The organism is Paenibacillus sp. MAH-35 (assembly GCF_058135425.1).
In genome coordinates, this window is the sequence record NZ_JBYUPU010000020.1 from 1 (window position 1) to 52,189 (window position 52,189).

General features: G+C 57.9%; 35 protein-coding genes and 1 riboswitch. Of the genes, 30 read left to right on the forward strand and 5 right to left on the reverse strand.

Annotated elements, in window-relative coordinates; genetic code table 11:
* The first annotated feature begins 245 nt into the window (after nt 1-245).
* The 3 genes from AC3Y2E_RS20300 to AC3Y2E_RS20310 all read left to right on the forward strand — a co-directional run bounded on the left by AC3Y2E_RS20300 (nt 246) and on the right by AC3Y2E_RS20310 (nt 3,541).
* A complete protein-coding gene (locus AC3Y2E_RS20300) occupies nt 246-1,592 on the forward strand; it encodes an ABC transporter substrate-binding protein (RefSeq protein ID WP_379213546.1) in 1,347 nt (448 codons plus the stop codon).
* A gap of 101 nt (nt 1,593-1,693) precedes the next feature.
* Complete coding sequence (locus AC3Y2E_RS20305) at nt 1,694-2,746, forward strand: alpha/beta hydrolase family protein (protein WP_379213548.1); 1,053 nt, start codon at nt 1,694-1,696, stop codon at nt 2,744-2,746.
* A gap of 195 nt (nt 2,747-2,941) precedes the next feature.
* On the forward strand, nt 2,942-3,541 hold the full coding sequence (locus AC3Y2E_RS20310; protein ID WP_190927606.1) for a DUF2087 domain-containing protein: 600 nt from the start codon (nt 2,942-2,944) through the stop codon (nt 3,539-3,541).
* A 104-nt stretch (nt 3,542-3,645) separates the two neighbouring features.
* Here the strand turns inward: AC3Y2E_RS20310 and AC3Y2E_RS20315 are convergent, their stop codons facing one another.
* On the reverse strand, nt 3,646-3,915 hold the full coding sequence (locus AC3Y2E_RS20315; protein ID WP_332073351.1) for a YciI family protein: 270 nt from the start codon (nt 3,913-3,915) through the stop codon (nt 3,646-3,648).
* A gap of 237 nt (nt 3,916-4,152) precedes the next feature.
* On the opposite strand from AC3Y2E_RS20315, the gene AC3Y2E_RS20320 reads away from it, so the two are divergent.
* The 23 genes from AC3Y2E_RS20320 (at nt 4,153) to AC3Y2E_RS20430 (ending at nt 35,903) form a co-directional block, all read left to right on the forward strand.
* Nucleotides 4,153-4,659 (forward strand): hypothetical protein, encoded by a 507-nt coding sequence (locus AC3Y2E_RS20320; protein WP_379213551.1) that lies wholly within the window; start codon nt 4,153-4,155, stop codon nt 4,657-4,659.
* A gap of 220 nt (nt 4,660-4,879) precedes the next feature.
* A complete protein-coding gene (locus AC3Y2E_RS20325) occupies nt 4,880-6,025 on the forward strand; it encodes a winged helix DNA-binding domain-containing protein (RefSeq protein ID WP_379213553.1) in 1,146 nt (381 codons plus the stop codon).
* A 7-nt stretch (nt 6,026-6,032) separates the two neighbouring features.
* Nucleotides 6,033-6,353, forward strand: a complete 321-nt coding sequence (locus AC3Y2E_RS20330) for a thioredoxin family protein (protein WP_332073348.1) — start codon at nt 6,033-6,035, stop codon at nt 6,351-6,353.
* A 336-nt stretch (nt 6,354-6,689) separates the two neighbouring features.
* Nucleotides 6,690-7,715: an NADH:flavin oxidoreductase/NADH oxidase gene (locus tag AC3Y2E_RS20335; RefSeq protein ID WP_379213555.1), complete on the forward strand. Its 1,026-nt coding sequence runs from the start codon at nt 6,690-6,692 to the stop codon at nt 7,713-7,715.
* Nucleotides 7,716-7,799: 84 nt separating this feature from the next.
* Complete coding sequence (locus tag AC3Y2E_RS20340; RefSeq protein ID WP_379213557.1) at nt 7,800-8,057, forward strand: hypothetical protein; 258 nt, start codon at nt 7,800-7,802, stop codon at nt 8,055-8,057.
* A gap of 265 nt (nt 8,058-8,322) precedes the next feature.
* Nucleotides 8,323-9,384, forward strand: a complete 1,062-nt coding sequence (locus AC3Y2E_RS20345; RefSeq protein WP_379213560.1) for a phosphotransferase enzyme family protein — start codon at nt 8,323-8,325, stop codon at nt 9,382-9,384.
* Nucleotides 9,385-9,618: 234 nt separating this feature from the next.
* A riboswitch (cyclic di-AMP (ydaO/yuaA leader) is annotated at nt 9,619-9,751 on the forward strand.
* Between the two features lie 2 nt (nt 9,752-9,753).
* On the forward strand, nt 9,754-10,227 hold the full coding sequence (locus tag AC3Y2E_RS20350) for a C40 family peptidase (protein WP_190927592.1): 474 nt from the start codon (nt 9,754-9,756) through the stop codon (nt 10,225-10,227).
* Nucleotides 10,228-10,429: 202 nt separating this feature from the next.
* On the forward strand, nt 10,430-11,890 hold the full coding sequence (locus AC3Y2E_RS20355) for a circularly permuted type 2 ATP-grasp protein (protein WP_379213687.1): 1,461 nt from the start codon (nt 10,430-10,432) through the stop codon (nt 11,888-11,890).
* Nucleotides 11,884-13,011 carry an alpha-E domain-containing protein gene (locus AC3Y2E_RS20360; protein WP_379213563.1) on the forward strand — a complete coding sequence of 376 codons (1,128 nt, stop codon included), beginning with the start codon at nt 11,884-11,886 and terminating at the stop codon, nt 13,009-13,011. The genes AC3Y2E_RS20355 and AC3Y2E_RS20360 overlap by 7 nt, the downstream gene beginning before the upstream one ends.
* Before the next feature lie 9 nt (nt 13,012-13,020).
* Complete coding sequence (locus AC3Y2E_RS20365; protein WP_190927586.1) at nt 13,021-13,875, forward strand: transglutaminase family protein; 855 nt, start codon at nt 13,021-13,023, stop codon at nt 13,873-13,875.
* A 188-nt stretch (nt 13,876-14,063) separates the two neighbouring features.
* Nucleotides 14,064-15,065 carry an LLM class flavin-dependent oxidoreductase gene (locus AC3Y2E_RS20370; protein ID WP_379213566.1) on the forward strand — a complete coding sequence of 334 codons (1,002 nt, stop codon included), beginning with the start codon at nt 14,064-14,066 and terminating at the stop codon, nt 15,063-15,065.
* Nucleotides 15,066-16,218: 1,153 nt separating this feature from the next.
* Nucleotides 16,219-17,658: an RtcB family protein gene (locus AC3Y2E_RS20375; protein ID WP_379213568.1), complete on the forward strand. Its 1,440-nt coding sequence runs from the start codon at nt 16,219-16,221 to the stop codon at nt 17,656-17,658.
* A gap of 18 nt (nt 17,659-17,676) precedes the next feature.
* Nucleotides 17,677-18,987: an AAA family ATPase gene (locus AC3Y2E_RS20380; RefSeq protein ID WP_379213570.1), complete on the forward strand. Its 1,311-nt coding sequence runs from the start codon at nt 17,677-17,679 to the stop codon at nt 18,985-18,987.
* Between the two features lie 115 nt (nt 18,988-19,102).
* Complete coding sequence (locus AC3Y2E_RS20385) at nt 19,103-19,672, forward strand: RNA 2'-phosphotransferase (protein ID WP_379213689.1); 570 nt, start codon at nt 19,103-19,105, stop codon at nt 19,670-19,672.
* A complete protein-coding gene (locus AC3Y2E_RS20390) occupies nt 19,672-20,469 on the forward strand; it encodes a TatD family hydrolase (protein ID WP_379213572.1) in 798 nt (265 codons plus the stop codon). Before AC3Y2E_RS20385 ends, AC3Y2E_RS20390 begins: the two co-directional genes overlap by 1 nt.
* Nucleotides 20,470-21,420: 951 nt before the next feature.
* The gene (locus tag AC3Y2E_RS20395; protein WP_379213574.1) at nt 21,421-24,744 is read left to right on the forward strand and encodes an S-layer homology domain-containing protein; all 3,324 of its coding nucleotides are present in this window, start codon (nt 21,421-21,423) and stop codon (nt 24,742-24,744) included.
* Between the two features lie 736 nt (nt 24,745-25,480).
* A complete protein-coding gene (pnuC, locus tag AC3Y2E_RS20400; RefSeq protein ID WP_379213576.1) occupies nt 25,481-26,167 on the forward strand; it encodes a nicotinamide riboside transporter PnuC in 687 nt (228 codons plus the stop codon).
* Nucleotides 26,160-27,191, forward strand: a complete 1,032-nt coding sequence (locus tag AC3Y2E_RS20405) for an AAA family ATPase (RefSeq protein ID WP_379213578.1) — start codon at nt 26,160-26,162, stop codon at nt 27,189-27,191. The genes pnuC and AC3Y2E_RS20405 overlap by 8 nt, the downstream gene beginning before the upstream one ends.
* A gap of 254 nt (nt 27,192-27,445) precedes the next feature.
* Nucleotides 27,446-28,897, forward strand: a complete 1,452-nt coding sequence (locus tag AC3Y2E_RS20410; RefSeq protein ID WP_379213580.1) for an SWIM zinc finger family protein — start codon at nt 27,446-27,448, stop codon at nt 28,895-28,897.
* A gap of 142 nt (nt 28,898-29,039) precedes the next feature.
* A complete protein-coding gene (locus tag AC3Y2E_RS20415; protein ID WP_379213582.1) occupies nt 29,040-30,911 on the forward strand; it encodes a HEAT repeat domain-containing protein in 1,872 nt (623 codons plus the stop codon).
* On the forward strand, nt 30,887-31,978 hold the full coding sequence (locus AC3Y2E_RS20420) for an ATP-binding protein (protein WP_332073332.1): 1,092 nt from the start codon (nt 30,887-30,889) through the stop codon (nt 31,976-31,978). Before AC3Y2E_RS20415 ends, AC3Y2E_RS20420 begins: the two co-directional genes overlap by 25 nt.
* Nucleotides 31,975-34,617, forward strand: a complete 2,643-nt coding sequence (locus AC3Y2E_RS20425; RefSeq protein WP_379213585.1) for a DUF5682 family protein — start codon at nt 31,975-31,977, stop codon at nt 34,615-34,617. The genes AC3Y2E_RS20420 and AC3Y2E_RS20425 overlap by 4 nt, the downstream gene beginning before the upstream one ends.
* Before the next feature lie 98 nt (nt 34,618-34,715).
* The gene (locus tag AC3Y2E_RS20430) at nt 34,716-35,903 is read left to right on the forward strand and encodes a VWA domain-containing protein (protein WP_379213692.1); all 1,188 of its coding nucleotides are present in this window, start codon (nt 34,716-34,718) and stop codon (nt 35,901-35,903) included.
* 630 nt (nt 35,904-36,533) lie between these two features.
* On the opposite strand, the gene AC3Y2E_RS20435 is transcribed toward AC3Y2E_RS20430, so the two are convergent.
* On the reverse strand, nt 36,534-38,939 hold the full coding sequence (locus AC3Y2E_RS20435) for a helix-turn-helix domain-containing protein (protein WP_379213587.1): 2,406 nt from the start codon (nt 38,937-38,939) through the stop codon (nt 36,534-36,536).
* 377 nt (nt 38,940-39,316) lie between these two features.
* Between AC3Y2E_RS20435 and AC3Y2E_RS20440 the strand changes: the two genes are divergently transcribed.
* The 4 genes from AC3Y2E_RS20440 to AC3Y2E_RS20455 all read left to right on the forward strand — a co-directional run bounded on the left by AC3Y2E_RS20440 (nt 39,317) and on the right by AC3Y2E_RS20455 (nt 46,704).
* Nucleotides 39,317-41,311, forward strand: coding sequence for an extracellular solute-binding protein (locus AC3Y2E_RS20440; protein ID WP_379213589.1), 1,995 nt, complete (start codon nt 39,317-39,319; stop codon nt 41,309-41,311).
* Between the two features lie 19 nt (nt 41,312-41,330).
* Nucleotides 41,331-42,674 carry an ABC transporter substrate-binding protein gene (locus tag AC3Y2E_RS20445; protein WP_379213591.1) on the forward strand — a complete coding sequence of 448 codons (1,344 nt, stop codon included), beginning with the start codon at nt 41,331-41,333 and terminating at the stop codon, nt 42,672-42,674.
* Nucleotides 42,675-42,838: 164 nt separating this feature from the next.
* Complete coding sequence (locus tag AC3Y2E_RS20450) at nt 42,839-44,905, forward strand: beta-galactosidase trimerization domain-containing protein (RefSeq protein WP_379213593.1); 2,067 nt, start codon at nt 42,839-42,841, stop codon at nt 44,903-44,905.
* Between the two features lie 68 nt (nt 44,906-44,973).
* The gene (locus AC3Y2E_RS20455) at nt 44,974-46,704 is read left to right on the forward strand and encodes a putative phage tail protein (RefSeq protein ID WP_379213595.1); all 1,731 of its coding nucleotides are present in this window, start codon (nt 44,974-44,976) and stop codon (nt 46,702-46,704) included.
* A 693-nt stretch (nt 46,705-47,397) separates the two neighbouring features.
* Here AC3Y2E_RS20455 and AC3Y2E_RS20460 read toward each other — a convergent pair.
* The 3 genes from AC3Y2E_RS20460 to AC3Y2E_RS20470 form a co-directional block, all read right to left on the reverse strand.
* On the reverse strand, nt 47,398-49,533 hold the full coding sequence (locus AC3Y2E_RS20460) for a beta-galactosidase trimerization domain-containing protein (protein WP_379213597.1): 2,136 nt from the start codon (nt 49,531-49,533) through the stop codon (nt 47,398-47,400).
* 665 nt (nt 49,534-50,198) lie between these two features.
* Nucleotides 50,199-51,518 carry an ABC transporter substrate-binding protein gene (locus AC3Y2E_RS20465; protein WP_379213600.1) on the reverse strand — a complete coding sequence of 440 codons (1,320 nt, stop codon included), beginning with the start codon at nt 51,516-51,518 and terminating at the stop codon, nt 50,199-50,201.
* 332 nt (nt 51,519-51,850) lie between these two features.
* On the reverse strand, nt 51,851-52,189 hold a 339-nt coding region (locus AC3Y2E_RS20470; RefSeq protein WP_379213602.1), incomplete at its 5' end, for a hypothetical protein.

Consider the following 52,189-nt stretch of genomic DNA (forward strand, 5'->3'; position numbering starts at 1 on the left):
GTATATTGACATTATCTAACTTCTAAAATATAGTTTTTGTTGTAAGTTAAATATCAGTTGCGTATTAGAAAAGAGGTTTGTTTTATCCTCCTAAGCTCAGTCAGTCAGAAGGAGTTTCCGATCCATAAACGGAAAGGAGTGTTGTAAGCGGTTCACATTAGACCGATTCGCATATCGCCTTCAAGGTAAAGGTGCTTGAGTTGCAGGCTGCCTATTCAAACAAGAGAAAAGGAAGGTCGATCCTATTGGTTACTAACACAAGGCTGCTGGCCGGCATGGCCGGTTTGCTGCTTATTGGAACGTTGGCCGCTTGCAGCGGGGGTGAGACGGCTCCGAAGGTTGCCGATCCCGGCGTGAAGGAAGCCCCTAAGCAGGCGGAGAAGCCGCCTGAGCCGATCGAACTGAAAATACACGCTCTCGGCGTATCCGAGCAAGAGTTCAACACCCGCTTCAAGGACGTGCTGCAGAAAAAATTCCCCCATATCCGGGTAGTCTGGCTGCCGACGGCCGGAGCGGCCAACACGATTCAGGAGTATGTCGCCCGCGGCGAAATTCCCGATATCATCCGCAATATCTCCAGCACGGTGCACACCAACTATTTGAACATGGGGCTCGGCTACGACCTGCGCGAGCTGGTAACGAAGTACAAGTACGATCTGAACCGGTTTAATCCGATTTTTATTAACGGCTTTAAAGATTTGACGTCGCAAAACGGAGAACTATACGGCCTTCCGGTGTCGCCGTTTTTCTCAAGGGTGCTCTACTACAATAAAGACCTGTTCGACAAATTCGGTCAGCCTTACTTGAAGGACGGCATGACTTGGGATGAGGTATACGAAGTCGCCCGCAAAATGACCCGGGTCGAGGATGGAGTCACTTACCGCGGCTTTTCTGCCTTTGTCGCTACGTTTATGACCTACAACGAATACTCGCTTTCCACGCTCGATCCGGCCAAAGACCAGTTATCCAGCTTCGACACGTGGAAAAAGATTTTTGACAACTACACGCGGTTTTACCAAATTCCGAACAATCCGATCGCTCCGACGCTGACGGAAGAGCAGAATGCGTTCCAGAAAGGGACGGTCGCGATCCATGCCGATATTTACTCGCCGTACCTGGATCTGAGCATGATCAAAAACTGGGATATGGTTTCCATTCCGGTTATCGAGGGGGCGCCCAAAAAAATCGGCATCTTCCCGCCGGGGTATCTGCTCATCACGAAGCAGAGCAAGTACAAGGACGAAGCGTTCCAGGTCATCATGGAGATGCTGAGCGACGAGGTGCAGATGAAGGATGCGCGGAACGGCTTTTTGCCGACGGTCGCAAGCAAGGACATGATGAATGCGCTCGGCCAGGACAGCGCCGTGCATAAGAGCAAAAATATGAAGGCCGTCGGGTATTATGAATTCGCCCCGCTTCGCCCGGCGCGCGCCAAAGGGATGACGCTGATCGATACGAACATCGCGGACACGCATTTGCGCAGCGCGTTCGTGGAAGCCGCTCAGGGCAAGTCTGATGTGAATACGGTGCTCCGTAAGACCGACGAGCTGCTCAAGCAGGAAGTGGAGAAGGAGAAAAGCAAGACGAAGTAGCGGCACGAAGCGAATGACCGCAGCCGGCTCCGCCGAGGTCGCCGGTATAACCTCGGCAGAGCACGGCAGCGGCAAATCATACCCAAACAGGAGAGACACCGATGGCTTACAACTTATACGAATTGAATCGGGGAGGCGTCCCGAAGCTGCTGGACGGATTGGAGGAGACGCAAGACTGGGAGCGCAAGCGGAGCGGAATTCGGCAGCAGTGGCTGGACTTCATCGGCGGCGTCCCGGACCGCGTCCCGGTTTCCTGCAAGACGCTTGGCGAAACGAAGGAGAGCAGCCATACGAGGATTCATCTCCTGTACGATACGGCTCTGGGCGATACGGTTACCGCCTACCTGCTGATCCCGGACGATTCCGTGGGCGGAGCGGGCTCGGACGGACGGCGTCCCGCCGTCCTGGCGCTTCATCCGACGCATGAGAGCGGGAAGGCGAACGTTGCTACGGTTGACGGCCGGGAGAACAGGCGATACGGGCTGGAGCTCGTCTCCCGGGGCTACATCGTGCTCGCCCCCGATGCTTTGACGGCCGGGGAGCGGATCTACGAAGGACTGTCCTCCTTTCACAGCAAACCGTTTTATGAGCGGTACCCGGAATGGTCCACCGTCGGCAAAAATGTGCTTGACCATATGCAGGGTGTCGACCTGCTATGTTCGCTAAGCGGTGTGGATGCGGACCGGATCGGAGTGATCGGGCATTCGTTCGGCGGCTACAACGCGTATTTCCTCGCCGGATTGGACGAACGGGTCCATGCGGTCGTCAGCAGTTGCGGCTTCAGCCCCTTCTACGGCGACCATCGTCCGACGCATTGGGGCGTCCGCGACTGGTATACGCATCTGCCGAAAGTAACCGAGGCGCTGAGCCGGTTCGAGGTGCCTTTCGAATTTCACGAGATTGCGGCTCTCGCAGCTCCGGTGCCTTCGTTTCATTACTTCGGCCAAAGCGACCGGATATTCCCGCACTGGAAGGCGATCGGCGAATGTATGGAGGACCTTTACAAGCTGTATCAGTTTCTCGGGGCGGACGACCGGTTTCAGGCCGTTATGACTGTGAAAGACCATGATTTTCCGCCGGACATCCGCCGTATGGCGTACGCCTTTCTGGACCGCTGGCTGATGGGGGCCGGGAACGGGCAAGGGGCGAACTGAAAGTAAGCTGCGCTGCCTTGCGCTTCGCGTGTATAGGATAGACTGTACCTCTCTTTAGAGGGCGGTCTTTTTTTTTGTTAGCGCCAGAAGAGCGAAAGAGCTTGAAAATGCAAAGTGATTAGATTAATATACAATTAGATATATAGCGAATTAGATTTATGTCGAATTGTTTCTGATGGAGGGCGGAGGGGTCCCGTGCAATTAGAGAAAATCGTCAATTACCATAAAGCGTTGGCCGATCCGACGCGTATCCGGCTGCTTGTCCTGCTGGCGGATGGCGAGCGGAACGGTCAGGAGCTTGCCATGAAGCTGTGCATTTCGCCGGCGACCGTCACGCATCATGCGGCGAAGCTGCGCGAGGTTGGCTTGATCAACGAACGGCGGGACAAAAATACGATTTTTTTCTCGCTGAACCGGTATTTTATACAAGCGCACAGTACGGCCGTCCTCGAACTGATCGATAAGTCCGCGGGAGAGGAGGAGAATGCAGTGGATGAGGCTCAGATGCGTCTGCAGCAGTCGGTGCTGAAAAACTTTTTTACGGCCGACGGCAGACTGAAACATATTCCCGCCCAATTGAAGAAAAAGCTGATCGTGCTCGAGCATCTCGTATCCGGGCTGGAGCCGGGGAACACCTACACGGAGAAAGAAATCAACGAGTACATCGGCCGGTTCCACGAAGATTATGCGACGATTCGCCGGGAGTTCATCATGCACCAATACATGTTCCGGGATAACCAGATCTATGAACGCAACCCGAAGGAACTGTGGGCCAGATGGGAAACGTTGTCGTAACGGAGGGTGCGGAGGATGTCCCGGCTATTCCGGGTATCTACTAAAAAAAACGCCTGAGACAGGAAATTCTCCTTCTCGGGCGTTTTCTATAAGGAGGTTCCGTCTTAGGAGAGCGGGAACGAAAGCGCATTCCATTCGCGCAGCTCCAGCGTACGGGCGCCTTCCGCTACGACCGGATCGGCCTCGGCCAGAGCCCGCGCTTCTTCAGGGGAATCGGCGCGGTAGATGACCATGCCGCCTTTTTTATCCGTGAACGGACCGGCCATCACTACTTTGTTTTCCTTGTATAGTCTGTCGAGGTAGTCAAGATGGGCGGGACGGACTTTAGCGTTTAATTCTTGATCGATAATCGTCAGCAGAGCGACGTAGTGCATAACGGATCGGACTCCTTTCGAAATGGGCCGGGCAGGTCGTCCCGGTCTAAGCTTCTCTTGCATTGTACCTTTTCAGTCGTCCGGTGAAAAGGGATGCGGCGCATATTTTCGCGGACAGGCCGTAAGGGCGCTGCAACTGATGCAGGGCGTCCGCTTGCGGTTGTGCATCGGGGAATCGGACGTTACTATTAGAGTATAGAAGGACGAAGCGAAGAATCGCACGGGAGGTGACCCGTAATGACGAACAGACATAATGTCGAGAAACGAATGCTGGAGCGGGCTGCCGTCCGGGAATTTATCCGCCTGTACAACGGGCGCCACCACGTCAAGCTGCGGCTGCTGTACCAGCACGACCGGCCGGACGCGATTCTGCAGGATTCCCGCGGAACGAAGATCGGTCTGGAGATTACGCACCTGTTCTACGACGCCGCCGAAGCGAAGGCGCTGCTGGGCCGCCCGGACAACGGCGCTAGCGGACCGGCCAGTCCGCTGTCGCTCGCTCATCTGATCGCGCAGCTCAACGCGCTCATCAAGCGGAAGGAGTCGAAGAAGCAGTCGTACGATCCGTCCTATCCGATCTCGCTGCTGATCCGCAACGCCTCGCCGACTTTCCGGCTGAGCGAGATTTGGGCGGCGCGTGAGCATATTCGCAAACCGAACGATCAGTTTATGGACACGTGGTTTTTGACGCGTGACGGCACGCCGGACTGGAAACTGATCAATTTGGACGATTTGAGCCACTGAGCAGACGGAACGGACGATACGAAACGACGCATCCGGAGCCGCCGAGCGTCTTGTCCGCTTCCCATACGGCGGCCGTGATGGCCCCGGCATCCGTACGGGCGGAGGCCCAGTTTGTCGAGCTGCGGATAAGCGTGGTATACTTGCACCGAAAGTGAAATGAAGCCTCCGGCGTATGGCTTGACGCAAGCCGGCAGGTACACGGAAAGATGGGGTAATCGATATGTCCGCAAAAGGATTGACTGGGGAGCAAGTCGCCGCGTGGCGGTTCGAACGGCAGGGGCTTCTTCGCCGGAAAGGCAAGGAAGACTGGCTGGACGCGGTCCGCAAAATCGGCGGTGTGCACGCCCAGGTCATGTCGGCGGCGGAGCTTGCGATAGGGGCGCGTGCCGACGACATACAACCCGAGCATATACAGCGCGCTTTATGGGAAGAGAAAACGCTCGCGAAAACATGGGCGATGCGGGGAACACTTCATCTGCTGCCGTCTGACGCCATGCCGGGAACGTTGAGCGGATTACGGGAAAGCATGTCCGCATTTTACCGCAGACCGTCCTGGCTGGCGCACCATGGGGTGACACAGGAGCAGATGGATGCGATAAGCGACGGTCTGCGCAGCCGGCTGGGAAGCGAGCCGCTAACGCGGGAACAGCTCGCGGAGGAAATTGTCGCGCATACCGGTCATGAGTCGCTCCGGGAGCTGCTGCTATCGGGCTGGGGAGCGCTGCTCAAGCCTGCGGCGCACGAAGGGCTGCTCTGCTTCGGGCCTAGCCAAGGGCAAAATGTGACGTTCGTGCGTCCGGAGAGCTGGCTGCCGAAGTGGCGAGAGCCTGCCGAGTCCACGGAGGCGCTGCTGCGCGAGGCCGGACGGCACTATTTGTCTGTATTCGGCCCTGCCCTATACGAAGATTTCGGCCGCTGGTGGGGAATCGACCCTTCCAAAGCGAAAAAAGTGTTCCGCAGCCTGGAGGGCGATATCGTCTCCGTTCCGGTCGACGGCCGGGAAGCATGGGCGCTTCGCTCAACCGTGGAGGATATCCGGGCCGCTTCGATTCCGGACAATACCGTGCGGCTGCTGCCGCATTTCGACCCGTATACCGTTTCCTTGTCGCACCGGTCGGACTACGTGCTGGCGGAGCAGCACAAGCCGCTCGTCTATCGCAATCAGGGCTGGATCTATCCGGTTGTGCTCGTGAACGGACGGATGGCCGGCAACTGGGAGCTGGAGAAAAACCGGAACCAGATCGAGCTGAAGGTGGAATGGTTCGATTCGTCTTCGAAGATGAAACCTGCTATCCGGGCGGGGCTGGAGGACGAAGCGGCGAGACTGGCCGCATTTTACGATACCGATATTATTATGAGGGGTTGAGTCTGAGATGGATAACATTCAAAGCGTCGAGCAGTTTCGGGAGCTGACGGGCCGGGACGAGCTGACTGTAGTGAAATATTATACGACCTGGTGTCCGGATTGCAAAAATTTGGACCGTTTTCTGGATGACATCATCGCCGAGCATTCGGATAAAACGTGGGTCAGCATGGATGCCGAGAAGTTTCAGCCGATCGCCGAGGAGAACGAGGTTCGCGGCATACCGAGCCTGCTCGTCTACCGCGGCGGCCAGAAGATCGCCCACCTGCACAGCAAATTCGCCAAAACTCCGGATCAGGTGCGGGAATATTTGAACTCGCTGCCGGAGTAAATGCAAGATACGGCCCGCTTCATTCCTCCGAGGAATGAGGAACGGGCCGTTTTTTGTAGCGGATGCCTGTTAGTAGTAAAATAAAGGGATTGGTTCCGGTGAGATAACGCGCACCGGCTAATACGATTAAAGTGCGAGTTCAAAAAGTCCGGTTTTCAGCACCGAGAAGATGGGATGAAGCTAGTAAATGAGGAGCGGAGCGGAGTGGGACCTACGTGAGCACCGAAAGTTCCGGCTGAATTCCATATTCGATGTCGAGCAGGCTTCCAGATCGGCTTCGTGATCAAAAGTGGACTTTTTGAACAACCTCTTAAAAGATGTTTTGGAGGGATCTCTATGAACCGTTTGCATACCCCGTTTACGTATAAAGGCTTGAAGCTCCGCAACCGCATCGTGATGCCTCCGATGTGCCAATATTCGGTTGATACGAAGGACGGGAAGCCGGGAGATTGGCATTACGTCCATTATGCGTCGAGGGCGGTCGGCGGCGCCGGACTGGTTATCGTGGAGATGACGGACGTTGAGCCGGACGGCCGGATTACTGATTATGATCTCGGTTTATGGTCGGACGACCACATCGCTCCTTTCGCCCGCATCGTGTCAGCGGTTCAGGCGCATGGAGCGAAGATCGGCATCCAGGTCGCCCACGCCGGCCGCAAAGCCGAGGACGCCGAGGTGCCGGTCGCTCCGTCCGCGATCCCGGTGGCGCCGGGCTCCAAAACCCCGCGTCCGCTAACGACGGAGGAGACGAGAGCGATGGCCCACAAGTTCCGCGATGCGGCGCGCAGAGCGGTGACGGCGGGCGTGGATACGATCGAACTGCACGGCGCTCACGGGTATTTGATCCATCAGTTCCACTCGCCGGCGCTTAACCGCAGAGAGGACGAATACGGGCAAGATTTGTCGCTGTTCGGCGTCCAGGTTATCCGAGCCGTCAAAGAAGTGATGCCTCCGGATATGCCGCTGCTGCTCCGTATCTCGGCTGTCGAATATATCGACGGCGGATACGATCTTGAGCATTCGCTCGCGATCGCGCGCAAGTACAAGGAGGCGGGAGTCGACATCTTCCATGTGTCGAGCGGAGGCGAAGGTCCGGCAGGCAAGCGCAAGCCCGGCAACTATCCTGGTTACCAGGTTCCGTTCGCCCGGGCCTACAAGGAGGCGCTGGACGTGCCCGTCATCGCGGTCGGCATGCTCGATCAGCCGGCGCTGGCCGATTCGGTTGTCGCCAGCGGCGATGCCGATCTGGTCGGGGTGGGGCGCGGGATGTTGTCCGATCCGTACTGGGCTGTTCACGCGATCCGCGCTGCGGCTGGCAAGGAAGCGGCACCGGTGCCGAAAGCTTACGTGCGTGGGTTTTAAAGCGGGCTTACGGAGCACGGCGGCCGGATCGGATGCGGTGGTTGTATGGAAAAGCGACATGTTTTTAGGTTGGAGGATCATACGATGAAACAAGATAACGTAGCGGAAACGGATTACGAGGCGATACGCGAGGCTTTGCGCCGGTTGCTTCAGGAGGCGGGCCGCGAAGGCAGCGAGCTGCTGCAATTCGTGGATGAGGCGGAGCGGCGGGAGGCGGTGGACCGGGAACGAACGGCGCAGCTGATCGCCGAGAACGAACGGCTGAAGCAGGAGGTTCGCAAGCTCCGGGTAGCGCAGGCCGGCACGATGTCCAGCAGGTTGCGGGACGCTTTGCGGGAGTAGGGGCGGGGTAAGGACGGCGGGGCCGCCTTACAGAATCGTTATAACGAAACGTTCCATGGAACAAGGCCGATCGATCGGTTATGATAAAGCTAACCTTCAGAAAGGAGTGATGCAAATTGACTACAAAGGTGATTTCGGCTTAGCCGAAACAGACGGGCCACGGCGGCGACGCCGTGGCCGCTGATATTTTTGAGGGCTGCGAGCGCACTCCGCCGGAAGCGGGCATAGCCGGCTGCGGCGGTTCAGTTCATAGATCGGGAGGCATATGGTGACGACGACAAATTATAGATTGTACGAGAATCTTTTTCTGCATGAAGCCGCGAAACGTTACGGGTTCGACACGGACCGCATCCGGCACGTCGGTGGGTTTGAAAACCTGGTATACGAGACGGAGAGGGACGGCCGCGAGCTTATTATACGGATTACGCCAAGCACGAAGCGGACGCCGGACTACGTGGCGGCCGAACTGGACTGGATGCTCCGGCTGGCCGACTACGGCGTTCAGGTGGCGAGGCCGGTCGAATCGCTGAACGGACGTTTGATGGAGGCGGCCGAGACGGAAGCCGAGCCGCTGCTGATGGGCGTATTCGAGAAAGCTCCGGGCGGGCATGTCGGAGCGGATCACCCGTTGTGGGGGCCGCGGCTGTTCGAACAGTGGGGACAGCTGACCGGGCGGATGCACCGGCACAGCGAAACCTATGCCCCTCCGGAAGGCATCCCCCGCCGGCTGGGATCGGCGCTCGATGAAGTGTATCCGGAGCCTTCCGATGAGGAGGCGCCGTCTGCGGACCGGGACCGGGAAGGAAGCGATGAGGCAGGGCCGGAAGCCGTCAAGCAGGCGCTGGCGCGTGTATATACCCGGATCGTCGCAGACGTCGAACGGCTGCCGAAGGACGGGGGCCGGTACGGAATGTGCCATCGCGATTTGCATCATGGCAACTTTTTCGCGGACGAAGCGGGCCGGATGACCGCCTTTGATTTTGACGACTGCGGGGACGATTATTATTTGCAGGATATCGCCATGCCGGTATATTATGCGTCGGTGTTTGCGAGCTGGGAGAAGCCCGAGACCGATCCGGGCCGGGTATCGGACTTTGCGGGCCGGTTTCTGGACGATTTCCTCCGGGGTTATGAACGGGAGCGGCGTATCGGGTCCGGCTGGCTGAAGCAGCTGCCGATGTTCGTCGAGAAGCGGCGCCTCGACCTGTGCCTCATTTTGTTCGACATATGGGGATCGGAGAAGGCGACAGCGGGACAGCGCGAATGGATCTCGGCCAATTCGAAGGCGATCTTGCGGGATATTCCTTGTATGTCGCTTCACCTATAATTCGGGTATGGCCTAGTATGGACAAGCAGACAAGCCGTTTCGGGAAACCGGAGCGGCTTTTTCTGTTGCAGTTGCCGCTAACCCGTATCGATCCATACCGCCACGCCACCGGTTGAACCTGTGCATGCAGCCGGAATGGAGCGTTGAAGAGTTTGCAGGTTTGTCATTTTTTCGTACGCGAAATTAGCAGGATTTGGTCGAATGGAGTCGAATGTAAGCAAAGCGCCACGTTTTAAACAATAATTGCCGAATTCCTTTACGGGAAGCGGGGGAACCATACCGGGTGAATTGGTCTCGCTTCAAAGTGACCATAGGGAACCTTCAACCGAACCCTGAGCTAACCTCGCAGGCACTGGAAGGAGCAGGGTTTTGAAGAAGATTGGTTCTGTTATGCTGCTCAGCTCCATGCTGTTCGTAGCGGCGGCGGGTACGGCTTATGCCGAAGATACGCAGCTGGATCGAGCGGTGGAGGAAGTCGTAGGGACCCCTTACAAATGGGGCGGCACTACGATTAAAGGGTTCGATTGTTCGGGATTCATGCAGTACATCTTCGACGAGTACGGCATCGAGCTGTCGCGTACTTCGAGGGACCAGGCCAAAATGGGAGTGGAAGTCGCCAAGGCAGACCTCCGGATCGGCGACCTGGTGTTCTTCAATACGGACGGCAAAGGAATCTCTCATGCCGGCATTTATTTGGGGGACGGCGAATTCGCCCATTCGGCCAGCAAGGTTGGCGTCAGCATCAGCAAGCTGAGCGACAGCTACTACAAGAATCGTTATGTCACGGCGCGCAGAGTCGTGGACGAGGACACGTTCCTGAAGATGAGCGATGTGAAGCAGTGAATCCGTAAGCGCAGGAAAATCGAACCGGCCCGAGCGTTCTCGCCTGAGAACCTCGGGCTTTTTCTATGCTCACCCCTTTGCCCGATCCGATTCGGAAAGGGGGGGGCGGCTTCATGCGGCGGGAGGGCCGCTTTGTTTGAACGCCGGCGGAAACGGTTAATGGAAGGGTGTAACCGATCTGATTTCGAGAGGAGCCGAGATGATGTTCATGCCTTATGAAACCGGAACCTATTATGATGAAATGCTCGAACCCGGCGGTACTCCGAAAATTCATTACGAAGCGGTATACCGGGCGCTGCACCGGCTGTCGGCAGACGAGCTGCGCCGGAAGCATGAGACGGCCCAACTTCGTTTTTTACGTCAAGGCGTGACGTTTACCGTATATAGCGACAACTCCGGAACGGAGCGTACGATGCCATTCGACCCGATCCCGATCATTGTGCCGGCCAGTCCGTGGAGCCGGATCGAGCGGGGGATGATTCAGCGCGTAACTGCGTTGAATCTGTTTTTGGATGACGTGTACGGCGATCAGCACATCGTGCGCGACGGAATCGTCCCGTCCCGGCTCGTGACCGGCAATCCTTCGTATTACTCCGGTCCGGCCGTGTCTGCGGGGTCGCCGAAGGGCAGCCGGATCTTTCTGGCTGGCATCGATCTGATCCGCGACGAGCGCGGCGAATACCGCGTACTGGAAGATAATTTGCGCAATCCGTCCGGGATTTCGTACGTGTACCAGAACCGCTCTGTGATGAGGCAGGCGTTCCCGGAGCTGTTCCGCCGGCAGAGCGTGCTGTCGCTGGACCGCCAGCTCGGCATCCTGCATGAAACGATGTTAAGCCATGCCCCGCTCCGCCATTACGGCGCGAGCGGTCCGAGAGCGGTGCTGCTGACGCCCGGGCCTTACAACTCGGCCTACTACGACCATGTGTTTCTGGCTCAGCAGATGGGGATCGAGCTGGTGGAAGGCCGCGATCTCGTCGTCCTGGACCATGTCGTCTACGAGAAGACGATCCGCGGCTTGCAGCGGGTCGATATCGTCTACAGGCGAATCGACGACGACTTCCTGGACCCGCTGGCGTTCCGGCCGGATTCGATGCTGGGCGTTCCGGGCTTGCTGGAGGCGTTCCGCCGCGGGAATGTGGCGATTCTGAACGGGATCGGCAACGGGGTGGCGGATCATAAAGGCGTCTACGCCTACGTTCCGGATATGATCCGGTATTACTTGAACGAGGAACCGCTTATCCCGAACGTTCCGACTTATCTGCTGGACGATCCCGAGCAGCGGGATTACGTATTCCGGCATATCGACCGGCTGGTCGTGAAAACCGTGGGCGCTTCCGGAGGCTACGATATGCTGATTGGCCCGCATGCGTCGGAGGAGGAAATCGAACGGTTCCGCATCAAAATCAGGGCAAACCCCGGACAGTACATCGCCCAGCCGACCGTGAAGCTGTCGAGGGCGCCGTCGTACCATAACGACAGGGTGTACCCGTGCCATATCGATCTTCGCGTCTTCGTGATGCATGGCGAGAGCGCGCATGTGCTGCCCGGAGGGTTGTCCCGGGTCGCGCTCAAGGAAGGCTCGCTTGTCGTCAACTCGTCGCAGGGCGGCGGCGGCAAAGACACCTGGGTGCTCAGCGAAAGGGGAAATCGCGTATGCTGAGCCGGGTGGCTGAGACGTTGTATTGGATGGCGCGCAATATCGAGCGGGCGGAGAACAATGCGCGGATTATAGCCGCGAGGCTGAGCCGGATGCCCGAATCTTGGGAAGAAGGGGAGGGGACGGCTGGAGCGGCTTCTACCGGAGCGGATCGAGCGGACGGAACGGAGAGCGGCGCAAGATGGGCTCCGTTCCGTTCGTTTTCGGGAGCGGGAGCGGATGGACTTGCTCAGGACGTCCCGCAGGAGGCGGAGCTGAATCTGGCCGGAGATTGGGAGGAGCTGCTGGAAATCAACGCCTCGTTCGCCGACTATCTGGACAACCATTCAGAGCTCGTACCGGGTGAGATTTTGCACTATTTGACGTTTTCGGAGAGCAATCCGAACTCGATCGCAAGTTGCATCTCCTATGCGCGCAACAATGCCCGGTCGGCGAGGGATGCGATCCCGCATGAGCTGTGGGAGACGCTGAACGACATGTACTGGAATGTCCGCAGGTCGTCGGAGGAGGGCGGGGAGCTGCGCGACTATTACCCGTTTTTGCAGGCGGTTAAGGTAGGATCGTTCACGACGCAAGGCGTCATCGAGTCGTTAATGCCGCGCGGTGCGCCTTATCTGTTCGTGCAAACCGGCAAATGGCTGGAACGCGCCGAGAAGACGGCCCGCATCCTGAATGTCGTCTGCGCCAAGGCGATGAAGCCAGAGGAGCAGCTTCCTGCGCGTCAATATGTGTACTGGCTGACGGCTCTGGAGCTGGTGGGCGGCAGCGACGCCTTTTTGCGGCAATATCCTCCGTATATGCATCCGAAGGATGTGCTGGCGTTTCTGATGGCCGAGCGGGCTTATCCGCGCTCCATCCGGTATTGCGTCGATCATTTTGTGCAGGCGATGTACCGGCTGGAGGACGAAGGCGTGACCTTGTATACCGGTCCCCTTGTCGCCGCAGTCGAGCAATTGTCCGAGCAGTTCGGCGAAAGCCGCATTCATGAATGGCCGCTGCACGATTTGGAGCGTTATCTGGACCGGTTCCAGAACCTGTGCAACGAGATTGGGGCGCTGGTTACGGGGACGCTGCGTCCGGACGACGGTTTCCGTTATGAAGTTATGATGTGTGTACAGGAGTGAGACGTTCCGATGATTTACCAGATTGAGCATACGAATACGTTTACTTACGAGAGCCTGGTCGACCAAAGTCTGAATCACGTCCGCCTGAAACCGAGAACCGATGTGTGCCAGAAGCTGCTGTCGTACCGGACCGAGATCAGCCCGATGTCGATGTCCAAGGAATATACTGATTTGTGGGGCAACCATGTCGAGACGTTTTTTATACCCGAGCAGCACCAGACGTTATCGGTGTCGACGACGTCGAAAGTGAGCGTACAGCGAAGCCCGTTTATTCGCAAGGTGGAGCATTCCCCGGAGATGCGGGATATTTTCCGCTCGGCTTTGTTTCGTCAGCATTATTTGGCGTTTCTGAACGAAACGGCGTATACGTATATGGAACAGGGGCAAGTGGACGCGATTATGGCCGAGGTGGGGGAGACGGACAACCCGGTCCGGCTGGCGCTGACGCTGATGGACTACATTCACACAACGTTTGCCTACGAGAAGGAAGCGACCAATGTTCATACGAAGGCAAATGAGGCGTTCGGTCTAAAGCGCGGGGTGTGTCAGGATTTCGCCCACGTGATGATCGGGGTGCTGCGCTCTCAAGGGGTGCCGGCGCGGTATGTCAGCGGGTATTTGTACATAGGCGAAGATTCGGGCTTTGTCGGCGATGCCGCCACGCATGCGTGGGTCGAGGTGATGATTCCCGGAATCGGCTGGGTCGGACTCGACCCGACGAACAAGGTCGAGGCGCTCAGCTCGCATATCCGGGTCGGAACCGGACGCGATTACGCCGACGTTAGTCCGCTTCAGGGCGTATACCGGGGTGGACGTCACAAGCTTGACGTAAGGGTGGCTGTGAAAGTGCTGGAGAAGCTGTAGGATCGTGGCGGCTGAAGCAGGAAACGGAAAAGCCGGGACTGCGTGCGGAAAGTTACCGGCTTGTTTCTTTGCGGGGGACCGTTTGCCGCGTGCAGGAGCAGCCCAAAGGGCCGTATACGGAGGGGAGACAAATGTGTTAAACTGTACATATTAAACATACAATAAGATAGGCGGAAGGAGATTAAGCGATGCTTCGATTGGGAGTGCTGGACCAAACGCCTGTCCTGACGGGCTCTAGTGCGGTGGAAGCGATGAAGCAGACGGTGGAGCTGGCGCGGATTACCGAGAAGCTCGGTTATTCGAGGTATTGGGTATCCGAGCATCACGATACGATTTCGCTCGCGGGGTCATCGCCGGAAGTGCTGCTGGCGGCGATCGGCGCCCATACGTCACGCATCCGTATCGGCTCCGGCGGAGTGATGCTTCCGCATTACAGCCCGTATAAAGTGGCGGAAAATTTCCGCGTACTCGAAGCGCTGTATCCGGGACGGGTCGATCTCGGCATCGGACGGGCGCCGGGAGGAATGCCCGCTGCGACTAGAGCGCTCCGGTACGGGCGTCCTCCGGAAATCGCCGAGGCGTTTCCGGCTGCGCTCGAGGAGCTCGGCGGTTATTTGCGTCCGGTCCGCGGGACGGCGGAGGTTCGTCCGGGCTCCGGCTTGCAGGCGACGCCGCTCGTGGAGACGAGTCCGGAAATATGGCTGCTCGGTTCGAGCGATTACAGCGCGCGCCGCGCATCCGAGCTGGGAGCTTCCTTTTCATTCGCTCATTTTATTAACGGAGAGGGCGGGCAGAGCGCGGTTCAGCATTATTACGAGACGTTCCGTCCGGGACCGCTCGGCGCCGAACCGCGGGCTAACGCCTGTGTCATGGTCTTATGCGCGGATACGGATGAAGAGGCGGACCGCCTCGCGGCGCCGCTCGATCTGAAGCTGCTGCTGCTGGAGCAGGGCCGATTCGGGATCGACATTACACTGGAGCAGGCGCTGGCTTACCCTTACACGGAGTTTGAGCGAATCCGGATTCGTCATAACCGCAAAAGGATGCTCGTCGGCGGACCGGAGAAAATCAAAACGCAGCTCCTCGAATTCAGCCGCTCTTACGGCGTGGAGGAGGTCATCGTCAACTCGATCACCCCTGACTTTGCTTCGCGCGTCCGTTCCTACGAGCTGGTAGCGGGTTTGTTTTGAGAGCTGCGGCGGCCGGCAGGAATGAGCGGCTTTCCCGAGCGAGGCGGTTCGGCCCCCCGGCTGGTTCACGAGCTTAAGAGCGATCTGGAGCTCTTATTTCGAGGGAAATTGCAGGTTTTCGGCATATAAAAGCGGTTTGCACTTCTTATTTTTGTTCATGTACAGGGGATAGAGGCTGTACGGCAGAAATAAGGGCTGCAAACCGCTTTTATTTTAGCGTATGTGCTTGTTTTCATCGAAATAAAGGGTGCAAATCGCTCTTAACTTTACGCTCCCTGTTAAGGGGCGGAAAGCTTTGTGCGCCGAACGATGCTGATTGACCGATCCCCGTCACGCAGCGTAGCTCCGGATGCTGGATTCCGGGGGCGGATGTTGGAGGCAGATGTAGGATGCTGGGTGCCATGACGGATGACGGATGACGGGGGTGGTGAGCCGTTCGCGATACGATAAAAACGACCCGGCGTTGGCTTAGGGAAGGGCCGGTGTCTGCTCTAGGGGGGCTTCACGGGGCGTCCATTCGGTGTCGGGGGAAAGTGGTTAATCGTATAGTATGATAATCATTTTCTATCGGAGTGATTGATTTTATTTATTTTTTCCCGCCGAATCTATTGACACTTTAGGGGCATCCCCGTTATGATGAAAACTATATTTTGGAAGGAGGTCGAAGACAATGATCCGCGATATTCGTTCGAATCAACAGACACGCTTCATTTCCGATTCCACAATCGCATATATCCGCTCATTCTTCATCGGCCTCTCCGGGTGCAGTACCGGATAACGGTCGCCGCTTGTTCGTGCATATTTATTTGTGCGTATGTCGGCCGTTTCCTTTGCTTGATCCGCTATGGACGTTTGGAGTCCATAGCTTTTTTGCGTTTCCGGCGATCGGGTCCGGGCGCCGCGGGCGATGCGGAACATCCAGAAGTGTCGCAGGTGAGCGAACCGGATGGGCGGCTACAGGGATTAATTCCAGCTTGAGGACGAGGGACCGAGCCCAAGTACGGGAATTTGGCTCAACAGAATAGCAGAATAGCGAACCAGCGAAACCGCAAACCGCAAAACAACAGAACAACAGAACAGCAAAATAGCAAAATGCTAAATAACGATCGTTCGTTACCTACACTCCATCCATTTTGAAGGGACTAATCCATATATGTTTACACTAACCGCACATGAAAATAAACCCTATTACCGGCAAGTGGAGCTCCCCGCAGGACCGCTGCACGTATACGCCGGAGACTCGCTGTACAGCGCCATGGAATACAAAGTATTCGAGATGGCGAACAACAATTTGCAAATTCCGAACCGGGTGTACATGAGCTATACGCCGGACGTCCATGTAGGGGTAGGCACGTGCATCGGCACGACGGCCGTCTGGAAGTCGCGGGACGGGTATGTGTCCCCGTCGATCGTCGGCAGCGATATCGGCTGCGGGATGCGCGTCCATCTGACGAACCTGCACGCCGAGGAACTGCGCGAGGTCAAGCTTCGCCGCAAGCTGGTGAAGGCGATCGAAGCGAATCTGCCGGTGGAGGAGCACGCCAGAGGGTACTTCTCGGACATCCGGCTCGAGCATGTCGTGAAGAAAGGACTGCACGGCCTGCCGAAAAAGTACATTCCGGACGGTTACACGCCGCGCAAGTCGACCTCGCTTACCCATGTGGAATGCGCCAAGTTCGGTTTCGACGAAGCGTATCTGGACCGGTTCCCGGAAACGGTCTGGCATCGCTCGCACCGGCAGCTCGGAACGCTGGGCAGCGGCAATCATTTTGCCGAAATTCAGGAGATCCGGATCGACGAGAGCAACCGGGCGATCGCGGAAGCATGGGGACTGTTCGACGGTCAGATCGTCGTTATGATTCATTCCGGCTCCCGTTCCTGGGGCGGTGCGGTCAATCAGCACTGCGGGACGGAGATCGCCAAGACGATGCGCGCTCTCGGACTCGGAACGGCCGACCCGAAGCTCGTGTTCGCACCGCTCGACTCGCCTGCCGCCCAGTCGTACGTGCATCTGATGTACTCGGCGCTTAACTACGCGGTCGTCAACCGCCATCTGATCGCTTACGGCATCCGCGAAGCGCTCCGTGACGTGATGGGCACGAAGGTAGAGCTGTCGACTTTGTACGACCTGATGCACAACTATGCATGGGAGGAAGAGCATGACGGCGAAGCGCACTTCATCCACCGCAAAGGCGCTACCCGGGCGCTTCCGGCGGAACATCCCGACAATCCGGCGCCTTACCTTGCTACCGGCCACCCCGCATTGATCCCGGGATCGAAGGGCACGTCGTCCTACATCATGGTCGGCGCAGCCGGAGGGAAAGCCAACTATTACTCGATCTGCCACGGAGCGGGGCGCATTCGTTCGCGCAGCGCGACCAAAAGACTCGTCTCCGTAGAAGAGTTTAAAGCATCGCTCGGGGTAGGCACCGAATCGGAAATCGTAGTCAACCAGCGGACGCTGGAGTCGATCGTCGACGAATCGCCGCAAGCTTATAAAGATGTGGATCAAATCATCGAAAGCGTCGCAGGAGCCGGACTTGCCGGCGTAGTGGCCAAATGCAGGCCTCTCGCGACCGTAAAAGGAGTATAAATGACGATACCAACTATCATGAATCAACGAGCGGGGCTGTCTCATGAGACGGCAAGCACGGTCATCTCGTACCAGGAAGGAAACGCAGCGGCTTTGCCGGAATATGCGGATTATGCCCGGGTCGTACACCGGATTCGGGAAGTGTTAAAAACGAAATACGGAGCCGACTTCCACCTCTATGTGAGCGAGGACAACGGCCGGGAAGACTTCTGGGAGCTGCTTGAGGAGGATGTGCAGGACGGCTGCCCGGAAGTGGAATATGTGGCGCGTATCTTCGATCTGATCGAGTCGCGTGCGTTCTCTTACAAAGCCGAGCCGGAAGCGGCCGGCTACCGGGTGTACCCGTCGCAGCGCAATAACGTGTTTGCTTACCCGCAGCTGGGCGTGGCGCTTGCTCACATTCCGGTGTTCCGCGACCACGGCATTTTCTGCGATCAGGTTCTGTTTGCCGAGAACGACGTTGCCTTGCACCGGTTCCTGGCCCATATGCAGCGCAGACGCCAAGACCGGGACAGCAGCCGGGTGACCGTGTTCAGCGATACGCGGCACGGCATCGACCAGTCCCAGGAGCCGATAACCCGTCAGGTGGATCGCGACGAAGTGATTATGGACGAATCGCTCAAAACGGACATTTTCCGCTCGATAGACGAGTTTTTCGCAGAGGACCGGGGGTTTTTCCGCGAGTTCGACATCCCCTACAAGCGGGGCATCCTGCTCTACGGCAAGCCGGGCAACGGCAAAACGACGCTGGTCAAAGCGATCGCCGGAAGCGTGCGAGCGCCTGCCGCTTATTGGCAAATTACGGAGCATACGAGCAGCGACTCGGTGCAGGAAGTGTTCGAATCGGCAGTCAAGATGGCGCCGATGGTGCTGATCATTGAGGACATCGATTCGATGCCCGAGCATGTGCGCTCCTTTTTCCTGAACACGCTGGACGGAGCGACTTCCAAGGAAGGCATCTTCCTGATCGGCACGACGAATTATCCGGAGAAAATCGATCCGGCGCTTATGAACCGGGCCGGGCGGTTCGACCGGGCGTATGAGATTGCGCTTCCGGATACGGCGGCGAGGGCAAGGTATTTGAAGCAGCGCGGGCTGGCGCGTCTGATCGGTGACGAAGCTTTGCCGGAGGCGGCCAGGCTGACCGAATCGTTCTCGCTCGCCCAGTTGAACGAGCTGTACGTATCGGCGGCGCTGCAATGGCACTACGAGCGGGAGGTCCGTCTTGAGGCTCTCGTGCGAAGCATGCGGGCGGATCTGAACAAAGGCCGAACCGGAGGCTGGATGAAGGAACCGGCGGACGGCAAAGTGGGCTTTATCCCTGCATAAAAGGTGGCTGGCGGGACCGCTGCCGGATTGCAACTGGCAGTGCCGTGCCTTACCGGCCTTACAATAGAAGTGTATAAATACTCGGATACGTTAGGATTGGAAAGGATTGTACGTGATGGTAAGCAAAGACTACGAGACAAGTTTAAGCAAAAGGATGACCAAAATACTCCGGCACGACCCGGCTTCTTATGGCCTTACATTGGACCCGCACGACGGTTCGGTACCGGTGGAGGAGCTGCTTCATGCGCTGCGAAGGCTGAAGGGCTGGCAGGCGGTGACGATGGAAAATTTGCAACAGGTCGTCGCCCATTCGGATAAACAGCGGTTTGAGATTACAGGCGATCGCATCCGCGCCAGGTACGGCCACAGCATCGAACGGGTTACGTATGAAGCGGGAGATCCCCCGGCCGTGCTGTATCACGGGACGGGAAGCGGTACGACCGCAGTCATCCTGAAGGACGGGATTCGCCCGATGGGTAGACAGTACGTCCATTTGTCGGAAGGGCTGCAATTCGCTTCGCTCGCGGGCAAACGCAAAGGACAGCTCGCCATCGTCGCCGTCGATACGGCGAAAGCGGTGCGTGAGGGCGTCATCTTTTATTTCGCCGGCAATGAAGTGTGGCTCGCGGACTACGTCCCGGCGGGCTGCTGCAGCATCTATAAACCGGAAGCGAGGAGAAGGTAATGACGGTTCCACTTGTAGATATCGGTGTTAACCTGATGCACCGATCGTTTCATACCGACAGGGAGGAAGCGGTGCGCCGCGCGGCTGAAGCCGGAGTTACCCGGATGATCATTACCGGAACGAGCGTGCGAAGCAGCGAGGAGGCGGCTGCTTATGCGGGAGGACAGCCGACAGGAACATTGTATTCGACTGCCGGCGTTCATCCGCACGACGCGAAGATGTGCAATCCCGGCACGATCAGCCGGCTTCGGCGACTGGCGGCTCAGCCTCAAGTGGTTGCGATCGGCGAATGCGGTCTCGACTACAACCGGGATTTCTCGCCGCGCGACGTGCAGCGCACCTGGTTCGACGCACAGGTGAAGCTGGCGTGCGAGCTGCGGCTGCCGCTGTTTCTACATGAGAGGGAAGCGTTTAGCGACTTTGTGCAGATTTTGCAAAGCTACGGGAAGGAGCTGCCGCCTTCCGTCGTCCACTGCTTCACCGGAACGGGAGCCGAGCTTGACGCCTATGTCAACATGGGGCTGTACATCGGCGTAACCGGCTGGATCTGCGACGAGCGGCGCGGCCGGCATCTGCGGGAGCTGGTCAGGCGGATCCCCGCCGACCGCCTGCTCGTCGAGACGGACGCGCCGTTCCTTACGCCGCGCGACTTGCGCCCGAAGCCTGCTGGCTCCCGCAACGAGCCGCTGTACCTTCCGCATATCGTGAGGACGATAGCGGAGTGCACGGGGCGACCGTTCGAGGAGATCGCGGCGCAAACGACGCAAAATGCGGTACGGTTATTCGGGCTGGCTTGACGCTGAGGCGAGCTTGCCTGTCGTATGGAAGGAATAGGCGAACCCATCGGCGGTTGCAAAAAAGGAAAGCGGCGCGATTCCTTTCAATATCCCATTTTGGAAGACGAATATAGGGAAATGCGCCCAAATCATGGATGCCCCCGGGGGGCTAACTCCTAGGTTGACCATACCCTCACCGAACGGCTTCGATCAGAGGCCGTTCTTTTTAATAAATATGACTGTTTAAGCTCTCCCCCGTGGCAAAGAGGAGAAGGGACAGCTCCCTTGTCGACCTTAGCAAGGGTCGCAAGTCGTTCATCGCTGGTGGATGGGCGTTTGGAGCTTATGCCGGGTGCAAACCGCCTTTATTCGCTTCGGTTTTTCGAAAAGGCCGAAAATAAAGGGTGCCAAGAGGCTGTCGATTCATTGTGGACAACCAAGTGGAAAGGGAAAAGATTACCTTCTGGCGAGTTTTGTCTGGAATCCCCTACCTTACAATCCTTATTCAATCAAGGGATTCCGGACAACCTGTCTGAGCAGAAGAAGGTAACTTTTCACTTGGAACGGCCTTTCTAACACCTCTACACAATGAATCGACAGCCTCGCCAAGACTCTTAATTTGTGCTGGAGCCGATGCGCGTTTCGACCCAGCGAAGCCGGAACGCGTTCTGCCCGCAAGAAAGAGAGGGACGGCCTCATCTGGAGCCGAGCGGGTACCCCAACACCTGATCAACGAGCGGCAGGAGCCAAGATCCTATTCCCGCCCACACAAACGTGTAGGTTTGCACGTCAAAGGACCGTCGGGGTCATTTCTCCGGCGGCTTTTTCTCATATGCATATCGTGACTTTAGTCGTGGTTTCTTCAATAAAGAGGAGTTGAAATCTGCATAAACATGTTCCACGATTCGACAAAATCCGTTAAGATGGATGTAGCTCCTGCTTCATACTCTCAGTCATTAGGAAGGTGAACCTATGATCGGTTCCGCAATGAAGAGAAAGATAAGCGTCTTTATGATTATGGCGCTGTTTGCAACGATGCTGTGGTCTCCAAATTCATGGGCCATAAGTACGATCCCTAACGGAAACGGGGTGAACCAAAGCGCCAGAGTGGAGCCGAATCCGCTCGGGGAAAATGTAACAGCAAAGGTGTACGGCGACGAATTGCCCATACTTTTTAACGCTTACGGCGGCGCTTTCGACGGCCAGTATATTTGGTTCGGGGACATGGGGTTGACGGGGAAAATCGTTCGGTTCGATCCCGTCACAGCGACTTCGGCCACTTACGATCTGCCTAGCGGCATAACGAGCGGATTTTTCGGAACCGTATTTGACGGCCAAAACATCTGGTTCATTCCCAATACGGGCGGCAAGCTGGTTAAGGTAGACAAAGATACCGGTACCGCTACGGGATATGATGGATGGCCGGCCGAAGTATCTTCGGGCTCAAGGCATTTTACGGGTGGCGCTTTTGACGGGCAATATTTGTGGCTTGCTCCCGGCGGTAACGGCTCTAACATAGTGGTACGGGTAAAGGTCTCCGACGGCACCATGACGGGCTACCCCTTGCCAGTCGGCGTTGCCGGTTCATTTTTCGGAGCCGTCTACGACGAACAAAACGTCTGGCTGATTCCTAACGGCGGCAACGCGCTAGTCAAGATCAATCCTGCCAACGGTACGATGACCACGCATAGCAACTGGCCTGCGGGTTTTACAACAACAGGCTCTTTCTCCGGAGGAATCTTTGACGGTGAATACATATGGCTGATTCCCGCTGGTGCTGACCGCATCATCCGATTGGACCCCGCTACGAATACCATGACGGGTTATAATAATTGGCCTGACGGATTTAATAAAGCTCAGAACATTTACTTTAGCGGAGCATTCGACGGGCAGAACATCTGGTTCACGCCTTTCATCGGCGGACAAATGCTGAAGCTCGACAAAGCTACAGGAGAAATGAAAAGCTATGATATTTCAGGCTGCTCCAATCCAAGCTTTTTAGGCACGGTGTTTGACGGTCAACAGTTATGGCTCACTTCTCTTTCAGCATTATCAGCGACATTAACCCGGGTGTCCACTGCAGGGCCAGGCTCCGATACCGGCGCTCCGGTTGTCGCCAACGGAACTTTGACCCCGTCTTCGTTGACGTTCAGCAGTGCCGGCTTGTCCTGGGCGAAGGCGACGGATGACATTACTCCGGATTGTAAGCTCGAGTATCTGGTGTACCGCTCGGACAGCCCGAATATCAGCACAGTGAGCGATATGGAGACGAACGGTACCGCGGAGGGGGCTTTCGCAGCCGATATCGCGACCAAGACCGTTACGGGGCTTACTCCGGGATCGACCTATTACTTGAACGTGATGGTCAAGGATCAGAGCGGCAACAAAACTGCTTATACGATGGTTCCGGTGACGCTGCCGGCCCCGACGGTTACTTTGAGCTATAACGGGAACGGTCATACGGGAGGGACCGCACCGGTAGACGGATCGGCCTATACCAACGGACAATCGGCTTCCGTAGCCGGCAATACAGGGAATCTGGTCAAGGAAGGTTCCGTATTCCGGGGCTGGAATACGTTAGCCGACGGCAGCGGAACCGATTATGCTCCGGGTTCGGCCCTGACGATGGGCCTAGCCAACGTGACGCTGTACGCCAAGTGGGAGCTGCTTAGCAGCGAAGCACGTCTTAGCTCGCTGGCGCTCTCGGGAGTGACGCTGTCTCCCGCATTCCACTCCGACACGGCCGCTTACAGCGCAACTGTAGGGTATGATACTCGAAGCACAACCGTGACGGCAACCGTCTACAACCAGCAGGACCCCGCTTCGTTGGAATTGAATGACGGAATCGCGCTGGCCAGCGGACAAGCAAGCAATCCCGTCAGTCTCGCGGTAGGCAAAAACACGGTTACCGTGAAGGTGACGGCAGAGGACGGACAAACCCAGCTTACTTATACGGTGGAAATCACTAGAGAAGAAGAAAGTGTCTCTTCCCCGGAAACGGGATCGGGGCCGGGACCGGTCGTTTCTGTGCCTCCGAAGGAGGACGGCTTCCGGGTGATCATCAACGGACAGCCTCAGGAGCAGATTGCGACCGCCGTTAAGGAAAGCGCGAACGGGCAGTCGAAGCTCGTCGTGACGGTGGATGTGGACAAGCTGACCGCGCAGCTGGCCAAGGAAGGCGATAAGCCTACGATAATCATTCCCGTTAGCTCCGGCGAGGATAAAGTATCTGCGGTGTTGTCCGGAGCAGCGGTGCAAGCGATGGAGAACAAGCAGGCGGTTCTGGATATTCAGACGCCTCTGGGCAGCTACACGCTTCCTGCAGCCGAGGTCTTTATCGGCCGGTTGTCCGAGCAGTTCGGCAGCCAGGTACAGCTGGCGGATATGGAGGTTCGGGTCGAGATCGGGAAGAGCGGCGAGGCCGCGGCGGCGCTTATGAGTGAGGCGGCTTCGAAAGGCGGTTACGTCTTGAGCGCTCCCCCTGTCGATTTCACAGTCAGCGTCAGCTACAAAGGGACGACTTTGACGATCGAGAAGTTCAGCACCTACGTGAAGCGGGAAATCGCCCTTCCGGAAGGGGCGGACGCGAGCAAGGTGACGACGGCTCTGGTGCTCCGTGCCGATGGCACGACCCACCATGTGCCAACGTTCGTGACTTCCCGTGAGGGCAGGTCATACGCAATAATCAACAGTTTGACCAATAGTACGTATTCCTTGGTGTGGAGTCCGAAAACGTTCGGCGATATGGAAGGCCATTGGGCGAAAGTGGCTGTTCACGATATGGCTTCCAGATTCGTAGTGAACGGGAAATCCGCTACGGACTTTGCGCCGGATGCAGCCATTACCCGCGCCGAATTTGCCGCGATCGTGGTCCGGGCTCTCGGATTGCCGGATACGGGCGAAACGGCGGGATTCCAAGATGTGTCCGACAAGGACTGGTACGCCGGCTCCGCAGCGAAGGCGAAGGAGTACGGGCTGATCGACGGTTATGAGGACGGCACCTTCCGTCCGGACCGGTCGATCACACGTCAAGAAGCGATCGTGATTCTGTCTCGGGCGATGAAGCTGGCCGGGCTGGAGACAAGCGTCTCTGCCGGTCAAGCGGATGCGGCGCTTGCCGCTTTTGCAGATCGTCAGGAGCTGGCGGATTGGGCGAAAGAAGCTGCCGCGGCGATGGTTCGGGGAGGCATGGTTGCCGGGAACGGGACCGGCTTGACCCCGTCGGCCGACATCACGCGCGCCGAGACGACTACGATGGTGCAGCGTGTTCTGAAGGCTGCGAAATTGATCGATTAAGCTAGGCAGGGGCTGCCCCAAAGGGCATCGGCGGGCCAGTCCCATAGGATGTGCGAGGACGCTTCCAATAACCACTGGATAGGTGGGGATGGAGGCGTCTTTTGTTTTGATTGCCAAAGTGTTGTGGCGGGGGGAAGAGGTTGAAAGCAAATAATAACAGGTCCTTGCACGGACTCGTTAGTTCGAATTGTTTTTTAGAAGAGCAGGGAGTTGCAGTGGCGCGCAGTCGGTCGGCTAACGGACATGGGAGCAGCTTAGAGCGACAAATGGGGGGAGTCGATTAGCTAACGGACAGGAGAGCAGCTTACGTGGCATTAGACGCCGAAAATAGAGGGTAATCGGCTCCTAAGCGTCTGTGGTGTCCGTTATGGAGCGAAATGGAGCTAAATTGGTGTCTAAGCAGCTGTGGTGTCCGTTAGAGGGGGCTGACACGTGCATGTGTATGTGTACGCATGAGCATGTATGCGTGTACGCTCTTCCGTTTCGCTTTATTGCGAAGCAGCGAGTTGAAACGGCACACGCGTCCATTAGAGGGCTGTTGCACGTGACTCGCCCGTTAGAGGGGCTGTGCATGTACCTACTCCAAGAATGGTCCGCAATTCCCGGACGGTTTCTTGCGATCCGGAAAGCGCAGCGGCATCTCCTCCCAATGTCCCATTGACAGCCGGAAATTAATATGTCATTATGAAAATATCAAAACGACAATATTAGTTTCAAGCCGGAAGGAGTTCTCATTATGAGCAAAACTATGAACAACGTATTGCAGGCAGTCGGACTCGTCATCGGCATGGCACTCATCGGTTACACGTCTTCGACGGTTTTGGAGGCGGCCGCTTCGATTACGGGGCTGCTCAGCGTCTGGCTGACCGCGCGGGCGAATATATGGGCTTGGCCGGCAGGCCTGGCGAGCGTCGCCTGCTTTTTCTACATCTTCATGGATGTAAAGCTGTATGCGGATATGGCACTGCAAGTATTCTTCTTCGTTCTTAGCATCTACGGCTGGGTTGTGTGGCTGAGCGGCAGGGGGAACGCCAAAGTACGGCCGACGACCCGGATTACAGGCCGCCTTGCGATTGTGCTGGTCGTATTTCTGATCGCAGCTACCGCGGGCTGGGGCTATGCGCTGGACGGGTACACGGATGCGGCCGTTCCGTATCTGGACGCTTTCATCGCCGTGCTGAGCCTGATCGCCCAGTATTTGCTGTCGAGGAAAGTGCTGGAGAGCTGGTACGGCTGGATCGCCGTCGATGTGCTGTCTATCGGGATGTACGCCTACAAAGGGCTGGACGCGGTCGCCATCCTGTACGTCATTTTCCTGGGGATCGCGATCTACGGACTGGTAGGCTGGAGAAAAGAGTACAGAGCCTTATATGGCAAAACGCAAACCCCAACACAAGGACAAGGAGGCGGAATCCGTGTCTGAAACGATAGGACTAACGCTTGGCAAATTCGCTCCGTTTCATAAAGGGCACCAGCTGCTCGTGGAGACGGCGTTGCACGAAACAGACCGGGTCATCGTCGTGATCTACGATTGTCCGGAGACGACTCCGGTCCCGCTCACGGTCCGCGCCCGCTGGATTCGCACGTTATATCCGTCTGTAGAGGTGATCGAAGCGTGGGACGGCCCGGCCGAAACCGGTTATACGCCGGACATTATGCGGAAGCAGGAGCGTTACATTCTGGAATTGCTGGGGGAGCGCAAGGTGACGCATTTTTATTCCAGCGAAAAGTACGGGGAGCATATGAGCGAAGCGCTCGGCGCGGTGAACCGGCAGGTGGACCCGGACCGGGGGCGGTGTCCGGTATCCGGTACGGCGGTTCGGGCGGCGCCATATGAACATCGGCACCTGGTCGATCCGCTCGTGTACCGCGATCTGGTCGCAAAGGCGGTGTTCGTAGGCGCCCCATCCACCGGCAAAACGACGACGGCTCAGGCGATGGCCGCCCGGAAAAACACGGTCTGGATGCCCGAATACGGCCGGGAATACTGGGAGAAACATCAGGTCGAACGGCGTCTTACTCCGGAGCAGCTCGTCGAGATTGCCGAAGGGCATCTGGAACGGGAGGATGCGGCGTTAACCGAAGCCCGCGACTATTTGTTTGTCGATACGAACGCGATCACCTCGTATATGTTCGCGCTGGACTATCACGGCTTCGCGCTGCCGCGGCTGAAGGAACTTGCCGAACGTGCGGTGTCCCGGTACGATCTCGTGTTTGTATGCGGGGACGATATCCCGTACGACGATACGCCCGACCGGTCCGGCGACGTCCACCGGCATACGTTTCAGAAAAAAATTGTCGCGGATCTGCTGGAGCGGAACATCCCGTTCATCCCGCTGCAGGGAACGGTGGAGCAGCGGTTGGATCGGGTGGATTTGGTGCTGAGCTGGTATGTGAAATACAGGAGCTTGGGCGAACTGGTATTGGTCCAGGATCACCCCCTCTAAAGCGGAAAGCGGTGCCGCACATGCAGCCAGGCGAACGCCGGGCTAGTCCCGGAGTGTGCCTATTCCCCGGATGGTGTGCGGATTGTAACGGAACTGCAGGCGATAACGTACAAGTAAGGGCGGATGAAAAAATGAGCCGCAAGTCTCATTTTCGCTGCCAGACGTCCGACTGGCCCTGTTTCAAACAGGAAAATCCGATCCGGTTGTGGAAACATTTAGTCAGATCCCGATAAAAGATGCAGCGAGGTACAAGTGTGATAGAGATAACCGAAGCTTATATCGATTCGATGGCTCCCAATGCAGGGGCGATCAAAAACGGCCGCGATCTGGTGAAGAAAAACAGCTTTCCGAAGCTGTGCCGTTCGGAGGACGGGACGCTGCTGTTCGGAGAGTGCAAAGGAAGCGGCAAAGATCCGTACCGGTGCTCGGCCGACTTCGTAAAGCCGGAAAGTCCGGTGTTCCGGTGCAGCTGTCCGAGCCGGCAATTTCCGTGCAAGCATAATCTCGGGCTGCTTTACGCATATGCGGGAGGCAAACCTTTCACCGTAGAGGACGTTCCCGAGGATGTAGCGGATAAGCGGTGCAAGATCGAGCAGCGCGAGGAGAAAAAGAAGGAAGTAGCCGAATCCGCGGCGGCGGGGGGCGAGACGGGAACCGCCAAGCGCAAGACAAACAAGTCCGCACTCGTCAAAAAGATGGCCGCCCAGCTGGAAGGGATCGAACTGCTCGACAAGCTGGTCCGGCAAATGGTCCAATCCGGCTTCGCCTCCTTGGATGCGAAAACGATGAAGATGCTGGACGATCAGGCGAAGCAGCTCGGCAACTACTACGTGCCGGGACTGCAGAGCGCTTTCCGCGAGCTGCTGCTCGTACTGGAAAGCGGGGACGACCAGGAGCGGATGTATACGGAAGCGATGGACAAGCTGACGCTGCTCCATATGCTGGTCCAGAAAAGCAGGGACTATATCGAAGGCAAACGGCAAAATCCGGAAGGCCCGATGGACACCGTCTCGCCGGTCGAGGAGTCGATCGGTCATGCGTGGCAGGCGGCGGAGCTGAAGGAATACGGGCTCGTCCGTTCGGATGTCGAGCTGCTGCAGCTGGCGTTTCGTTCTTATGGAAACGAGGCGCGGGGCGAATACGTGGACGAGGGCTGGTGGATCCGGCTGGACACGGGCGAGCTGCACACCGTCCGGACGTACCGGCCGTATCGCGCGGCCAAGTATATGAAGGAAGAGGACTCGTGCTTTTCCGTCGTTAAGGCGAAGGAATTGTTCGTAAACCCCGGACAGTGGACGCCCAGAGCCCGCTGGGAAGAGATGACGATGCGGGACACGACGCCGGAAGACCGTGCCGCCGTTATTTCACATGGCAAACGATTATTCGCGGAAACGATTAAGGCGGTTAAAAACGAGCTGAAAAATCCGCTGTCCGACAAACGTCCGGTCGTGCTGCTGTCCTATGCCAAGCTGGGTGTGGCCGGCGGGCGGTACGTGCTGGAGGACGAGGCCGGCAAAAGGCTGACGCTCGGAGACATCCGCTCCCTGTCCCATCCCGGCATGCAACTGCTGCCGCTGCTCGGGGAGCACATATGCCGCGATCAGGCAATGCTCGTTATGTTCGAGCAGGATTTGCTGGACGGCAGCCTGATCGCCCAGCCGCTCTGCCTTGTCACCGGGACGGAGACGGTGCGGTTCATTTACTGATCCGAAAGCTTCAGGTTCGTGATAGCGGGCCCCTGTTAAAACGGACTGTGAGGCTGCGGATTCGGAAAAGCTGCCTTTTACGCGGGGCATTCGACGTGGAGAGGGCTGCGATTAGACAGTTTGAAGAAAGGAGCACGGACCGTTGAGCATTCAAGTATTAACCGATTTGCACCGGGAAGTGCGCCGGTTGTTCATAGCGGGGAGCGGCCTGGCGGCGGGGGATTTGCGACTGGCCAAGCTGGTGCCGCAGCTCCGGCATCTGTCCGGCACCGCTCCGGTGCTCGGGAAGGTGGCCGACGCCGTCTCGCAGCTGTGCGAGGCTGACCGGGAGCGGGCGCCGGGCAAGCTGCTGGAGCTCGGCGCGCTGCTGCACGCGATCCTGTATACGCAAGGCGATGCCGATACGAAGGGCGAGTACCGGGAGTTTGAGCCTTACGAACCGCTTGGCGGCGATGCGGGGAGCGGGGCGTTCGCTTTGGCGACGCCGGCAACGTTCCGCCAGTTGAAGCCGCTGATCGACGCGCTGACCGAGCGCGGCTCGGGGCGGCTGGAGGTGATCCGGCAGGCGTGCGAAGCCGGGCTGTTTGCAGATATGCGGACACATGTGCCGGCGGTGATCGCCTTGGAGGACCCTTCGTCCGAGATTGCCGAATTCGTCGCGGCCCATGTCATTCCGGCGATCGGGACGCCGGCGCTGCCGATCTTGGATAACCGGCTTGAACTGGAGGGAGGCAGGGGCGACGCCCGCAAGCTGCAATTGATTCACCGGCTGACTAACGCCGGAGCGGAAGAGCTTGTCGTGCGGGCTGCAAGCGAGGGCTCCCAGGAAGTCCGGATCGCGGCGATCGAGCTGCTCGCCGATTACCCCGGCCAGGAAGCGTACCTATTGGAGCAGTCCCGGGATAAGAAAAAAGAGGTTCGCCGTGCCGCTCTGCACGCCTTGGCCGGTCTGGGAACCGGAAATGCGGCAGCCCGGCTGCTGGAGGCGCTTCGAAGCAAAGATCAGGATATCGCCGTCGAACCGGTCCGCCTGTGCGGCAATGAACGGTTAACGGCAGAGGTGATCGGGTATGCCGCAGTGCTTACCGATCAGCTCCGTTCGGAAGGGCAAGCGGATGCTTCCGCGGACAAAGCGGCGAAAGAAAAAGCCGCCGCCGCTGCGGCGGAGAAGCTTCACTACGCGCTGCAGGCGCTCGACGGGAAACGGGAGCCTGCGGTCGCCGCCTTTCTGATGAATCTGGTGCCGGACACGACGCTGCCCGCGAAGGAAGCGGCGAATCTCCGCGAGCAGGCGGCCGGGCTGCTGCTCGATATGGAGACGTCCGGGACGGACTTGTTCTTGCACGATTTGCGCGACCGGCGCGATCTGCGGTTGCTGTCGTACAGTTTCCGCGCCGCTATGCGCGCCCTGACGGCTGCCGAATGGTACGACGCGTACGAGCCGTTCGTACGCAACCGGAAGCAGGCCGAGGCGAAGGAATTGCTTGAGGTGATGCGGAATGCCGCTTTGCGCTTCGACATCATGGAGGACCACGACGAGGAGCGGGAACGGTCCCCGAAGGAGTGGGACGGCCGCTGGATATACCGGTTCATTGAGCTGGACGAGACGGAGCTGGTATGCCGTCTGGTGCAAGGGCCGGACGACAAAGTCGAGGCTTACTTGTCCGGTAAATTTGCAGCCGAACCGAAGCTGATTAAGCACGGGACGGTGCACATTTTGCTGGCCTTATTCAAACTGGGGCATGCGGAAGCGGCCGAGCTCACGATGAAGGCGTTCGAGGCGATGACCTCGAGACAGCTGTATTACCTCGACCGGGAAAAAGCTGCGCTGCTCCTGCAGCTGCCGCGTGAATATGCGGACAGACTGCGAATTTATGCCGAAGGACTCGCCTATGAAGGCGTTAAAAATGAAATGCTTGAAATCGCCGAGCTGATCGGAGCCAAACCGGAACAACCGGAACAAACCACTAAAGGAGCGGGATGGATCGAATGGATCAAACGCAAAATGTACTAAGATTGCCGGCTGAGAAACTGTACGAGTCGGAGCTGCAGGCGCTGAAAGCGATGGACCGGGATGCGAAGCCGGCGGGATGGCAGCTGTCGCCCAAGGCGGTGCTGACGTTCCTGACGGGCGGCGAAGTCGGAGGCGTCCAGATTACGCCGAAATATATCGGCAACCGCAGACTCGTCGAGATCGCGATCGCTACGCTGCTGACCGACCGGGCGCTTATGCTGATCGGCGAGCCGGGGACGGCGAAGTCGTGGCTGTCCGAGAATTTGACCGCCGCCATTCACGGCGATTCGTCCAAAGTGATTCAAGGAACGGCGGGGACGAGCGAGGAGCATGTCCGCTATTCGTGGAACTATGCGATGCTGCTGGCGAACGGACCGTCCGATCAGGCTTTGCTCAAAAGCCCGATCTATCGTGCGATGGAAACTGGCGGTATCGCCCGGTTTGAAGAAATATCGCGCTGCGCTTCGGAGGTACAGGATGCGCTGATCTCGATTTTGTCCGAGAAAACGATCGCCATACCGGAGCTGGCCCGCGAGGTGTCGGCGGCGCGCGGCTTCTCGATCATCGCTACGGCCAACACGCGGGATCGCGGCGTGAATGAGATGTCGGCGGCGCTGAAGCGCCGGTTCAACATCCTGGTTCTTCCGGCGCCGAACGAGCTGGAGACGGAAGTGGACATCGTCCGCAAGCGGGTGAGGGAGATCGCCGCGAGCTACGAGCTGAAATCGGCGCCGCCGGAAGAGGAGGCGATCCGCAAAATCGTCACCGTATTCCGCGAGCTGCGCGTCGGCATGACGCTCGACGGCAAGGAAAAAGTGAAGCCGCCGAGCGGCGTCATTTCGACAGCTGAAGCGATCTCGCTCTTGACGAACAGCATGGCGCTGGCGGCCAGCTTCGGCGGCGGGTCTATTGCCGACGAGGATCTGGCGGCGGGCCTGCAGGGCGCGATCGTGAAGGACGAGGAGAAAGACCGGATCGCTTGGAAGGAGTATCTCGAAAACGTCATGAAAAAGCGGGGATCGGAATGGCGCAGCCTGTACAACGCATGCCGGGAGCTGAACGATTGATCGCGGAGAACAGCCGGGAAAAGGAGTGGACGGACATGCGGGCAGGTGCTGAACATTCGGGCAAGGCGGCTGTTGCAGCTGCGGCTGTCGCAACAGAGGAGCGGAAGACAGGGTCCGGTGTAGACGGCAGCGGGGATGGGCAGGGCGTGCACGTATTCGGCATCCGGCATTTGTCCCCGGCAGGGGCGCTGCATCTGCGCGCTTTTCTCGACCGGGTCCGGCCGCAGCTCGTCCTCGTGGAAGGGCCATCCGACGCGACGGGCCTGATCGGCCAAGTGACAGCGGCCGGGGTAGTGCCTCCGATCGCGATTCTCGCTTATACCGACCAGCTTCCGATTCGTACGCTCGTATTTCCGCTGGCGGAGTATTCTCCGGAGTATCAGGCGTTCGTCTGGGCAACGGAGAACGGCGCGCGTGCGGAGTTTATGGACTTGCCGTCGGATGCCGCCGTCGTGCTGTATGACCGGGCGAGGAGAGCGGCGGCGGAAGCGGCGCTGGAGGAGGAAGCTGCGGGGTTGCGGGGCGATGGGGCCGCAGGCGAAGCCAGTGCGGAGGCCGGTGCTGACGGAAGCGTCAATGCCGAAGCTCATGCCGGTGCCGGTGTGGATGATTCGCAAGGCGATGCGGGCGATAACGGGCATGCGGGGGGACGCGGGAGCGATCCAGCCGGTGCGGATAACCGCCGCCGGGACTATTATATCCGCCAGAACGGCTTGTACGAGCGGATTGCCGAACTGGCGGGAGAGCACGATTACGAGAGCTACTGGGAGCGTCACTTCGAGCATAGCGACCGGTCCGATACGTACCGCCAGTCGGCCTATGCGTTCTCCGCGCAGATGCGCAGTCTGATGGAGGCGGAGGAGCGTATCGCCGATCCGCGGGAAGCGGCTTACAATGCGATCCGCGAATCGTATATGCGCCGCCGTATCGCCGAAGCGCTCAAGGCCGGATACGAAGCAGGACGCATCGTTGTTGTGACCGGGGCGTACCATGCGTCCGCGCTCGATATGTCACTGCCAGCGATGACCGACAAGGAGCTGAAGGCGCTGCCCAAGGCGGCGACGAAAATGACGTTGATGCCGTATTCGTCGTACAAGCTGTCCACCCATTCCGGCTACGGGGCGGGCAACCCGGCTCCGGCTTACTTCGGATTGATGTGGGACTGCTTGAGACAGGGCGATGCGGCCAAGCTGCCTTCGCTGTACATGTCGAAGGTGGCCGCTTCCATGCGCGGGGAAGGCACGTTCCGTTCGACGGCTTCGGTCATCGAAGGGGTCCGGCTGGCCGAATCGCTTGCCTCGATGAGGGGCGGGCGTCTGCCGGTCTGGAAAGATTTGCGCGATGCGGCGATTGTCTGTCTCGGGTTCGGGGAGCCGTCGGCTGTGGCCGAAGCTTTGGCCCGGACGGACGTAGGCACCGCGATCGGCTCGCTGCCGGAAGGCGTCAGCCAGACGCCGATTCAGGACGACTTTAACCGGTATTTGAAAAAGCTGAAGCTGGACAAATACAAATCGGCCGTAGCGGCCGATCTTGAGCTCGATCTGCGCGAGAACCGCCGCGTCAAATCGGAGGAGGCCGCTTTTATCGATTTGGCCCGTTCCGTTTTCCTGCACCGGCTCCGGCTGCTGGAGATCGGCTTCGCCCGCAAACATAACGTCCGCCAGGACGGAGCGACGTGGGCGGAGCATTGGGTGCTGCAGTGGACTCCGGAAGCGGAGATCCGGATGGTCGAATCGACGCTGAAGGGCGAGACGGTGGAGTGGGCGGCCGCTTACGTCATCCGCGAGCGTCTGGAGAGCTGCGCCGATATCCGTGAAGCTTCCCGCATCGTCAGAGAGGCGTGCGAATGCGGCCTGCCCGAGGCGATGGACGACGCCCGGTCGACGCTGCAGCGGCTCGCCGTGGACGGCGGCAGCGTGCCGCACCTCGCGGGCGCGGCGCGCGAGCTGTCGGTGCTGCTGGGCTATGGCGATATTCGCCGGATGGATACGGCGTCGCTGGAGCCGCTGTTGCAGCAGCTGTTTCTGCGCGCCTCGCTGCTGCTCGTCGATGCGGCGGCTTGCAGCGACGAAGCGGCCGGCGAGATTGCGGCCGCGATGGGCGAGCTGCACCGGGTGTCGCAGGAGTTTCACGAGCTTGTCGACGACAGCGCCTGGCTTCGCCAGCTCAAGATGCTCGCCGAGCGGGACGACCGGAACGCGAAGCTGTCCGGACTTGCTTTTGCCATTCTGCTGGAGCGGGGAGAGACGGAAGACGAGCGGGTGGCACGGGAAGTGTCGCGCCGGCTGTCTCCGGGCATCCCGGCGGACGTGGGAGCGGGCTGGTTCGAAGGGCTGTCGATGCGCAACCGGTATGCGCTGCTGTCCCGGGAAGCGTTATGGCGTCAGCTCGACGCTTATATCCGGTCGCTGGACGGCGATCAGTTCCGCCGGGCGCTCGTCTTCCTGCGCCGTGCGTTCAGCCTGTTCGAGGCGCGGGAGAAAACGTCCGTTGCCGAGATGATGGGAGAGCTGTGGGGAGTTGGCAGCGAGCAGTCGGGGAATATGCTGCTCGGACCTCTCAGCGAGGAAGAAAGAGAGAAGCTGGAAGAGCTGAACGAGTTCGATTTTACGGAGTTTTTTCACGATAAGGAAGGTTAACCGCCTTAATCAAACATGACCGAAAGGAGGAACATCCATTGACCGATCAACAGCTTGTACCGGATAACGGCTCCTCCTCGAAGACAGGCGAGCCCGAACTGGAGCATTTGCGGCGCTGGCGGCTTATTTTGGGACGCGAATCGGAGGAGAAGCTTAGCGGCTTTGCACAGGGTGCGGGGCTGCTCGATGAGGAAGCCGGCATGATGGACGAGGCGCTGGCGGCGATTTACGACGATACGGCCGGAGACGGTTCGGGGGGCGGCCCGTCCGGGCGTAGATCCGCCGGACTGGGCTCCTCCTCGCCCAGGCTCGCCAAATGGCTCGGCGACATCCGCACCTTTTTCCCGTCGGACGTCGTGTCGGTCATCCAGGCTGACGCGATTGAGCGTAAAGGGCTAAAGGAGCTGCTGTTCGAGCCGGAGACGTTATCCCAGGTGAAGCCGGATTTGCGCATGGTCGCGACGCTGATGTCGCTGCGGGGCAGAATCCCGGAGAAGACGAAGGATACGGCGCGCCAGCTTGTCCGGACGGTCGTCGAGGAGATCAAGAAGCGGCTCGAGAGCGACCTTCGCAGCGCTGTGACAGGCGCTCTGAACCGCCGCAGGCATTCGCCGCTTCCGTCGATCAGCAGCATGGACTGGAAGGCGACGATCCGGCGCAACCTGAAGCATTACGATACGGAGAGCCGCAGGCTTATTCCGGAAAAGTTTTATTTCTTCGACCGGGCCAGACGGAGCAAGGAGTGGACGGTCATTCTCGATATCGACCAGAGCGGCTCGATGGCCGACTCGGTCATCTATGCCTCGGTCATCGGCTCGATCTTCGCCAGCCTTCCGTCGCTCGACACGCGAGTCGTGGCGTTCGATACGGAAGTTGTCGACCTGAGCGAGCAGTGCGCGCACGACCCGGTCGATATGCTGTTTGGCATCCAGCTCGGCGGCGGGACCGATATTAACAAATCGGTCGAATATTGCGAGCAGTTCGTCACGGAGCCGAAGAAGACGCTGTTCATCGTCATCTCCGACCTGTACGAGGGAGGCAATCAGGCGGCGCTGCTGCGGCGTATGGAGGCGCTTCGGCAGGCGGGTGTAACGGTGTTGTGCCTGTTGGCCCTGTCCGACAACGGCAACCCTTCGTATGACGAGAACGTGGCGCGCAAGCTGGCCGGCTTCGGCATCCCTTGCTTCGGCTGCACGCCCGACCGTCTCCCCGAGCTGATCGAGGGGGCGCTGAAGGGCAAGGACCTGCAGGCGCTGGCCGCCGACGTCGGCGCGAAGGGCACGTGAGCGGGGACGGGGTAAGCGGGGGCTGAAGCAGGGGGTTGGAGAGGCGGGAGCGGCAAGGCCCGGCGGCGGGCTCGCCCCTGGCGCAAGGCGCGGATGGCCGTGGCACGTCGCCCAGGAGAGCACGCTTGCTCTGCTTAGCAAACGGCTAGGCGAGTCATGGCGAGCCTAGCCGCCCGGCTGAATTAGCCGGGACAACCGGCAGCTCCCCATTCCCCTCCGTGGCAACGTAAGCTGCTCAATAAGAGCGGTTTGCGACCGTTATTTTCGAAGAAATCCGGTGATTTGCACAAATAGGAGATGTTTGGAACTCTTATTTTAGCGAATCGCCGGTTTTTTGCTATATGTGCTAAGAATAACGGTCCCAAACAACCCTTATTTGGTCCGGACTGCCGAACTATGAGAATATAAGAGTCGCAAAAGACTGCTATTTTGTTTAACCTGCTCGGCCCATCCCCGCCCCGTCGGTTTTTTGCTATATATGCTAAAAATAACGGTCCCAAACATCCCTTATTTAGTCTGGACTGTCGAACTATGAGAATATCAGAGCTGCGAAAGACCGTTAGTTTGTTTAAACCCGTCCGGCAGTCCGTCCGGACGCCAGTGCGTACATGCAAGGTGCCAAGTCCCCGGCTACCCCTCCGCCGCCATCCGCCGTTCCCGCCGGTATTCGAGCGGCGTAAGTCCGGTCAGCTTGCGGAACATGCGGGTGAAGGAGTTCGCGTTTTGGTAGCCGACCAGCGAGGCGACCTCGTTAATTTTGCAGTCGGTTGCCTCGAGCATCTCTTTCGCTTTATTGACGCGAACGTCGTTCAGCAGGTCGGTGAACGTGACGCCGCTGCGGCTTTTGATATAGTTGCACATATACCCGGCGGAGATGTTCAGCTTGCCGGCGACGGTCTCCTGCTGAATATCTTCCCCATAATGGGATTCGACGTAACGGCGAATGAAGTCGAGGATCGGGTCGGTCTCGGACAATTTGCTCTCGATCAGCGCTGCGGCCCGGCGGGTCCACGTATCCAGAAAATCGGCATATTCTTCGGCGGTTCCCAGATCTCTGGCTAACTCGTATATGGGAGTTTCCCCGTGCCATTCCACCGGATCGATTCTCTGCGCGGTAAGCGCCATCAGCAGCTTGGAGACGATCTCCTGCGCGAACTGCCGGTATTGCCACGCCGTGGCGCCGGCTTTGCCCATACGGTGCATCATTCTCCGGACAAGCTCCACGGCGGCGGACGCATGACCGGACTGAAGCGAAGCGGCGAACTCGCGCTCCTCGGCGGGGTTGAAATGAAGGTTGTCCCGCACCGGATGTTTCTCCCGTACAATCTGCGTGAGCGGTTCCAACCGCCGCTGGCGCAGCAGCTCCATCCCGTCCTCGTAAGCGGCGGTGAATTCGCTTGCGCTTCGCAAGGACGGATTAAAGGCGACCGTCAAATAATAAAAGCCGCCATCCCGGTCGAACACCTGCTTCATACGGGCAAGCTGGTCCATCAGCTCGACGCATAAGCCGAAACCGTCTGCGCCGTCCCCCCTGTCGCGCTTGCTGCCGGCCACTTCGGTCTCCCGACCCGAATTCTCCTCATACACGTCCGGCGTCGATTCGCCGTAGCTGCCCGCCGTCTCCGCGAACACGATCGCAAACAGCAGATCTTTCTCGCTCTGGGCGGTAATCGCCCCGGGGAACCGCTGCTGCATGCTCAGATTAATAAACTCCACAATATACCCCGTCAACTGCTGATCGCCGATGCCGAGCTCGCGGAAACGCCGGGTCCGTTCGATTTGAAACAGGATGAAATAAAACGGTTTGGACGTATCGACCAGCGAGCGGACATCCTTGTGGTTGACGTTTATTCGTTTGACGAGGTCCAAATAGCCATATTTCTCAAGCATTTTCGTCTTCTGGTGCAAATCGTCGCGAATCCGGTTCCCGGAAGCGATCAGATCCTGGAGGCGGTCGCCGATCAGCTTGAATTCGGAGATCGTACTGCGCAGCAGGATGTCCGGGCTGCTTCGCTGCAGCGAATGGACGAGCTTCTGGATCGGCTGCTTGAACTTAAAGCTTAAAATGACGGAGAGAAGAAAGCTCACCAGAACGGACAAGACGAGCAGCACGAGCCATACGGTATTCAACCGATGCAGCTGGGCCGTAATCTGTTCGTTCGGGACGAAATTGACGTATGACAGGCCGGTAGCTTGCCCATGGATTTGGAATATATAGTTGCCGCTTTCGGTAAAATAACCGCCGTCCGTCCCCATACCCGTTCCCGTTCCCGTTTGCGGAAGAGAGGTTGCGTTGGCAGCGTTTACAACGGAGGCCGGGTCGGAACTGTAAAGCAGCCGGCCGTTTGGGCCGGAGATTTGGAACACGTCGCTGCCTGACAGCGAATAGCTTCGAGACAGCGCCTCCGCATCCAGCAGCACGCCGATGTAGAAGGTTTGGTTGATCTTATGTTTAAAGATGATGGGGAAGTACAAGCCCGTCTGCTCATGCGAGCCGTCCAACTGCTCCTTATCGAAACGGACGGCAGGAAAGATGCGGCTCCGGTACGGCTCGCGGAAAGGCTCCGACCAGAAAGCTTCGCCGTAATCGGAATGCATGTATTGACGCATATAGAAGTCCTTCGCCGGCACAAGACCGGTCTTGTCGATCAGCAAGTCCTTGTCCTGAAACGCAATGAACACATTATGCACATACAGATTGTTGGAGGCGGAGGAAAGCTTGGCGAATTCTTCGCGCAACGCGTTTACTGCATTAAAATATCCGTACTTGTCGGCTTCGCCGGTAATGGCCGCGAACCTGGAGCTGTTCAGAAAGGGGGCGACGGCCTCCTCCAGCTTGCGGAAATGGTCCTCGTATTTGGCTACGGAATAGTTCATCCGCAGGTCCGTGTTTTTAACGATTTCTGAACGGATGCTGCCGATAAAGATGTTGGAAGCGAACATATGGAACAGAAACGGAACCGACCCGACGATCAGGAAGGCGAGCAGCAGTTTGGTAAAAAAAGAATGGCGGTGTGCTTTCCAGCCGGATGCCATGACCGATCCCCCTATCCGAAGCTTTGTATGCAGATGCAGCGAGTTTAATCCCAGGTAAAGTGCCGATCTGTCGCGGAGCGCACATTCGCGAACCGAGAAGGGAAGGGGCTCCGTAACATTCGGACGTCCCAATGGGAAACCTCTCATTCAAACCGTTATTCTTATTATATAAAACATTATATATAATTTGAATATCAATTATGGTACGATCTTCTCAAATTCATTATTTATTCCCCGATTCACTTTTGTTCGTCTTTTCCCAAACCGGGTGCGAAATGTGGAAACTTGCGGCTTCCGAATCCGGCCGGCATCGGCTAATCTACAGGTGCCGGCAAACGGGTTTCGGGAGGGGATGGGCACAGAAGAGGAGACAGCAGATGATGCGGAAAAACAGACACGGCTCTTATGTCAGCAGAACGGCTGACAACCCAGGTACTGGTGTAAACAACAGCCGCACAGCTACAAGCACACTCGGCCCAACAACCGGCCAGACGCTTAGCAGCACCGCTGAAAATGTGGTCAGCTGTGCGGGCGGCCTGACGGTCATCCATACGGCTGACAACATGACCAATAATATCGTCCCGGACTCACACGAGAAACGGATGACGGTAAAAACCTCCGCCGCCCGCACCAAGTCGTGCTTATTCCGACACGGGCGTGCCGTACCCAAGCCGTATATCCGGCTTGTATCGCGCCTGCTGCTGCTGGCGTTCCTGTTAAGCGCCTGCGAGCCGGTTCCGGAGCGGAACGTGATGCCGTCGGCAGCCGGTAGTGCCGGCGACGGCCATGCTCCTGCGGCTTTACCGGCGACGGAAGCGGTATGGAGCGGCGAAGGCCATGATAACATGAAGTACGACCCTCCGATTACGCTGCGAACGATCCGGGTCAACGAGCCGGGGGTGCGGTTTGCGCCGGGTGATTCCTTCAATAACAATCCGTGGACGCGCGCTTATGAGCAGCGGCTCGGCATCCGGATCGAGACGCTCTGGTCCGACGACAGCAACCAGTATAACCGGAAGCTGGATCTGATGATCGCCTCCGGGGATATCCCCGATCTGTTCCGGGTGAACGCCGCCCAGCTGCAGCAGTTGGCCGAGAACGGGCTGATTGCGGATTTAACGGATGTGTACGCCGCTCATGTGTCCGAACGGACCCGTAAGCTGCTGGACGACCGGGGTCCGGATGCGCTCCGGCTGGGTACGATCGGCGGGAGGCTGATGGCCATCCCGTGGACGAGCACGCTTTCCGAAGCCGCGCAGGTGCTTCACGTCAGGACGGATTGGTTGAGAAAGTTGAATTTGCCGGAACCGGGATCGATCGCCGATGTGATGGATATTAGCGCGGCCTTTACGTCCCGCGATCCGGACGGCAACGGCATTCACGATACGTACGGGCTGGCGATGGACCGGAATTTCAACCTGGCGGCCGGTTTTTTCAATGGCTTCCATGCGTACCGGAATTTATGGATCGAGGCGGGCGAGGGGCTGGCCTACGGGACGGTGCAGCCGGAGATGAAGCGGGCGCTCGCCGGTTTGCGGGAGCTATACGCATCCGGACAGATCGACCCGGACTTCGGCGTCAAGGATGAGCTGAACGTATTCGAATCCGTCGTGGACGGGAAGATCGGGATGTTTTACGCCTCTCCGTTCGCCGGTTCGTATCCGCTGCATCAGGCCAAGAAACGGGACCCGGCCATGGAATGGAAGGCGTACCCGCTGCCATCGATCGACGATACGAAAGCGCGTCCGCAGGTTCCTTTGGATGTAAGCGGTTACTGGGTCGTCAGCAAGGAAGTGAAGCGCCCGGAGGCGATACTGCGGCTGCTCGATTTCTGGATCGAGACTTATTACGAGAACAACTCCGAGCAAGCATACTACGAATTTAATCAATCCAGAGAGAACAATCCGGTATGGAAAACGGCTCTGGTGTCCCTGACCAAGCAGTATAAAAATGTGGACGAAAGCCTCCGGATTATCGAGGCGATGGAGACGAACGACCGCTCCAAGCTTACTCCCGAAGATAAAGGAGTGCTGCAGCGCATCGAAGCGTACCGAAGAAACGGCGAGACTGACGGCTGGATGTGGGACTATATGTTCAGCAAAGGCGGGTCGTTGTCGGTGGCGGAGTATTATCGCAAGCAAGATTTGTACAAGCGCGAGCGGCTCGTGTCGCTCCCCCTGCCGGTCACTCAGCGAAGAAGCGAAGCGCTCGGCAAGCTGCAGTCGGAGACATTTATGAAAATCGTGCTGGGGCTGCAGCCGGTCGAGACGTTCGAACGGTTCGTCGAGTTGTGGGAGACGATCGGCGGCCGGGAGATGACGGACGAGGTGAACGAATGGTACCGGGAGCGCGGCAACCCATCAACCGAGTAACGTCAAGGGGGATATACGAATGGCTCAGAAGAAGCTGGCTTTGATCAGTATGGTGGCGGCGATTGCCGTGGTGGCCGGATGCGGCGGGACAGGCGGCGGCAGCGGTACGGGCGGTGGCACTGCGGAAGGGAACGCGGACAAAGAGGCGGCAGGACAACCCGCGCCTAAGCCCGCACAGCCGATCGAGCTCGTCATCCACTCCAATTCCGGAGATAACGAAGACATGTTTAACGGGCAGTACGGCAACGCGCTCCGCAAAAAATTTCCCGACTACACGATCAAATATATTCCGCACAGTCAAGGAAAAACGCTGAACGAGCTGCTGGCTCAGAAGCAGCAAATCGATATTATGTACCAGTCGATCGCCTATTACCCGCAGTTGTCGGAAACGGTCGGTCTCCAATACGATATGAGCGAGCTGGTCAAAAAACACGGAGTCAATCTGGGGGCGTTCCAGCAAACGCTGATCGACGGCATCCGCAGCTCCGGAGGAGGGAAGCTGCACGCGCTGCCGGTCACCAATACGGTGCAGGTGTTGTATTACAACAAGGGGCTGTTCGACAAGTTCGGGGTGTCTTATCCGAAGGACGGGATGTTCTGGGACGAGACGCTGGAACTGGCCAAGAAGCTGACGCGCAAAGAGGATAAGCAGTACGTCGGATTCGCCGCTTCGGCTCCGCATCTGCTGGGCAACAACCAGCTCTCGCAGCCTTATCTGGACGCCGCGGACAAAGCGACGTTCCAGACCGACGTCTGGAAAAAGATGATCTCGGCTTATTTCCTGGACCCGGGGGCCGATCAAGGCTACAAAGACCGTGTGACGGCGTTGAAGGCCGTCCCGTACCGGCTGGAGCTGACGAACAGCCAGGAGCTGGCGATGTTTGCCTTCCATTCGCAATTTCCGTTTGCGGTGCCGAAGGACATGGAGAAAATCGATTGGGATCTCGTCTCGCTTCCGACCTTTCGGGATAAGCCCGGCGTGGGATCGCAGATGGCGCCGTTCGTGTTCGGCATCACGTCGATTTCCCCGAATAAAGACGCGGCCATGGAGGTCATCAAATATTTGGTGTCTGCGGAACAGCAGATGAACTTCTCCAAGCAGGGCATTATGCCGGTAATCGAGGACGAGAGCATCAAGAAAGCGTATGCCTCGGAATCCGCCTTTAAGGATAAAAACTGGAAGGCGATTTTCCACAACAAGCCGGCCCCGATCGCCGCCAAATCGAAATACCAGCTGTCCGTGGAAGGGATACTGACGAAGCGGATTCCCGATATCGTCAAAGGGACGGTCGATCTGAACACGGCGCTGCGCGAAGCGGCGGAAGAAGCGGATAAGGCGGTCGCGGAGGCGAAGCGAAACTAACCGCGCCGACTACCGAGGGAAGTCCCGGCGCCGGCCGGGACGATCCCGATCGGCTGTGCGTAACCAAAGCCGCGGCCAGCGGCCGAATAACGGGTGTGCCACAGCAACGTTCCGGTCCATCAGGACGAATGAACGAATCCGAAAGAAACAGGAGCTGACCAATAATGAGCTTGTATCGCACAACACTTCGAAGAGGGCTGCTTGATTTCCATATCGGGGAGGCCGTGCCGGAGATCGCCTTCGACGTTCCGCGTTATATGCGGGAGATGGCCGAGGCCGGGATGCAGACGCTGACGTTCATGACCAAGGACGCGTTCGGAACTTCCTACTACGACACCCGAATCGGCAAAAAAAACGCGAAGCTGGCGGGCAAAGACTTGCTGGAGGAAGCGGTAACGGAGGCGCACCGGAACGGCATTCGTCTGATCGCTTATTACAATGTCGGACTGAACAGCTACGTCGCGGGCGCCAATCCCGACTACCGGCAGCGGGATAAGGACGGCGCGCCGGTCACGAACGCATTCGGCTTCTACGATCTGCTCTGCCTGAATTCCCCGTACCGGGATTACGTGGCCGCACAGCTGTCGGAGATTGCCGAGCGTTATACGGTGGACGGCTTTTTCTTCGATATTACGTACGTCTGGCCGTCTTCCTGCCACTGCGACTACTGCCGCAAATGGTATGTGGAGAAATATGGGCAAACGCCGCCCGTCTCGCCGCCTCCGGGCTCGGCCGACCTGCGTAGATGGCAGCAGTTCCAGCGGGATATTCGCGCCGACTTTTTGCGGTTTATAACCGGAAGGCTGAAGAAGCTGAATCCGGATCTGGAGATCGGCTGGAATCATGCCGGGGACCTGGCGTTTGCGCATATGGAGCCGGATGAGCGGGCGGATTATTTAACCTCCGAATTTCATCCGCCGATTTATTTGTACGGCAGCCTGCTAGCCAAGTGGAAGCGGACGAAAGGCAAACCGTTCGAGCTGATGATGCCAAGCGAGATGGGGAGCTGGGGGGAGTGGACGCTCGCCCCGGCGGCGACGCTGAAGGCGGCAGCGGCGATTACGGTATCGGGCGGCGGCTCGATCAGCTTCGGCCACGTGCCGCTTCCGTCGGGCGCGCTCAAGGGGGCGCTTCCTTCGCCGGTCGTAGAGGCGATCAAGGAGGCGAACGATTTTATCCGCGAGCGGGAGGAGTGGCTGCTTGGAGCGTCCAGCGTCCCTGACGTGGCGGTGCTGCACGGCGTTCATAACCGGCGCATGTTCGAAAGCACGTCGCTGCCGAATCACGCGGACGACGCGCTGAACGGGATCAACCGGATGCTGATCGAAGGGAACGTCCACTTCGACGTGTTGTCGGAGCGAGATCTGGTGAAGCAGCTCGGCGGATATGCCGTCCTCGCGATGCCGGACCAGGCGTACGTGTCCCCGGAGGTCGAGGAGGCGGTTCGCGAGTTCGTTCGCGGCGGGGGCTTATTGATCGCTACGCACCGGACATCTCTTTACACCGAAGAAGGGGTGCGTAAAGCGAACTTCGGACTGGCGGATGTGTTCGGCGTAGACTTCGACGATACGTCGAGGTACAGCGTTAATTATATGGCCGATTTCGATAAGGACGTGTTCGGCAGCGTTCCGGATATGCCGGTGCTCGTGAAAGGGACGAATACGCCGGTGCTGCGGGTGCGGCCGTCTGCGGAGGCAAGGGTGCTCTCTGTGTATATGGAACCTGCCATGGAGACGAAGACGCATCGGCACGTGTACCATCAGCATGCTCATCCGGCGATCCGGACGGACGATCCGGCGATTACGCTGTATTCTTACGGCAAAGGCGCATGCCTGTACCTATCCGCACCAGTCGAGGCGTCGTATTGGAAGACGGGCTCTCCATGGCTGCGCCGGATCTACATGGACGGCTACAAGCTGCTTCGTCCGGATCCGCTGATCGAGGTCGACGCGCCGATCGGGGTGGAGGTTAATCTGATGCGCCAGGCTTCGCGATGGATCGTGCATCTCGTACAGGTGCGCGAGGAGAAGGCGGCGGGCTCGAAAACGTTTATGGAGGAAATATGGCCGCTTCACAACATTAAGGTGCGCATCCGGGCCAAGCCAGCGCGGCTTTATTTGGCGCCGCAGCTGGAGCCGCTTCCCTTCGCCGAAGAGGGGGACGGCATCGTATTTACGATACCGGTGCTGGAGCTGCACGCGATGGCTGTGTTGGAGGATGTGCAAGGGTAGGGAGCGAACGGCAGCGCCGGTAATGACGGGCGGAGCCCAGAGAGATTCATAATCCGGGAGGGAACTATATGGATCGTTTAAATAGGGAAGAGTCAGGCGCACCGGCAAGCCCGAAACGCCCGTTAAGCCGCAGAAAGCTGCTCGCCGCGATGGGGATGGCCGGTGTGGCGCTGGCCGCAGCCGGAATTCCGAGCGAACCATCCGCCGAAGCGAAAGGCAAAAAAAGCGACGAAGATTGCGTCATCGCCGTTCCTTCCGTGACAGACCTGCTCGTCCTGGACACGAGCTCGCTGCCCGACGGCCAGATTGTCCGGGTATTGTCCGTTTTTGCGACGCATCCCGGCGGGGCTTCCGCCCTTTCCTTGCCGGCGGACGTGAACGGCGGCGGGGAGTTTGTGTGGAAGGCGTCCGAGCCCAAGTCGGGCCATAACGGCGGAGTCGTCATCAGCCCTACCGTTCCGTGGAACGGGACGGTGGCTAATCTGCCCGCCTTCCTGGCGGGAACGGGCGAGACGAGCCCGACCGGGCTGGGCTGCTGGCTAAGGGCGTCCGGAGGCGCGGTTAACCCGACCTGGTTCGGGGCCATTATGGATGGCTCGACCGATAACGGCGTACCGCTGACCCAGGCGATCGCCTATGCGGTTGCCAGCGGCCGACGGTCGATCGTACTGCCTAAGGGCGTCTGCGCCACATCGGCCAGCCCGAACTGGGGCTACTCGTACTTGTCGGTCAGAGGAGCGGGCAAGCACGACACGGTTCTGAAGTATACCGGATCGGGGAGGGCTTTTGTCGCAGACGGGAGTCCGTTCGGTCCGTCGGTCATCTACGGGATAACGGTCGAGAACTTGACGATCGAAGGCAACCCGGCGATCACCGATTTATTGTTTACAGAGAACGCTTCGCATCTGGTCGTCCGGAACGTGAACCTGCGCGAGGCGAATTCGGCGACGGGCACGGCGCTGAAGCTGAATTGGACGGTGGCCAGCGTGTTCGAGAGCGTCACCTGCTCGGTGAACGAGCAGCCGATGACGAGCAAGCCGTACACAGGCATTCATATCGGCAAATCGCCGTCGCGCAACCTGCGCTCGACCTGCAATACGTTCATCAACCCGATTATCGAAGGGTTGACCGGGATCGGCATCCGCATCGCGGACGGGGACCAGAACACGTTTGTCGGCGGCACCTCGGAAGCGATCGGCATCCACGGCGTAGTCGTCGCGCCGGGCTGCAGATTTAATTCGTTTACCGGGCTCGGCTTCGAGGGCAACGGAACCGATGACTTGATGGATCAGGGCGAATTTACGAAGCTGATCAATTGTTATTCGGCGAAAAAGCTGCACTTTGCCGTCGGCTCGCTGAATGCCGAGGTGAGCGGGGGGCTGCATGAGCGTATCCAGACCGACGCGGGGGCCCGCCGTACCCGGATTGAGAAATTAACCGTCAACTACTGGAACACGTCGGCGGGCGGGGTGTTCGACAACGGGGCGGACTCGACGATCCGCGATATTTTCGACCACGATACGAGCCAGTTTATAACGCTTCCCAAGCCGAGAACCGGCATAACGGTCGGGGCGTCGCCGTTTACGTATGCGAATAGCGCAGGCCATCTGCAGCAAGTGGCTGTACGAGGCGGGACGGTGACGCTGGTGCAGTTCAAGCGCGGAGGAGACCAGACGGTTGTGGGCGGCGGCGCGTCCGGACTTCCGGTCAACAACTTGTACGCCCTGATGCCGGGTGACGAGCTGATCGTATCGCATTCCGCTGCACCGGAGATATTTGCGATTCCGCTGGGCGTTTGAATTTGCCACTGGTTGGCGGGAGTTGCGCCGGCACTGAATTGTGTGTAGTTCAGCGTCGTGCGCAGTCTGGCGCCGTGTGTAGTTCAGCGCTGCGTGCAGACTGGCGCCCAGCGCGCGGTGATTTGCCGCATGACGGCGGGCGGTCCGCCGCGTGCCTGATTGCGGGCGGCGGACTGCCGTCCCTTTTGAAACGGCGATAGACGCACCGCGGTACTCTGAACCAAGCAAAGCTCCCGCCTGGGTATCATCTAATCTAAAATGTCTTAGAGTGGCCGTGGAGTAGGGGCATCCATAGAAGTAGCGGAAGAAAAACTTCCGTTATTTCCGCGATGTACGTAACTTTCACGCTGTAGCGGAAGTATGGCTTCCGTTATTTCGACTTAGTAAGGGGATATAGGCGGTTTTCCTGGAAATAGCGGAACCAATAGTTCCGTTACATGATTATTTCCTGCTGCCAGAAACAAATAGCGGAAGTTTTATTTCCGGTAGAACTTCACAGGCAACAGCTGAAGCGGGTTTTTGCCGCATTTCTCCAAATGATGACTCTGCACAACGAGTGGCTAAAGTGAACGTTGCAGTTCCCTCCCATGGCGGGCGGAACGATTGGACTGGAGTTTCTCAAAGACGAAGCGGGCCGATGGCGGCCCGCTTGTTTCAGGTTATGCCCGAGGCGGTGACAAGAGATGCGGCTTGCTAGGGAGCGGCATCAGCCGATGGATGAGACTGGGCGATGGCCGCTGCTCCAGGGATTGTCCCGGTTTCCGTGGAATATTCCAGCAGCAGCATCAGGAATGTATCCAGCTTGGGCGCCGTGAAGGATACCGTACCGTTCTCGGCGGTGAAGCCGATCGGCTGTCCGTCAGGTACGGTTCGGAGACGAAGCGGACGTTTGGTGCCGATATGTAGTTGGATGCCGATCCCATGGACGGGAATGTTGGGTAATTGCTGCTGGAAGTTAAGCAGGTGAAGGCGGTACCGGTTTAGGTGCGCATCGTGAAAGAGGGTGATCTCCACACTCTTGGGCGCATCCGATTCATAATGGAAAGGCTTCGAGCGTAGAGAACGGATCAAGCCGGCGAATAGCTCACGCTGGCCTTGGTGCGGCGAGCTTTCGATGTCCCCCGCTGCGTACACGACTTGACCTTGCCCGCAGCGGTGGCGAGTAATCGCTGGCCAGGACGTCGGTTTCCCCGGCGGATTGCTGATGGCCGAAGCGAACGCGTCGACTCTTTGCGGATCGACGTAGGGAAGGGTGATGGTCGCTTCCAGCCGGGTGTCCTTCGCTGGCTCGACGAGCAGCTGTGTTCCTCTCAGCATGGCGGGATAGGCGGCATTGAACGGCTGCAAGCTGCAGGTGCTGTCCGGGGAAGGGGCGATATACGTGACCGTTTCTTCCGTTTCACCCTTCCAGGATACGCCGAACAGCTCGGACAGCTGAAAATTTCCCAACCGGACGCCGTCTTTGTTCATCAGCGACGTGCGTTTGCTGGCGTAGAGACTTCCTCCGTTCTGCACATACCGGGTGAACGCTTCCGTTTCCTCCTGGTCGAGCATCAGCACGTTCGGCAGGATGACAATCTGGCATTGCGACAGCTGCCGCAAATTTTTTTTCGTGAGTACGCCGTAAGGGATATTAGCGTCGCTAAGGGATTTTGCCGCACTGGTAGCTCTGTTCATGTAGGAATCCTCGCCGTCGTACGCCTCGATCGCGGATTCGAAATTAATATAGATGGCTGCGTCATAGCAGAATTCGGCGTTGTGATCGAGGAACGGCTCGAACGGCTCGAGCTCCTCGTACAAGCGGCCCATCATCTCGTAGACGCGGCGGTCCAGTGTCCCGGACGGGTCTATGGCGTCGATGAACAGGAAGGCGCCTTGATGCGCCAAGGCGGAAAACATCTGCGCGCGCAGCAGCTCGGCGGGTTTGGTCGTCGTATGATCGCTCAGATCGGGACAGCGGGAGGTCATAAATTCGAACGGCTTGTTCTCGCTTAACGCGTACAAAGCTTTGCAAGTAAACGACTGGTGCAGCGCATCCCCATAAAAATCCCCGCTGGCATAATCGCTGTTGCGGAAAGCGGCGTTGGTCATCCCGGTCCGCCAGCCGGTCGACCATGCCGAAAATTGATGGCCGAAGGAAGCGCCGGGACGCTTACGCCTTACGACGGCGGCCAGTTCGCCGATGAATTCCGCCAGCCAGGCTTCCCGGGTACGCTGGAATCGGACCCAGCCCGGATCGGCCCAATCGGCCTTGAGCGGCAGCTCGGCTCCGGTTTCTTCGCGGTATCGCCGCTTGCAGCCGGGGCAGTGACAGGGCGAATACGGCCAGAAGATCATGTCGATCCACATGCCGTCAAACGCGTAGCGGTCGCACAAATCTTCGATTTGCGCCAGCATGAACCCGCGGTAGGGCGTATTGAAGCAGCAGACGCCATAGCGGCCCTTGGTCCATAAATAGTCGGCCGTGCCTTTGCCTTCATCGGAGATGAACCGCCACTCGGGGTAGTTGTCGTAGGCCCACTTGGACCAAAAGTTGTAATACACGATCGCGTTGATTCCGCGCTCCCGGCAGCCTGCGACGATCTCGCCGAGCACGTCCCGGCCTTGGAGGCCTCCATGTATATGGCCGATGGGGGTCGGCCAGTAGCAGATGCCGAGGCAGGAGTCGGCATAGATCATAGCCGTGTCAACACGGGCGAGGGTCATCAGGTCTACGTAGACTTGCGGGTCCAGCTCCGACAAGAACCGTTCGTCCCAGTCGGGAATGTGCATATCGATCAGGCAGCGCCGGAAGCTGCTTTGGTACCACGGCATTTTTTGCAGGCTCATGGTTGGGCCTCCTTGTTTGGGTAAAGGGAGCAGCAGCCGGCGCGGGTTCGGGGCCGCCTCACCCGCGGCATGGCTCATGGCCTCGCTTCGACGCTTGGTTTACGGGAAGCGAAGGGTCTCCAGCATCCTTCGTTTGGCGGAACATCCTGATCCGGAGGGGACTGCCGTGCTGCATATTGTGAAGTTCGGCCGTTGTTCCTGAATGTGATGAGTATATGTAGCTTCGAGCCGCGAAGATGGTGAGTAGGGCAGGGTAGAGCAGAGCAGGGCAGGCCAGGCCAGGCTAGGCTAGAGTAGGGCAGGGCGTCGTGGCTCCAGCTAGTTCGTAGAATCCGATCTGCCTGAAATAAGAGCGATTAGCAGCTCTTAAATCGGCGTATCTGCCAAATTTGGAGAAATAAGAGCTTTTTGCAGCCTTTATTTCAGCGGTGTGAGGGCAAAATTGTACTTTCCGTCTGTAATAAAGGTCTCAATCATCCCTTATTTTGAAGTAATGACCCAATTTGTTGAAAATAAGAGTTGATAAAGACCGCTATGCCACCTCTCGAACGATCACGTCCGCCTACTTGCTGATTCGACTTCCTGCCCCATAGCTTCCAGGAGCGTCCTAGCGACTCCCCGCCCCTCTGTGCCGTTTCTCCCCCGGGCAACCGGGCTCACGGCACCTACTTCAGGAATGCTTTCGTATCCTGCTCCATCAGCTCGTTTGCTTCGCGCAGCGCTGTGTTGATGTCTTTGCCTTGGTGCAGCACCTCGTTAAACGCGGTGTTGATCCGAATGACCGGCAGGGTGGGGTAGTCGTAGACGAATGGTTGGATTACTTGCAGCTTGGCTTTGGTGAGTGCGGCTACATTTTTGTTTTGGAAGGCGGTGATCGCTTTGCCGAATTCGTTGTGGATGCTCGTGTCCTTCAGGACAGACATCTTCCCGTTGCGCGACCATTCCAACTGCACTTCATCCGACAGAACGACGGAGATGACCTGGAAGGCGGCGTCTTTGTTTTTGCTTTGCTGCGTGATCAGCATATTGTAGGTGTCTGCCCGCTGGCCGAAGCCCGGTGCTTTGTTGTTCGACGGATACGTGAACACGTTCCAGTTGAACGGGTTCGTCTCGCGCAGCTTCTGCAGCGTTCCCATATGGCCGAAGGCGATCGCTACCTGCCCGTCGAAGAACAACTGCTCGTAGTTCGTACCGGCCGGGGGCATCAGCGCTCCTTGCGTATCGTACAAGCTCTTCCACAGCGCCAGCACGCTTCGCCAATCTTCCGTGTCCAGCATCGCTTTTTTCTTTTCTTTGTCCAAATACGGCAATCCGAGCTGATACCCGCCCCACATCGCGTCGCCGGCCCACAGTCCGATATACTTCTTATCTCCTTCCTCTCTCGTGAGCTGTACAGCTTTCTTCTGAATCTCTTCCCACGTCATCTTGTCGGTCGGGTAGCTGACGGCGAATTTGTCGAATAGGTCGGCATTGTAAAATAAGCCGAAGGCGTTGTTGTAAAAGGGGAGCGATACCATGTAGTCAAGGCCGGTGGCGGTTTTCAGGGAGTCGATGAGTTCAGGCAGGAGGCGGTTTTTATCGAATTGATGCTTGCGGATCAGGTCATCCATGTTTTGGGTGACGCCCAGCCCGATTATTTTCATCAGCGCATACGGTGCGTCGACGAGGATGTCCGGAATGTTTTTGTTCACGACCATTTCTTCTACCGTTTGGGTTCCTTTCGGCATGTCGTTGGACCGGACTACGGTAATGTGCGGATATTTTTTCTTCACGGGGTCGGCTACGTACTTCTTCAGTTCCTCGTCCGTCAAAAAGAATGGATTCGCTCCGATCGTGACGGTCACTGGCTCAGTTTGGACGGCCGGTTTCGCGGGTTCTCCAGCGGCGGGCTCTTGAACGGTAGTGCCGGGAGATTTGCTGCAGCCGCTAAGGATCAACACGACGGATAAAGCGGAAAATAACAAAGGCAATGCCGATTTGCTCACTTCGATCACCTCATGATTATTTTGGTTAATCCGCTTGCTTGTTAGCGAAGTGCGATGTTGGCAGACAACCTTTACCTCTCTCTGGGTGGACCGCCCACATGCGGCCGGGCTCCGTCCACGGTGCGGACATGGTTCTCTCCGATGCGGAAATAAAACTGCGATTATCGGATGGCGGGGCGCGTTTGTTGCCGGATGGACTCCTCCTTTCCTGAGCGATGCAAAACCGTGCGGACATTTCCCGTTGCTTTTCTTATTTATATGTGTGAATAGGGGGAACAACTATCATTTATAGATTATATATAATATATTATATTTCCGCGTAGACTTGTCTGTCAATACAAATAAACGGATGATTTCACGTGAAACATATTGGGTGTTGAAGGGTAAATAGGTATTTTCTTGATGATAGGCAGGCGTTCCGTAATATGCAATGGACAAACCGGGGCGTGATTCCAAGACAAGTTCCAAGTCATAATGCCAGGACGCGATTTCAAGATATAGTCCAAGGCATAGTTCCAAAACGTAAACCCAAAACGTAAACCCAAAGCATAAACCCAAAGCATAAACCCAAAGCATAAACCCAAAGCATAAACCCAAAGCATAAACCCAAAGCATAAACCCAAAGCATAAACCCAAAGCATAAACCCAAAGCATAAACCCAAAGCATAAAC

Coding starts and splice junctions, on each gene's coding strand:
- AC3Y2E_RS20305 (WP_379213548.1), top strand. CDS start 1,694: ATGGCTTACAACTTATACGAATTGAATCGGGGAGGCGTCCCGAAGCTG.
- AC3Y2E_RS20315 (WP_332073351.1), bottom strand. CDS start 3,915: ATGCACTACGTCGCTCTGCTGACGATTATCGATCAAGAATTAAACGCT.
- AC3Y2E_RS20320 (WP_379213551.1), top strand. CDS start 4,153: ATGACGAACAGACATAATGTCGAGAAACGAATGCTGGAGCGGGCTGCC.
- AC3Y2E_RS20325 (WP_379213553.1), top strand. CDS start 4,880: ATGTCCGCAAAAGGATTGACTGGGGAGCAAGTCGCCGCGTGGCGGTTC.
- AC3Y2E_RS20330 (WP_332073348.1), top strand. CDS start 6,033: ATGGATAACATTCAAAGCGTCGAGCAGTTTCGGGAGCTGACGGGCCGG.
- AC3Y2E_RS20335 (WP_379213555.1), top strand. CDS start 6,690: ATGAACCGTTTGCATACCCCGTTTACGTATAAAGGCTTGAAGCTCCGC.
- AC3Y2E_RS20340 (WP_379213557.1), top strand. CDS start 7,800: ATGAAACAAGATAACGTAGCGGAAACGGATTACGAGGCGATACGCGAG.
- AC3Y2E_RS20345 (WP_379213560.1), top strand. CDS start 8,323: ATGGTGACGACGACAAATTATAGATTGTACGAGAATCTTTTTCTGCAT.
- AC3Y2E_RS20355 (WP_379213687.1), top strand. CDS start 10,430: ATGTTCATGCCTTATGAAACCGGAACCTATTATGATGAAATGCTCGAA.
- AC3Y2E_RS20360 (WP_379213563.1), top strand. CDS start 11,884: ATGCTGAGCCGGGTGGCTGAGACGTTGTATTGGATGGCGCGCAATATC.
- AC3Y2E_RS20365 (WP_190927586.1), top strand. CDS start 13,021: ATGATTTACCAGATTGAGCATACGAATACGTTTACTTACGAGAGCCTG.
- AC3Y2E_RS20370 (WP_379213566.1), top strand. CDS start 14,064: ATGCTTCGATTGGGAGTGCTGGACCAAACGCCTGTCCTGACGGGCTCT.
- AC3Y2E_RS20375 (WP_379213568.1), top strand. CDS start 16,219: ATGTTTACACTAACCGCACATGAAAATAAACCCTATTACCGGCAAGTG.
- AC3Y2E_RS20380 (WP_379213570.1), top strand. CDS start 17,677: ATGAATCAACGAGCGGGGCTGTCTCATGAGACGGCAAGCACGGTCATC.
- AC3Y2E_RS20385 (WP_379213689.1), top strand. CDS start 19,103: ATGGTAAGCAAAGACTACGAGACAAGTTTAAGCAAAAGGATGACCAAA.
- AC3Y2E_RS20390 (WP_379213572.1), top strand. CDS start 19,672: ATGACGGTTCCACTTGTAGATATCGGTGTTAACCTGATGCACCGATCG.
- AC3Y2E_RS20395 (WP_379213574.1), top strand. CDS start 21,421: ATGATCGGTTCCGCAATGAAGAGAAAGATAAGCGTCTTTATGATTATG.
- pnuC (WP_379213576.1), top strand. CDS start 25,481: ATGAGCAAAACTATGAACAACGTATTGCAGGCAGTCGGACTCGTCATC.
- AC3Y2E_RS20420 (WP_332073332.1), top strand. CDS start 30,887: ATGGATCAAACGCAAAATGTACTAAGATTGCCGGCTGAGAAACTGTAC.
- AC3Y2E_RS20435 (WP_379213587.1), bottom strand. CDS start 38,939: ATGGCATCCGGCTGGAAAGCACACCGCCATTCTTTTTTTACCAAACTG.
- AC3Y2E_RS20440 (WP_379213589.1), top strand. CDS start 39,317: ATGATGCGGAAAAACAGACACGGCTCTTATGTCAGCAGAACGGCTGAC.
- AC3Y2E_RS20445 (WP_379213591.1), top strand. CDS start 41,331: ATGGCTCAGAAGAAGCTGGCTTTGATCAGTATGGTGGCGGCGATTGCC.
- AC3Y2E_RS20450 (WP_379213593.1), top strand. CDS start 42,839: ATGAGCTTGTATCGCACAACACTTCGAAGAGGGCTGCTTGATTTCCAT.
- AC3Y2E_RS20455 (WP_379213595.1), top strand. CDS start 44,974: ATGGATCGTTTAAATAGGGAAGAGTCAGGCGCACCGGCAAGCCCGAAA.
- AC3Y2E_RS20460 (WP_379213597.1), bottom strand. CDS start 49,533: ATGAGCCTGCAAAAAATGCCGTGGTACCAAAGCAGCTTCCGGCGCTGC.